Raw genomic sequence first — 57,671 nt, 5'->3', positions numbered from 1 at the left:
TTTGGAAGCATTATGGAGCATACCGATAATAAAGTTAGCCTTATACCAGATTTTATTTCAAACTGTGGTATGGCTAGAGTTTTTGCTTATTTTATGGAACGAAAAGTACAAATGACAGATGAAGCTATTTTTAATGATACGTCAGAGACTATTAGAAAAGCAATTCAAAGAGTTTACGATAAAAATCAAACAAAAACAGGCATAAGTGCCACCGCTTTTGAGATTGCTTTAACACAATTAGTATAACCTAACCATTCACTTTATGGAAACCATAATAATATTAGTATTTGTTTTAGGCTATCTAGCCATTACTGTTGAACACAGTATAAAAATCGATAAATTAATACCAGCCTTAGTTATGATGGCTATAAGTTGGGCATTAATTTCTTTAGGGATAGATTCTTTTCCGCAATGGTTCGATTCGGCTAGTCATGGACTTGTAGAAGGGTTTTCAGAGTTAGGGCATGAAAGCAAAATGCACTGGATGGAGGAAACGTTACTACATCATCTAGGTAAAACTGCTGAGATTTTAGTCTTTTTGTTAGGAGCAATGACCATCGTTGAAATCATTGATTACTTTGATGGATTTGCAACAATTAAAGGTTTTATCAAAACAAAAAGTAAAAAGAGAATACTTTGGATTTTTGGATTTTTAGCATTTTTCTTGTCTGCGATTATAGACAATTTAACAGCAACGATAGTATTAATTTCTATTCTGCAAAAATTGGTCTTTGATAGAAATGTTCGTATTTGGTATGCAGGTTTGATTATTATTGCTGCAAATGCAGGTGGAGCGTGGTCTCCAATTGGTGATGTAACGACAACTATGCTATGGATTGGTAAAAAAGTGACAACAGGTCATTTGTTTGTTTATTTGTTCTTACCATCTCTTGTATGTATGTTAGTTCCTTATTTTATCGCTTCGTTTCTACCAGCATTTAAAGGTGATTTGGATCAAACAAGTGATGAAGATTCAGATAAGCCTAAAAGTAAATTTAGCTCTACAATGCTATATCTTGGATTAGGAGGTATTGTTTCTGTACCAATTTTTAAAACAATAACCCATCTACCACCTTATGTAGGTATGATGTTGGCATTGGGTGTGGTCGCAATTTTTGCAGAAATCTATAGTAATTCAAAATTTAGTATTTCTGGTTTGGATTCTGATGAACATGAAGAACACGCTCACCATAGTCCTGTTCATCATTCGCTATCAAAAATTGAGTTACCAAGTATTTTGTTTTTCCTCGGAATATTAATGGCTGTCGCCGCACTTGAGTCTTTAGGAATCTTATTTGGTTTTGCGGGAACATTACAGGATAAAATGCCAATGTTAGGAACAGAATTACATCATGGAGGTGTTTCAGATTTGGTAGTATTACTGTTAGGAGTAGGATCAGCGATTATTGATAATGTACCCTTAGTAGCAGCGAGTTTAGGCATGTTTTCAGAGCCAATGGATAATGAACTTTGGCATTTTATAGCCTATTCTGCGGGGACAGGAGGATCTATGTTAATTATTGGTTCTGCTGCAGGTGTTGTAGCAATGGGAATGGAGAAAATTGATTTTTTCTGGTATCTTAAAAAAATATCATGGTTAGCATTAATAGGTTTCTTAGCTGGGGCTGTTGTCTTTATGTTTACAAGAACAATTTTTTAATTGTACCAAGTTTATTTTAAGTTGTAATTGGTATTATATACTTTCAATAGAAAACAATCGTTATTACAATAGTTAAAATTAATTTTCAATTTTTTTAATATGGTATTACAAAGTAATATTCAAGATGGAGTAGATGTCTTAACAGATGGAGAACCAGTAGAAAAAACATTATCAATTATAGAATTAATTAGTAGTGGTGGTTTAGCGGGTCAAGTAATTATAGCTATTTTATTTGTGATGCTCATATTTGCAATCTATATTTATTTTGAACGATTGTTTGCTATAAAAGCGGCTTCACAAATAGATTCTAACTTTATGAATCAAATTAAGGACCATGTTAGTAATGGTAAAATTGATTCTGCTCAAATGTTATGCGCGCAAGTTAATTCTCCAGTGTCAAGACTTATCAATAAAGGAATTACACGTATTGGTAAACCTCTAGAAGATATTAATACCGCTATTGAAAATGCAGGTCGATTAGAAATATACGGATTAGAAAAAAACGTGAGTATTCTAGCAACAATTTCTGGTGTAGCTCCAATGATTGGATTTCTGGGAACTGTAGTGGGAATGATTTTAGCGATTTTTGAACTTGCCAATGCAGGAGGTACAATACAAATGGATGTTCTTGCAAGTGGTTTATATACGGCGATGACAACAACTGTTGCTGGTCTTATTGTAGGTATTGTTGCCTATATGGCTTATAATCACCTAGTCGTTAAGACAGATAAAGTCGTATATCAAATGGAGGCGAATTCTTTAGAGTTTTTAGATCACTTAAACGAGCCTATTTAATGAATTTAAGAGGAAGAAATAAAGTAACACCTGAGTTCAATATGTCGTCAATGACAGATATTGTGTTCCTGTTATTGATATTTTTTATGATAGCTTCAACATTAGTAACCACTAGTGCTATTGATATTTTATTACCAACAGCCAGTGGTAAAACTGAAAACAAAAAATCAGTTGCGGTTAGTATAAAGAAAGATTTGACCTATTATATTGATCAAAAACGAGTAGGAGAAAGTGTTTTAGAAAGCGAATTGATTTCTTTATTATCAAAACAAGATGAGCCAACAGTAGTGTTACGAGCAGAGAAATCTGTTCCTGTTGAGCATGTTGTAATGGTCATGGATATTGCTAATAGAAATAAGTTCAAGGTTATTTTAGCAGTAAAGCCGAATAATTAAAACTCATTTTTTCTTCGGAATACATCTTGCTCCATTGGTAAAGTATTGCAAAAAAAAAGTATTAGATGAAGTATTTAGAAACCAAACACGAACAAAATTCAGCAAAGATAACGGCATTAATTGCAGTCATTCTAGTATTGTTGTTATTTGTTATGGGAAATACTTATATGGATCCACCAGAAGAATATGGTGTCGCTATTAATTTTGGAAACTCTGAAGTGGGGTCAGGCAAAATTCAGCCAACAGAGCCAATTAAGTCCAGAATTAATGAAGATATTGTAAAGGAGGAAAAACAGGTAGAGACAGTTGAAGAGGTTACAAAACCTACTGAAGCAAGCAGTAATGCAGAAGATGTCATGACTAATGAATCTGCGGAAGCTATAGCCATCAAAAAAGCAAAAGAAGCCAAAGCGAAAGCAGATGCTAAGGCAAAAGCAGATGCTGACCGAAAAGAAAAATTACGAAAAGAAGTAGAAGCTAAGAAAGCAAAAGAAGAACAAGATAAAAAGGATAAACTAGACGCGCTTATTGGAGGCGTTAAAAATGCTGAAGGTCCAGATATAGGAGGCGAAGGTCCAGGTGATGGTCCAGGAGATAAAGGTGATTTAGATGGAACTCCATATGGACCATACCAAGGGACTCCTGGTACTGGAAATGGTGGTGTGGGCTATGGTTTAAATGGAAGAGGGAAACCTGATTTCAAGATGTTTGAAGGTTGTGAAAATGAATACGGAAAAATTGTAGTTGATATTGTTGTTGACCGAAGCGGTAAAGTTATAGAAGCGACTTCTGGCGCTAAAGGAAGTAGTAATGTAACTAATTGTCTTAAAAAACAAGCGGAAAAAATAGCAAAATCTTACAAATGGCCAGTTAAGTCAGAAGCACCTGCTAGACAGTTTGGCAAAGTGGTTGTGAATTTTTCTCCCAATTAAAATGAATTATCAAGATACAGTAAGCTGGATGTTTAAGCAGTTGCCTATGTATCAGAACCAAGGGAAGACTGCTTTTAAAAAAGACTTATCAAATACGCTACTTCTTTCCAATCACTTAAAAAATCCTGAGCGTAAATTTAAGAGTATTCACGTTGCAGGAACTAATGGTAAAGGTTCTACAAGTCACATGTTGGCTTCGGTATTACAAGAGGCTGGTTATAAAGTTGGTTTGTATACTTCTCCACACTTAAGAGATTTTAGAGAGCGTATTAAAATTAATGGCAAAGAGGTTAACAAACAATTTGTTATTGGCTTTATAAAACGCAATAGAGTTTTTTTTGAGCAACATCAGTTGTCTTTTTTTGAAATGACCGTTGGTATGTCTTTTGATTATTTCGCGAGACAACATGTCGATATTGCAGTGATTGAGGTTGGCCTTGGAGGTCGTTTAGATTCTACAAATATTATCCTTCCAGAAGTTTCAGTTATTACTAATATTGGTTTTGATCACACTCAGTTTTTAGGATCAACTTATGAGGCTATCGCTAAAGAAAAAGCAGGAATTATTAAGTCTAGTATACCTGTAGTTATCGGAGAAACGCAAGAAGAGACCAAAGCTGTTTTTTTGGATATAGCTAAAGCTAATGCTTCTGATATTTATTTTGCAGAGGATTTTAATTCTAATTATACGAGTGATTTAAAAGGAAGTTATCAAAAACATAATATTAAGACAGCAACTAGTGCTTTAAGAGTTTTAGGTAAAAAAAGTTTTAATGTTTCCGAGGAAAATATAAAAAAAGGATTACAAAATGTCATTAAAAACACAGGCTTAAAAGGGCGTTGGCAAGTATTACAATTAGAACCTAAAGTTATTTGTGATACTGCTCATAATAAGGAAGCTCTAACTTATATTGTTAAGCAATTAGCTCAAGAAAACTATAATAAACTACATATGGTATTTGGCGTTGTTAATGATAAAGATGTTGATTCTATTTTGCCATTACTACCAAAAGAAGCAACATATTATTTTTGTAAACCTAATGTTCCTAGAGGTTTAGATGCTGAAATTTTAAAACATTATTTCATTCGAGAAGGTTTTAAAGGTAAAGCGTACAACTCTGTAAAGATGGCACTAGACGCGGCTAAAATGGTCGCAAACCCTGAAGATTTAATTTACGTTGGCGGAAGTACTTTTGTAGTCGCAGAGGTCGTGTAAAAATGAAATAGTGCTGTCATTAAATTTCATTAAAATGTATGTATTAAAGTAATATTTAGCATGAGAAATAATTTTATTTTTTTGGTAATCAGGGCCTTTGAAAATTATTTATATTTTTTTTGAAAAAAGCTTTTGGTAATTAAAAATCTAGACTATATTTGCAGTCCAATAATTAGGGCAATTAGCTCAGTTGGTTCAGAGCACCTCGTTTACACCGAGGGGGTCGGGGGTTCGAATCCCTCATTGCCCACACTAATTGTAATTCCGATTTGTTTTAACAAATCGGAATTTTTGTTTTAAAAAAGAACTGCGTTAGAGTAGTTTAGAACAGATTATAAAACAAATATTCCTGGAGTCGCATAACTGATTTGGAATTGTATTAGTGCAAGAGGTTTCAAATGGGATTATCTGATTCACTCGTTTATAAACTAAAAGGTAAATACATCATTGAAAATTAAAATACTAGTATGTGCTAAGGCACATTGGAGTTGTATTAGAAGAGGTACTATCTATAATTTTATAAGACATCTTGAAGTGTTAAAAAATTCAATAAAGTAAAATCTAATTCTTATAAATCTACTAAAGAAACCTTATCTTTAACAACTTAAATAGGGGTCATTAACTCAGTTGGTTCAGAGTGTCACGTCGACAACGTGGAAGTCACTGGTTCGAATCCAGTATGACCCACACTAAGCAGAGTCCTGATTCGCCAATTGGTAAATCAGGCTTTTTGTTTTTCTGAATTTGGAAGTTGTAAACTCAAACAAATTCTAAATAACAAAAAGACTTAATATGTTTGAGTAAATTAAGTACACTATTTGCATAAGTTATTTCTATCGTGATTAACGAAATCACTTTAGTAATTAGTTATTTTTCTTAAATCAAATTTAGCACACGCTCTAATGCCATACCTCGCGATCCTTTTATTAGGAATAACTGATGTTTAAAATTGAAATTACTGAAGTGAGCATTGAGATCTTCAAACGATTTAAAATAGTTGCTATTGTTGTTTTTAGATTTGATATTATAAAAGTTCTCTCCTACAAAAATTGCATTCTCTAATTTTAAGTCGCTTGTGTAGTCTGAAATGTGTTGATGTTCTTCTGGAGCAGTTTTGCCTAACTCAAACATATCTCCCAAAATCACAACCTTATTTTCATTATTAAGTTGATTAAAGTTCGATAATGCAGCAAGCATACTAGATGGATTTGCATTGTATGCATCTAGAATTATTTGATGGCCATTTTGATTTACAATTTGAGAACGATTATTACTGGGAATATAATTTTCTATGGCGTCTACAATATCTTTTGTCGATACCTTGAAGTATTCACCCAAACCAATTGCGACACAGACGTTGTTATAATTATAGGAGCCCGTGAGGTGGCTTTTTATAGTTTGGTTCTTGTAGTTGAGCGAGAGGTAGGGTTGAGATGCTAATAACTGTGTTTGAGAGCCAAATACTTCAATACGATCGTATGCTCCCACTTGTTTAATCTGTAGTTCGTCTTTCTGGTTGACAAAAATTATTTTCCTATTTATTTTTAAATGTTGGTAGAGTTCTGATTTGCCTTTGATCACGCCTTCAATACTACCAAATCCCTCAAGGTGCGCTTTACCAAAGTTAGTAATCAATCCATAATCTGGCAAAGCTATATTGCTAAGAAATTGAATCTCTTTTTGATGGTTAGCACCCATTTCTACAATACCAATCTCTGTCGTATTGTTCATACTTAACAGTGTTAAAGGCACGCCAATATGATTATTTAAATTTCCTTTGGTAGCTGTCGTCTTATATTTCTTAGAAAGTACAGCGTTGATGAGCTCCTTGGTTGTTGTTTTACCATTGCTACCTGTAAGTGAGATAATAGTAGTATTTAGATGTTTCCGATGAAATAAAGCTAAGTTTTGTAAAGCGATAAGTACATCGTCAACCATGAGGTATTGATCACTGATTTTGTATTCAATATCATCTATTACAGCAAATGAAGCACCATTTTTAATGGCATCTTCTGCAAATTTATTACCGTTAAAATTCCCGCCTTGCAGCGCAAAAAACATGCAATTTTCAGAAATATTTCTAGTGTCTGTACAAACAACTTTACAGTTTAGAAAATGCTCATGTAGTGTTTCTATTGTCATGGAATAAATGTAATAAAAAAGTCCTAATCGTAATGATTAGGACTTTAAATTTATTTTTTAAAAAAAAATTAATTTCTTTTCTTCGCTCCTTGAGATTTTGAACCTACTCTAGACATTGCACATCTAAATCCAATATAGTCTGTAGCCATATCTTGTGGGAAATATCTACGTTGTGCTGGATCTATCCAGTATGCTCTATCTCTCCATGAACCACCTTTATATACTCTAGCCTCGTCGTTAATTAAAGATGTTCTTTGGTTAGAGGTATCATATTTTTTTATTAGGTTTCCTAAAGAATCTCTTTTCACATTATGCTTTGGAGAGTTATACATTTCACGTGTTGCACTCTTTCCATCATCAGCGTCTTCATCAAAACTTTCAGCATATAGGCGGGAGGATTGTGTGTCTCCATCTCTAAAGTTTCTATTGTCACTTTTACTAAAGTTAGGTCTTAAATATGTTTCATTCTCATCAACACTAACTTGTGCAATTTCACCTGGTAAATTTCTTGCAACTATTCTACCATTGCTTAAAGTATCATATACAATTTCATCTGGAGTGATGACTTTAACTGTACCATCTTCGTTGATTGCATTTTTATAATATACATTTCCTCTGACGTAGTTGAAATCGTTAAATTCGTCATCAACTATAGGTCTGTAAACATCATAAACCCATTCGGCTACATTACCAGCCATATCATATATTCCGTAAGCATTTGGCTCATATGACATTACTTGAGCAGTAATATCTGCACCGTCATCAGACCATCCCGCTATTCCACCGTAATCTCCTTTACCTTGTTTAAAATTGGCTAATTGATCACCTTTAGTTTTACGTTTTCCAGATCTTGTGTATTGTCCATCCCATGGGTATTTTTTACGTCCTCTATAAACGTTAAAGCTTCTTAATTCACTCATTCCCAGAGCCGCATATTCCCATTCAGCTTCTGTTGGAAGTCTATAGTCTGGTGATATAAGACCAGATTCTCTGCGTGCATATTGGTTAATTGTATCTCCAGCTGCATTTGTTTGAGCTCTACGTCTGGATTTACCTGGATTAATTATAGAATCATTACCTCCATAGGTTAAAGAAGGTGCGTTAATATAGGTGTCAGTATTAAAGTTACTGTCAGCAGTTGGTGTTAATTTAGCATCTCTTTCAATATAACCAGCGCCTTCGAGGTTTAGTTCATTATAGCGGTCGGTTCTCCAGCTGGCAAATTCTACAGCTTGAATCCAACTAACTCCTACAACAGGATATTCGCCATAACCTGGATGACGTAGATAGTTTTCTGTCATCATCTCAGCGTAGCCCAATCGATTTCGCCATACTAATGTATCTGGAAGTGCGCCTTCGTATATTAATCTGAAGTTTTCTTCTTCTGGTGGGTAAACACTTTTTAACCAATCTAAATATTGTAAGTACATGAGGTTAGTCACTTCGCTTTCATCGATATAAAAGGATTGAATGTGTTGCTGATTTGGAGAGTTGTTCCAATCGTGCATAACATCATCCTGTACTTTACCCATTGTAAAAGTTCCACCTTCTACGAAGACTAATCCCGGAGCAGTTTCTTGTTCTTGGAATTGGTCGTTGTATTGGAAACCACCATTTTTATCGTTGATTTTCCATCCTGTAGCTCTTGACGTGTTTTTTGAAGAGTTTCTACTACAGCTAACAATTGTTAAAGATACAACTAGGGCTAATAGTATCCTTAGGTTTAAGATGTTTTTCATATCCATACTTTTTAAGTAAGCTAATTTAAATTTAGAGACGCAATATAGTAATTAAAGGTAAACTTACAACACTTTTTACGGAAATCATGTAAAAAAAACTGCATTTCATCCTCTTTTTCGAGCATAACAACGGACTTTTGACCAGTTTATCGATGTATTTTGTCTTTAATAACGAACGATTAAATCAATTATTGTTGTAATTTTGAATAAAAAAATCGGACTAAATAATATCACGACTTTATAGACGTTATTTAACTATGAAAAAATATTTACTATTACTTCTACTTTTCGCTGCCTTTTTTGGTCATGCACAACAAAAACAATTTGATATTAATTGGGGCACTACCAGGGTTTTTGAAACGTCTAATTCTAATATTGAAATTCCTGCGTTTAACAAAAAGCATTTTAGTTTTACTTATAAAAAAGGGATTACTTTTTTTTCTCAATGGGAAGAGTCGACATATATAGACGAAAATTCAGTTGAACTGAGTCAAGTTTTATATACAACTATAAGTCTTTCAGAATTAAAAGATTTACCGCTGTCTACAATACCAAAGACACCTAAAGTTAAATTGAAAAATGCTATAGATAGAGACAATATATCTGCATATTTAGAAATTACGCCTATAATAAACGACAGAGGCATTTATAAAAAAATCACATCCTTTACAATAGATTATGAATATGGTGGTGCTGCAAACAGAACCAACTTAAACAATCAAGAGATTGTAAGTTCGGTACTGAGTTCTGGGCAGTGGCATCGTTTTTATGTTGAACAATCAGGGGTTTTTAAAATAAGTAAGAGTTTTTTAAATTCAATGGGTGTAAATACTAATGTAGATCCAAGAACTCTTAAACTTTTTGGTAATGGTGGCTCTATGCTTCCCTTATCAAATAGTGAGCCTGCTCCTAATGATTTGCAAGAGAATGCAATTCACTTTATTGGAGAAGGAGATGGTGTGTTTAACGATAATGATTATATCTTGTTTTACGCTGAAGGACCTAATGAATATAATCAAGAGAGTGATACAAATGTAAATTTGTATGCAGACAAGTCTTATTATTATATCAGCACTCAAGGGACCTTCGGAAAACGTATAACTCCACTAAATCAGCCAGAGGGTGAAGCATCGTTAGAAATAACAACCTTTCAAGATTACCAATTTCATGAAGTGGATGAAAATAATTTAGGAAAAATCGGAAGACGATGGTTTGGCGAACGATTTGATGTTGAAAATGAACAAAGCTTTACTTTTAATTTTCCTAATTTAGTGACTACAATACCGGCTAAAGTAAAAGTATTAGGAGCTGGGGTTAGTGAAACTACCGCAAGTAGCATGCAAGTTGTTTTAAATGGAACATTAGAAGGTACTTTAGGCTTTGCTGTTGCTACTGACGCAATTCTTGCCACTGCAGGGTCGTTTCAAAATGAGATATTGTTAGCGTCTCCAGCAGTTACGGTTAAATTAATTTACAATAATAATGGTAACCCATCTACTCAAGGCTATTTGGATTATGTTTCTATTGAAGCGACTAGAGAGTTGATTTTTGACGGGACTCAATTTATCTTCAAGAATGATGAAGTTGTTCTTAATCCAGGTATTGTCCAATATAAGGTAGGGAATGCTACGAATGTTCAAGAGGTTTGGGATATAACAGATAAGTATAATGTCAAGTCAGTATCAAACAGTGATCAAAATTCTAATTTAACTTTCAAAGATGTTTCTGGTTCAGCAAAAAAATATACTACGGTAACCAATTCAGATTATTTCCAGCCATTACGCGATGCTACTTCAAGTGTAAGTAATCAAGATATTAAGGGAACCGTTTTTTTAAATGCGCAAGGCCAGTTTCAAGATGTAGATTATATAATTATTGCTAATAATAGCTATGTGTCTCAAGCTGAAAGGTTAGCTCAAATAAATAGAGATAAATATAATTTAAAGGTTAAGGTGTTAACACTTAATGAGATATATCAGGAATTTAGTTCTGGTAAGCAGGATGTCGCAGCTATTAGAAATATGGTGCAGTATGTATATAAAAATGCAAGTGATCCAAGTAAACGATTAAAATATTTATGTTTGTTCGGAGATGCTTCTTACGATTATAAAAATAGAATTTCTAACAATACTAACATAGTTCCTACCTGGAACTCTACAGAAAGTTTTAGTTTGGTATCCTCATTTATCTCAGATGATTTTTATGGTATGATGGACGATAACGAGGGAGAGATGGAAGAGGAAGAGCGATTAGATATTGCTGTGGGAAGAATATTAGCAGATACTCCTCAACGTGCTAAAGATTTGGTAGATAAAATTGAAGGCTATTATGGTGAAGAGGCTTATGGCAGCTGGAGAAACAATATTATAACAATTTCTGACGATGTAGATAATGCTAGTTGGGAGTTTATATTACAAAATACGACAGATGAAATAGCAAACCGAATAACAGATGAAAAACCTTTTATGAACGTTACTAAAATTCATACAGATTCTTATCAACAACAATCTACAGCAAGTGGACAAAGGTATCCAGCAGTAAATGAAGCCGTTAAAAACGCATTAGAAGTTGGAGCACTTGTAGTCAACTATTTTGGTCACGGAGGAGAAGATGGTTTAGCAGGTGAACGTATTTTCACAAAGGTAGATGCCCAAGAGATCAGAAATTTATGTAAGTTTAACTTATTTGTCACAGTAACTTGTGAGTTTACCAAATTTGATAACCCACAAAGGCAAACTGCTGGAGAATTTACCTACTGGAACAAAGAAGGAGGAGCTATAGCATTAATTACTACAACGCGACAAATATTTGTGACTGTTGGTGTAACCGTAAATGAAGAGTTAGACGCATATTTATTTAATTTTGGATCTAATGATTATCCAACCATGGCAGAAGCTTTAAGGTTGACTAAAAACGATCCATCTGTTGCTGGGATAAATCAAAAATCGCTTATATTTTTTATAGGTGATCCTGCAATGAAATTATCAATTGCAAAGCCAGAAATTCGTTTAACAGCTGTAAATGATCTTCCTGTAGCGGAGCAAACAGGACCTTTGAAAGCTTTAGACAGAATTAAAATGTCTGGGGAAGTATATGATTCTTCGGGGACCTTTTTATCTAATTATAATGGGATACTTACTGCCACTGTTTTAGATAAAGAAATTGATAGACAAACGCTTGGAAACGATAATGGTGACGATGTCATATTAGATTTTAAAACGTTAGGAGAAACTATCTTTAAAGGTCAAGCTACAGTCACTAATGGTAAGTTTGATTTTGAGTTTGTTGTGCCAAGAGATATTGGTATTCCTGTAGGTCAAGGGAAAGTTGGTTTTTACTCAAAACAGGATAATATACTAGATGATAAATCAGGCTATAGTTTTGATATTCAAGTAGGAGGTATTAATGAAAATGCTGAAGAAGATAATATCGGTCCTGTCATTAACCTTTTTATGAATGATGAAAATTTTGTTTCTGGCGGAATTACAAACGAACAACCATCCCTTATTGCAAGACTTCAAGACGATAATGGTATAAATACTGCGAGCGGAATTGGACATGATATTACAGCAATAATAGATGATGATGAAACCAATCCATTTGTTCTCAACGATTATTATGAGGCTAATGTTGATGATTATAAAAACGGAAAGTTAAGTTATCCTTTTAGAGATTTAGAACCTGGTATTCATACATTAACGGTAAAGGCTTGGGATGTTTATAATAATTCGTCAACGAGTCAAATAGAATTTAATGTCAGAGATAAAGATGAAGAGTTAGTCATTACTAATGTATTAAACTACCCTAATCCGTTTATTGATTATACAGAATTTTGGTTTAACCACAATAGTTCTGATGTTTTAGACGTTTCAGTACAAATATTTACTGTTTCAGGAAAATTGGTGCGAACTTTAAATGGTCAAACTTCCGGAGGAGGTAAAGTGACCAGTTCACTTTCAAAGGATATTGTTTGGGATGGAAGAGATGATTTTGGAGACAAAATTGGAAAAGGAGTCTATGTCTACAAACTAAAAGTGAGATCTGAACGTTTAAATAAACAAGTTGAAAAAATCGAAAAACTTGTCATACTCTAATAATAAATTATATTTGTCTAATATATCATAAGGGGTAAAGCCTTAATATGAACATGAATTTACATATGAAAAAGTACATTTTAGCAATTCTTACGCTTGTCGTATTTAATACATCAAACGCTCAAGAACCAGCGACAATAACATATCCAAACCAATCTACAGTAATTACAACAGGTGTTCCATTTATGCTTATTGCACCAGACGCAAGATCAGCTGGTATGGGAGATATGGGTGTCGCGACTTCTGTAGATGCCTATTCACAACAGTGGAATGCTGCCAAATACGCGTTCTCTGAGGCAAAATCAGGAATTGCAGTAAGTTATACACCATACCTTAGTAAATTGGTAAACGATATTTCTATAGCTTATCTCACCTATTTTAATAGAATTGATGATAGAAGTGCCTTTGGAGTTAGTTTCAAATACTTTGGCTTAGGAGAAATAGAAATACGTGCAGATGAATTTTCTGAGCCCTTAATAGAAAAGCCAAACGAATTTACAGTAGATGCTTCGTATTCGTTACGATTAGCAGACCAATTTTCTATGGCTGTAGCCTTGCGTTATTTGCGTTCAGATTTAAGAATTCAATCCGTAGACTCTAATGCTGGTGCAGCTGGTTCTTTTGGGGTTGATATCTCTGGTTTCTATCAAAGCGAAGAAGAAGCCTATGATAGTTTTAATGGAAGAACACGTTTCGGGTTTGCCATTCAAAATTTAGGACCAAAAATTAAATATGATGATGGAGGTCGTGAAAACTTTTTACCAACAAACCTAAGGTTAGGTGGCGGATTTGATTTTATTTTTGATGACTATAATACATTATCGGTAACTGCAGAGGTCACTAAGCTTTTAGTGCCTACCCCTCCTTTATTTGGTTTCGTTGACACCAATGGAGACGGTGTGAGAACGCCAGATGATGCCAGTACGACTGATATTGATGAAAATGAACCTGAAATAATAACACAAGGTCAAGCTAATGATGTAAATTTCTTGTCAGGAGTTTTTCAATCATTTGGAGATGCGCCAGGAGGCTTTAGTGAAGAGTTAAAAGAGTTTACTTGGGCCTTAGGAGCAGAGTATTTATACCAAGACTCATTTGCTTTTAGAGCAGGTTACTTTAATGAAAGTGATGATAAAGGTGCACGAAAGTTTTTTGCTATGGGAGCAGGATTTAAATACACTACGATAAACATTGACTTATCCTATTTGTTTTCCGCATCTAAGGTTCAAAGCCCTTTAGAAAACACATTGCGTTTTTCTCTAACATTTAATTTTGGAGATGGAGAGTACGATGAGTATTAGTAAATAATCTAATTATAATTTTTAAAAAAAACTATTGTTATAAAAGCAATAGTTTTTTTGTCTAAATACCTTTTTGATGAAAGACATAAAAATAGAATCTATTCTTACAGTTTATGAAGATTATAATGAGCTTCCTGAAGACATTGTATCATTGATGGATACGGCATCAAAAGCTAGGCTTAAAGCGTATGCGCCATACTCAAAATTCTTAGTAGGTGCTGCCATACTGCTAGATAATGGAGAAGTGATTTCTGGAAACAACCAGGAAAATGCGTCTTACCCTTCTGGTTTATGTGCAGAGCGTACAGCCATTTATTATGCAGGCGCAGAATATCCCGATGCAAAAATAGTGAGGATGGCATTGACCGCTGGTTCTCAAAAACAACCTACAACAGCGCCAATACCTCCATGTGGAGCATGTAGGCAAGCAATTTCAGAATATGAAGTGAAGCAAGATTCTCCTATAGAAATCTATTTTATGGGCACTTCAGGAAAAGTTGTGAAATCACACTCACTTGCTAATTTATTACCTTTAGGGTTCGACAGAAGTTTTCTATAACGTTTTCGTAATAAATTTACGATTTTCGGTTTTTTCATTACTAACTAAAGTGTTACTTTTGTTATTCCTAATTTCAATTTGAAATTGGGAGCTTATGGTCATATCTCAAGAGTATTATTTTTGAGTATTATTTTAGACATAAATACTATACTAAATGCAAAAAATCACAAAAGAAGTTTACCTTAAATGGTATGAAGACATGTTTTTATGGAGAAAGTTTGAAGACAAGCTTGCTGCCGTATACATTCAACAAAAAGTAAGAGGGTTCCTTCACTTATATAATGGTCAAGAAGCAGTGTTAGCTGGCGCACTTCATGCCATGGATTTGACTAAAGATAAGATGATTACTGCTTATAGAAATCACGTTCAGCCTATTGGTATGGGAGTCGATCCCAGACGTGTCATGGCAGAGTTATATGGTAAAGCTACAGGGACATCTATGGGTTTAGGTGGATCTATGCATATTTTCTCAAAGGAACATCGTTTTTATGGAGGTCATGGTATTGTAGGTGGTCAAATACCTTTAGGGGCTGGAATTGCATTTGGTGATAAGTATCACGATGTAGATGCAGTAACAATCTGTTGTTTTGGAGATGGAGCAGCACGTCAAGGATCATTACATGAAACTTTTAATTTAGCGATGTTATGGAATTTACCAGTAGTCTTTGTTTGTGAAAACAACGGTTATGCTATGGGGACTTCTGTAGAGCGCTCTTCCAACCATACAGATATTTGGAAACTCGGTTTAGGTTATGAAATGCCTTGTGGACCGGTTGATGGAATGAACCCTATTAAAGTTGCTGAGGCTTTTGATGAAGCTATTAAAAGAGCACGATCAGGTGGCGGACCAACATTTTTAGAAGTAAAAACCTATCGTTATAGAGGTCACTCTATGAGTGATGCGCAACATTATAGGACTAAAGACGAGGTTGCAGAGTATAAGAAGATTGATCCTATTACTCAAGTTAAGGATGTTCTTCTAGAAAAGAAATATGCCACAGAAGCAGATATTAAGGTCATTGACAAACGTGTTAAGGCATTGGTTGCAGAGTGTGAGAAATTTGCAGAAGACTCGCCATATCCAGAGAAGAGTGTGATGTACGATGCCGTTTATGAACAAGAAGATTATCCATTTATAGAACACAAAATATAAGCTATGGCAGAAGTAATTAACATGCCTCGTTTGAGCGATACGATGGAGGAAGGAACAGTCGCTGCTTGGTTAAAACAAGTAGGTGACAAAATTGAAGAAGGTGATATATTAGCAGAAATTGAAACCGATAAGGCTACGATGGAGTTTGAATCTTTCAACGAAGGAACATTACTTCATATTGGTATTGGAGAAGGAGAAACGGCCAAGGTGGATACACTTTTAGCAATTATAGGTGAGGAAGGTGAAGATATTTCGCAGTATTTAAACGGAAACTCTTCGGAAGCTAAAGCACAAGATAATGATCAGTCCTCTTCCCAAGAAAAGACTGAAGAACCATCAGAAGGAGATACAAATGGTGTGAGTGCATCATCTTCCGAAGAAAACGATACAGAAGAACTTCCAGAAGGTGTAATCGTTGTAGCCATGCCTCGTTTAAGTGATACCATGGAAGAAGGAACGGTTGCTACTTGGTTGAAAAAAATAGGTGATCACGTTGATGAAGGTGATATCCTAGCAGAAATTGAAACTGATAAAGCAACAATGGAGTTTGAATCTTTTCAATCAGGAACTCTGCTTTATATTGGATTAGATGAAGGAGACACTGCAAAAGTAGATTCGCTTTTAGCTATTATTGGACCTGAAGGGACAGATGTTTCAGGAATTGCTAAAAACTTTAAAGAAGAAGGTGATTCTCCTAAAGAATCTACAGAATCAGCTACCAAAGAGGAAACAAAGAAAGAGGCTCCAAAAAGTGCAGTTGCTCAAGAGGAAACTAAAAAAGAAATACCGAAGAAAGAGACTAAGCCTACAACTTCAAGTGATAGTTCAGGTAGAATATTTGTATCGCCTTTAGCTAAAAAAATGGCAGAGGAGAAAGGGATTAACTTGTCTCAAGTGAGTGGTAGTGGAGATAATGGTCGTATTGTAAAACGCGATATCGAAAATTACACACCTGCTCAAGCGACAGCACAAGTTGGTAAATTTGTGCCTTCTGGACAAGAAGATTTTGATGAGGTTCCGAACTCAAATATGCGTAAGGCGATTGCTAAAAACTTAGCAAAATCTAAATTCACTGCACCACATTATTATTTAAATGTGGAGTTTGATATGGATAATGCTATGGCATTTAGAATTCAGTACAACTCCATTCCAGATACAAAAATTTCGTTTAATGATATGATTGTTAAAGCGTGTGCCTTGGCGTTAAAGCAACATCCACAAGTTAATTCTCAGTGGTTTGATGATAGAATGCAACTTAATAATCATGTTCATATTGGTGTTGCTGTTGCCGTTCCTGACGGTTTATTAGTGCCGGTGGTAAAATTTGCAAATGAGCAAAGCTTACCACAAATTGGCGCAGCTGTTAAGGAATACGCCAGTAAAGCAAGAAATAAAAAATTATCATTAGATGAAATGGAAGGAAGTACCTTTACCATTTCTAATTTAGGAATGTTTGGTATTGAGAGTTTTACCTCTATTATCAATCAACCTAATTCTGCGATATTATCGGTTGGAGCAATCGTGGCGAAACCCGTTGTTAAAAACGGACAAGTCGTTGCTGGAAATACAATGAAATTAACATTAGCATGCGATCATAGAACTGTTGATGGTGCTACTGGATCACTATTCTTACAAACCTTAAAAGGGTATATTGAGAATCCTGTGACCATGTTAGTATAATTAAAGACAGATATCTAATAGTATTATATAATTATCCCAATTTAATCATTTTGAATTGGGATTTTTTATCTTTAGGCTCAAGTAAAAAGATTCTCATTTTTATGGGAATAAAATATGAATATCAATGAAAAAAACACTCTTACTTATTATTTTAATTGCAGTTTTTAGTTGTAAAAACGCTCCTAAAGAAAATATAAAACCAATAACCATCACAAGTGACGAATTAAAGGAAACAGTTCGTTTTTTAGCTTCAGATAGGTTATTAGGACGCAATACAGGTTCTGAAGGGATTGATGAGGCTGCAACTTATTTAGAAAATCAGTTTAATGCTTTAGGTGTTAAGCCTTATTTTGAAACATATAGGGATGATTTTAAAGTCGATAGCTTAGAGGCCTTTAATGTCGTTGGCATCATAGAAGGTAACGATCCAAAACTCAAAGACGAATACATTATAATTGGCGCACATTACGATCATATTGGTATTATAGATAAAATAGTTGATAATGATTCTATAGCTAATGGAGCTAATGATAATGCAGCAGGAACAAGTTCTGTAATCGCTATGGCAAAATATTTTGCCGCTAAAAAGAATAATAAACGAAGTTTAATGTTTGTTTTATTTTCAGCAGAAGAAAAAGGTTTATTAGGTTCGAAACATTTAGCTAAAAAATTAAAAGCAGAAAACATCAACCTTTATACTATGGTAAATATGGAAATGATTGGAGTGCCATTTAAAGACCGTGATTATATCGCTTTTCTTACAGGTTATGAGATGTCTAATATGGCCGAAAAAATGAATGAATATTTAGGTTCTAAAGTTATTGGGTTTTCTGAAATTGCAAAAAAGTATAACCTATTTAGGCAATCAGATAATTATGCTTTTTATGAAGCGTTTAAGATTCCTTGTCAAACTATGTCTTCTTGTGATCTCTCTAATTATGAGTATTACCATCATGTAGATGATGAAGCAGACAAATTGGATTATAATCACATGGCAAGTCTTATTAATAGCGTCATACCAGCCATAGAAAAAATGAGCAATACACCAACCAAAGAAATTAAAATGAATGAAGCAGAGTAAAAATATTATTATTACAGGAACGAGTCGTGGTATTGGTTTTGAGTTAGTGCATTTATTTGCTAGTCAAGGTCACAATGTATTGGCATTATCTCGAAATGCTCAACCAGTGAATAACCTTCAGTTGGATACAGTTTCATCCTTTGCGTTTGATTTATGCGAAGAAGAGGATTATAATAAAGTAGAGGCGTTTATTCAAAATGAATGGAAGCATGTTGATATTCTCATCAACAATGCTGGTATGATTCTCAATAAACCTTTTGCTGAGACGACTTTTAAAGACTTTTCAAAAGTATATGAAACCAATGTTTTTGGTGTTGCTGAAATGACAAGAGTTGTTTTGCCTTTTATGAAAAGCGATGGACATGTATTAACCATAAGCTCAATGGGAGGAATTCAAGGCAGTATGAAGTTTCCTGGATTAGCAGCTTACAGTTCTAGTAAAGGTGCGGTAATTACACTTACAGAGCTTTTAGCCGAAGAGTATAAAGAAACAGGACCTCAATTTAATGTGCTGGCCTTAGGAGCTGTGCAAACCGAAATGCTTAAAGAGGCATTCCCTGATTATCAGGCACCAACAACAGCCTTGGAAATGGCGAACTATATCCATGAGTTTTCATTAAACGGAAATAAATTTTATAACGGTAAGGTGTTGCAGGTTTCCAATTCTACACCTTAAGCTGAATTTTATTTAAATCTAGAAAAGCTCACTTTTTTATAGGCACGGTTTCTTCCAATTTCAAATAATCTGGTTGGCTCGTGACGACTGTTGGGATGGCGTCTTTGAATGCTCAGGTGTTTATTGTTACTGTAAACTTGGCAGTAAACATTTTTATAGAATCTGTTATGATTTTCGCTTTGTTCAATACGAGACAGGGTAAACCCATCCTTGTAATTGATAATAAGCGAACTATCATTAGTGATACTAGCCGCACATTGACGAGACTTTTAAACTCTGGATGCTGTTATTTGTGTTTTACAAGCTCAAAATAGGCGGTGCAATTAAATATTTTCTACAAAATTTAAAAAGACTTTTTTATGCAGTTCGAGATCTAAGTTAGGAGATAGTGATACACGTACAATATAATCTTTATCACCTTCTTTAGTCGTTCCTTGAGTGGAGGTTGCAGGTATGGTCCAATAACAACCTTTCAACTGCCCATAACTCACACAAAACTTACTTTCATTAGGGATTTCTGTAATCATTAAATTGATTAATTTTAAATTTAATACGCGTTTATGAGACTCTTTTTCTTCATCAGTATTCCCTTTCGTTGGAAGGTCTAATGAAAAAACAGATGGTGTAAATCCTTCTTCTGCTAATGCTGAAGACACAAAATTAATTTTTGCCTCTGGTAATGTCTCATGGATAAAGTTTACAAATTCACGCGTGTTCTTATAAGCGTCTTTAATTCTTTGATTCATTGAAGGCATTTGCTTTGCTAATATCTCATATTGGAGCGTTGTAGCCTCATTATCGCAAAGTTCTAGGTGCACTTCAATTTTATCCATCAGAGCTTCCGTTTTTTTATTTCCTACACAATAACCTGCAGTACATTGTCCACCACTAGGGAATTTTGAGCCACTAGCATAGGAAATGGTTCTAATCGTTGATAGTATCTCGCCATCACCTAAAAAGAGAACATTAGGACAAAATGTTTGATCTAAAATAAAAACAGGATCAATGGCAATGTCTCCAGTTGCAGTTTTACGCACTTTAGTTAACACCTCTTTTAATTTTAAAAGATCTGGAACTTCAACTCTAGGGTTTGTTGGGATTTCAGCAATTATATACGGGACAGCGTTTTCGCTTGCAATTTTATCTAAAACGATATCTATACTTTGAACCATCTCGTTATCGCCATCTACTGGTAAATCCACTACTTCAACGTTGTCAAGGCAGTCAGCAACGCGTCGTGCTTGGTCATTTGTACCACCATAACAATTTGGAGGAACAATAAATTTAATAGCCTTTCCTTTGTGGTTTTCTAAGGCGTCATGAATTAAACCCATCATAATCGCATATTGAATAGATAGCCCACTAGAGCCAACTAATGACTTTGTATTTGAACCTGTAATGGTCGCAATTGAATCTAAGACTGATGCTTTGTTGGTCTCTGTATTGCTTGTGTTAGGATTAAAAGAAGATTGGCCTGTTAGAATTTTTAATGCCGTTAGACAATTGTCTGGCGTCATTGCAACGGTCTCTCTTCTTCGTACATGTTGAATATCTGAGATATAGCTTTCGTTTTGTTTGCCATTTACTAATAAAACACTTCCTAAATGCCGATGAATATTGACAAAAAAGTCAACATTTGCGTTGCGCTCAGTACTGCTTATTTTGTCTTGTTGTGAAATGAAGATCGTAGTTCCATTAAATTGGGCAACATCTTCTATATTATCAACACTTTTTAATTCAAATTTATACCCATAAACGCGCTTTACTAAGTCCGCATCAAAAAACTCTGGCAAGGCACTTGTATGGATGATTTGCGTGTTTTTATGCTCTAATGCATTTTTTCTAAGAATTGCCAGAACAGGAATCGTCTTTGATGTAAAACTGATGACATTATCTGGTTCTAGTGCATTTAATTTAGCAATTCCCCATTCTAAGATACACGATAATGGATGACCTAATCGAATATAGTCATAAGCAGTTGGCAATTCGATAAGTGCTGATGATTTAGAATTATGGTCATTGAATAAGCTCTCAAATTGATCTAAGAACTGAATTTTAGCCAGTTTTTCATCATAAATATCTAGTCGATGGGTGGTTAGACCCAACCAGTTATTTGGCATGTTTTCTAATACATCTTTGATATAACTTACTATTTTACTTGCTTCCATAATTACTCCCTTTAAATAGAATGCAAAGATACATTAACTAAATTTTTATACGAAGTGTTAGGGAACGTTTTGTGAGATTATACCTGGTGTTTTCGTGTAGGGTTTGCTTGGCTTATTTGCTGTGTTCGTGTGATGCGTTGGCTGGAGCTCGGTTAGTAAATAGAAAATATACAGCAGGAAATTTTAGAGTAATTTTTATAGATATAGAGAATCAGGAATCTGCGAGATGACTTAGGATATGTCGTTTTTACATATTTTAAAATAGGTACCAATTCTATTCAAGATACTTGCGTTTTCTACAATTAATTCGGCATTGCAAAATCAACAGGATGTATTTTAATCTCAACGGTATTGGCAGTTATAGTCCAACTAAAGGTCATATCAACAGGACGAGCGTTATCCTCTATTACGTTAACAACTCTATGAGTATCCAGCACTGCTTGTAATTTAAAAGCGTACTCCATCTTTTAAAAATTGAATAACTGTTGCTCATATTTGGTTGCCGCTAAATGTTGTTACATGCCATTAAAGATAAACCCAAGCCCAATACATCAATCCAAACTGTAGCGGAATGCGAAGTATCAAAATCCATTTTGGGATGCCTGTAGATGCTTTTTCTCCAGACAACATATAAAAATGAACCATTAAGAAAATAGCTAACATTAAGATAATTGCATAAATAGAAAAGGCTCTTAAAGTGACAAAACACAAACCGATACCTAAGAGTATTTCTGCAACACCACTTAAATATACTAAGGCCTTATGGTTTGGTAAATATCTAGGCATGACGCGTAGATATAGTTTAGGTTTTATAAAATGCATAAGGCCTGAAAATATATAGATTGCTGCCATGAGGTATAGATTCCAAGGACTACTCATCTTTATATTCATTATAGTTAATTCCAACACCATAGTTATTAAGGTTTGTTTTTAAAAGACTAGACTCTATAGCATTTCCTTTTTTAAATTGCACCCATGTATTACCGCTAATAAAAACTCGTTTTATAAAAGTGTTATGCGCATCAATTTGATCTGTGAATGGTAAAAGTGGTCTAAAATTGGTTGGTATTTTTACCATTCCGATTCGACCTTTTATCTCTTTATACTTTTTGTTGGGTAATAATTTTCCGTTTTGGTCTGTGTAACCTAAAACTTGCAGAGAGACAAAGAAGCCATCTTCTGGAATAAATAAATTGTGCTCAGACACATCAAGCTCAAATTCATCACCATTTTTTTCGGTCGCTCTAAATACGATATTGGTATAGGTCATCACATCGCTTGGTACACCTTTATCGTTTTTATAGAATTTAACCTTAAACAAGGTCGAGAATTTTCGCTTATCTGCATTGGAGCGTTTGCGTTTCTCCCAATCTCTTGATTCTAGTGTAATGGGAAATAAAACAGACGTGATTTTTTTAAGTTTCTCATTTCCGTTAGGGAAAAATACGGCAATTTCACTTTCTATAGTCGGTAGCCAACATTTATAATAGTCGTCATCTAGGTAGGGTTTAATAGTTTCGACTTTAAATTTTCTATCTATTTTTGCGGTGACAATAACCTCATCTAATGTATTAATAGCAACTTGCATTTCAATAACCTTTGGCAAATTAACAGTTGCTAATGCAAGATCTTTGTAACCAAGCGAAGAAATAAAAAGCGAATCGATATCCTTGTAAAGTTTTTTAGTGAAAATAAATAAGCCATCATCATCGGCAAATAAACCCTGGCCATCACCAAATGAAATCGTCGCATAGGAGACAGGATACTTGGTGTCTTGGTCAATAATTTTGGTTTGTGAGGTGCTAGAATTAATTAAGAATAGGATGCATAGAAAGGAAAAGGTATATTTCATTTGTAGAATTAAAATCATTATTGATAAATATACATATTCCTTTTTTGAAAAAAAATCTACAATTTTGAAACCCTAGTTAATTTCTGTCGTTATTGTAATTGAATGCGAACCAAATCTGAATACTAACCAATACTAAATGTCAAAAGACCACAACATTTTAATCAAGCGTTGTAAAGCAGGAAACGAAAAGGCGATGCTACAAATTTATGATTTGTACTGTGATGCGATGTATCATGTTGCCTGTAGGTATTTAAATGAAGAAGATGCAAAAGACAGCATGCAAGAGAGTTTTATCAAGGCATTTTCAAAGCTGGATTCTTTTTCTCCAGACTTCACGTTTGGATCGTGGTTAAAACGTATTGTGATCAATCAATGTATAGACCACTTGAAAAAGAAACGACTAGAATTTATGGAGACAGATGTTATCAATCTGCCTATGGAAGAGGATGCAAATGATTGGATGTTTTCTTCGGAAATATCTAAACAAGACATCCTTGATGCTATAGAGAAATTGCCAACTAAGCATCAAACTGTCGTTAAACTCTATTTGATTGATGGCTATGATCACGAAGAGATTTCTAGCATATTAGACATCCCAATAAAAACATCAAGAACACATTTAAGGCGTGGTCGTTTGCAACTACGTGACCTTTTAAAAACACAATATAATGAAGCAAGATATTAGAAATTTATTTCGAGATGAGGATACTGATCCTGTTGACGCTTCTAGAAAGCAGTTGCCAGATAGCCACAGACAGGATTTTTATTGGCAGCTCAAAGCCTCCCGACCACCACGAACATCTCAATTGAATAGACACTATTTAATTAAAGTTGCTGCGATTATCACCATGTTTTTAGCGCTAACCCTCTCCTTATTTCAAATGGGTGATAATACGTCAAACCATGATGTAGAAGTCTCTTCTATGGAAACCCAAATTGACTTAATTGAAAAACAATATTTGGCGAGTATCGATCAAGAATGGCAACGTTTTATAACCGTTGCTAATGATGAAAAGTTAGTAGAACGTTACAAAGAAAAACTGGATGATTTAGACGCAGATTATAAAGAAATCTCGCAACAATTTAAAGCAGACACTGATAATATTCTAGTGATAGAATCTTTAGTTGAAAATCTACAAATACGACTACAATTATTAAAAGACATCCAAGAACACATCAACGTATTAAATCAAAAAACAGGAACAGTATGAAACAACTAACATTTAAAATCAGTGTATTGATGCTTATCACATCAGTCACTATGTTTGCACAGAAGAAAACGGTGTATTCTGAGCGTTTTTCTGTGGATGAAAATACAACTGCCATTTTTAACTTAGAAAACACAACCGTATCCATAGTGGCGTCTGCAGATGGGCAAGTGCATTTTGATTATACCTTAGAATTTGATGGTTATTCAGCAGAAGAAATGAGGGAGCAGCTTGGAGAAATTAAAGTTAAAGCGACCAAATTTGATAATCATATTACTTTAATCTCCAATAGTGTTACCAAAATCTCAAGTGTGTCTTATGCTTACGATGCTCCTAATGGTTTAGTGTTGGATTACGATAGTAGGCAGAAGTTAAATGACAGTATTGTTAGAAAATCTAGAGATTCTATCATCGAAGAAATACGTTATAATGCTTTTGGTAACATTAATGCACCCTTCAAGTATTTTGGAGATCGTTTTAAAACCATGAAGAAAAACGGGAAATTGAAAAACATTAAGATGAGTGATGTCAAAATTTTAAGAAGTCAGTTTGTCATTAAGATTCCTTCCTATTTGAAACTTAAAATAAATGGTAAAGACGCACAAATCACCATGCGTGATGATAGTGTAAATGAACTCTCGGTTGTTTTAAAACGTGGTTATTTTTATGCGAAGCAATTAAAAAATGAATACAATGTTTTTAAAATTGAAAATGCACAGTTAAGAGCAGAAGCCATTACTGGTGGTGCTTATAGTTTTAATAATATATCGAAAGGCTTAATTGGGAGTTTACAGAATGTAAAAATAACATCAGAGTTTTCTAAAATCCAAATCGGAGAACTTAAAGAAAAGGTATCGATTACAGATTTCAATAGTGAGTATTTTTTCTATAATTGGAATACAAATTTCAAACGTTTTGATTTGTTCTCCGAGTACTCTAAAATTCATTTGTTTTATCCTGAAAACACTGATTTTACTATGAAAGTGATGGGGAATAACACCAAAAGCATGTATGGTAAAGACCTAGTCATTGAAATGCAGCCCGCACGCAAAGGCGTAAAACATTACATGATGGAACGAAAAGCCAAAGGAGAAGGCCATTTTTCGGGAGCTATAAATTTTGATATCATTCATGGTATCATTTACAATTATAACGACACGTTCAAACCTTCTAAAAACTAATAAAAATGAAAAATTCAATGGTATTAGCTGTTGCATTTATGTGCTTCAGCACAGGAAATGCGCAAACAAACAACATTGATTTTAATAACACATCTGGTTTAAAAATGGAAACCGATTATGGCTCTGATAATCCTGAAATCAACGATTTAATGAGTTTCCAAGGCATTGATTTTATGAAGGTGGATTTCTCAGGAAAAGAGCTAGAGGGCAAGAGTTATCACATCACTGTAAAAGAAATATGGAATGGGAAAGTGGTCTCAGATACGACGGTTTTTAATAGTAAAAAAACAGGGGTTAAACAGTTTGAAACCCTAAAGGACTCCATGCTGAGTATGCGAATCATTGCTAGGCATACTGATAATAATCTACGGGTGAAATTCAAGTTTCCTAGATTTAGTATAACGAAAGATTATGACGCCACAGCATCTGAGGAGTATAGTTTACGCAACCTCGCCGACGAAAGTAATTTGCAAATTGGTTGCGATGAAAAGTTTTATTTCTTGGCCTATATCTTACCTTATGAAAGAGAAGACGGTTCAAAATCATGGTGTGAGGTTGGCACATCAGGAGATAGCGCAGAGAAATGGGGTGATAAATTTGGGATAGAACACTATTTGCTATTTGAAATGAAGTTTGAATAGTTTACATAAAAAACAACTCATGTAAATAACGACCAGGCGTTAATGTAAAAACACCCGCAATAACGATAGCTCCAAAATAGAGTAGTACCATTTTTCGTTTGTGTGATTTGATGTCGCCTTTTTTAATAGCGATATAGGCTGTAGGAACCGTCCAAAGTGTAAGGACACTAAAGAGATGAATCCATCCAAAATGGTTGAAAAGACTAACACCAATAGCAGAAGGCATAAATAATGTAACTATGGCGGTAAACAACATGAGAATCATGTAAATCCGACCTAATCGTTTATGGATGAGCGTGCCTTTTTTTATAGTTAAGAGTAAACCGCCAATAAATACACAAGGAATTATGGTGTATAAATGTAAAAACATCAGCGTATCATAACTCATGGACTAGGCCATTTTAATTTTAAATCGAATATAATAAAAATCCATTAGTAATTACTAATGGATTTTTTGTCTTCTGTCTTTTGTCTTCGAGCCTATTAATACCAGCGCTTCTTTTTCTTTTTAGAACCTTCACCTTTACGACTTTTTTTATACTTACTCCCTTGTTTTTTATGAACAATAGGCTGTGCTTTTGGGTCTAAAGGATACGGGTGATTTTCTTCTATAGGAATTTGAACATTAATCAATTGCTGTATGGCTTTCACATAAGGTTTCTCATCTGTAGAGCAAAATGAATACGACTTTCCAAATTCACCAGCACGACCAGTTCTACCAATACGATGTACGTAGGTTTCTGGGATATTAGGTAAATCAAAATTGATGACAGCATCTAATTCGTTGATGTCAATCCCACGAGCAGCAACATCTGTGGCGATAAGAATATTGACGCGACCACGTTTAAAATCTGCCAATGCATTTTGACGTTCAATTTGAGAACGGTCGCCATGCAACCGCTCAGCAGTGAAGTCATTATTTAGAAGTGTTTCATGTAATTTATCAACACCAAACTTCGTGCGTCTAAAAATAAGGATATTGCCTTCTATCGTGTTTCTAAGGAGATGTAAACACAGCTCTATTTTACTCTGTTTAGGTACATAATACAACACCTGACTTACATTTTTTGCTGCAGACGATGTTGGTGTTACCTCAATACGCTCTGGGTCTTTTAAAATTGTACTCGCCAACTGTTCTACCTTAAAGGGCATTGTTGCAGAAAACAAGAGCGTTTGTTTCGTCTTAGGACACAAGCGCTCAATTTTTTTGACATCGTCTATAAAGCCCATGTCTAACATCAAATCTGCTTCATCAAGAACAAATATTTCTATATAATCTAAATTTAATAAATCTTGTTTATGAAGATCGAGTAAACGTCCTGGTGTTGCCACCAAAATATCAATACCCTTTCTTAGAATGTCTTTTTGAGGTTCTATAGACGTTCCACCGTAGATCACAGCAGATGTTAAATTGGTGTGCGTCGCATAGGTTGTGAAATTCTTAGCAATCTGGATTGCTAATTCACGCGTCGGACTTATAATCAACGCTCTAATTTTCTTCCCTTTTTTAGGCGTCGTTTGTTTGTCGTACAACAACTGTAAGATTGGTAAGGCGAAGGCTGCTGTTTTACCAGTTCCTGTTTGCGCTGAGGTAATCACGTCCTTTAGTTCTAAAATTAAAGGTATTGTGCGCTCTTGCACTAATGTTGGATTATCGTAACCCGCTTCGGCAACCGCTCGTAAAATAGGTTTGTTGAGTTTTAAGTCTTTAAATGACATGCATTATATTTTGATACAAAGGTAGTTTAATTAGCATAAGGTTATTTGATACTCTAAAAATACGTCATCATAAATTTAAATTGGTATTCGGTAAAACGGTACTTAGAGTTTTCCTAAGGTGAGATTGAGATGGGATTAGGGGATTGCCTTTTTAGATCTTGGTGAGATATTGAGACCATGGTTGTAGTGTGTTCCAATTTCCGAAGATATCAGCATGCTATTAACGAGATGCTTTTGTACTCCTTTTCGTGTGCTTATGACTATATTTTATAGCCACTAATCTTATGGTTGTTTTTGAATATCCTATTATAAATAAGCCTTTAATTGCTCTCTTTTTTTCTGCGGAACGGCCTCTTGGTTTAAAATTATGTTGATGTGCTCTTTATTCTTTTCTGCGGAAAATAGCAGCTCAAAAAACTGAAAGATAGAAAGGCTATTGGTTGCTTTTTCAACAAGCGTAAATACATCACCAGTGCTAACGAAGCCTGCTTCTAAAACCCGAACATAGGTGCCAGGATACCCATGGTCAATAAACTGTTTTAGTACTTTATTAGAATCAAATTTCACAGCAAATTTATAGCAAGGCTCTCTAGGTTGAGTGATTTGAACTAGCGCATCACCAACTTTATAGATAGCACCAATATGGAGCTTTTTTTCATTTAAGCCTGTAATGGTTAGATTTTCTCCAAGCATGCCATAGGTCCAGTCTAAATGGGGATACAGGTTTTTCCAATACGGATAATGGTCTGCCGAAAACAAATAGCAGGCCTTAAACTCGCCTCCATGATGTTTTCTGTCTGAGACTTCATCTCCTGTTACCGTTTCTTTTCCGAGGAAAATAGGAGTGGTAACAGGAATCTTGTAAATACCTGTGGTTACCTCTTTTCCGTTCCAGATAAAGGTGGTGGGTTTGGCGATGTTGGTAGAGATAATTTGCATGACATAAATTTACAAAAAAAAACCATTTCAATGTGTGAGATGGTGTATCGTTATGAATTAAAACACCTAGTCTATTTTTTTTCCTAGCATTTCTTGTCCGCCTTGAAATAAGATCAAGCTTTCTTATATTTTAATAATGCTATTTTCCACGCACATGGTTTTATCTTAAGTGAATGATACGATCACCACAAAGTCGGGACTTAAATACTTTTTGATACATAAAGGAGAGGGAAAAGCGATTGGTTTAGGTACAGTTGTGATTCAACATTACACAGTTTGGTTGTCAAGTGGAGACAAACTCGACTCGTCAAGGGATAGAAATGAACCTTTTGTATTTGAACACCCTTCAACTAATTTAATACAAGGCACAAGTGAGTCTCTTTCTCTTATGAAAGTTGGTGACAGAGGGATCTTTATATTTCCTTACCATTTACCCTATGGCGAAAAAGGAATAGAGTTTGAAATTCCTCCAAAAGAAACATTAACTTTTGATATCGAGGTTTTAGGTATTAATAAAGGGTCTTGAGAAAAAGAACTTAGGACGGTTCTTTATCATAATTATAAAGCAGATAGTATTCCAAAAGTGTCAGAAACAATAACTAAATACAAAGAATTAAAAAAGAATGATTTTGAGGATATGTATGTTAATGAGTACGTGCTAAATCCTATTGGGTACGACTTGATAAGGATTAATGTTGTTAAGGAAGCCATAAAGATATTTAAACTACATGTTGCTGCATATCCTGATTCTCAGAATCCATATGACAGACTGGGAGAAGCTTATATGCTTTTAGGACAAAAAGCTTGTCTATTTTTAATTATAAGAAATCGCTTGAATTAGATCCTAGTAATATAGGTGCCATAGAAATGCCTAAAAAATTAAAAGATTTATAAGGACACTCAATGTGTAACTTTTAAAATTCAAGTTGAGCATAACATTTTGTGTTTGGCCAGTTAAGTGAATAAACATGTGATTTAGTAGGTACATTCCAAATTTAAAACTCTAGTATAGGGTTTCTAAAAAGTCTAGAACTAGCGCTAATTGGCATGCGTTCTTAACAGTAGTTTCTCTAAATTCCCCTGATTTTATAAATAGCTTTTAACAACGTATAATATCCAAAAAAACGAATATTCTTAATTCGCCACTCAAACAGAGTTCAACTATAAAATTGTATATTATATCCGATGAGTGGTGTTATTTATTGGTTAATATGTTTATATTTGAAGTCTTAATCTAGGCTAGACTTTTTTTTTCTCTTTTGTTTGAGTTGATTTCTGACGAATCTATAAAAAAATGAACTCATGATTAAAACGACACTTGTAGCCTGTTTGTTATGTGCTACACAATTAATTTATGCGCAACAAACCATACCTGCATCTGGTGGTGAAGCCACAGGAAGTGGAGGAACATCCAGTTACTCGGTTGGGCAATTGGTCTATAGTACCAATACAGGAAGCAATGGCTCTATAGCCCAAGGTGTACAGCAAAGTATCGAATTATTTACTTTAAGTAACCCAGAATTAACAGCACTTACTTTAACCGCTGTGACTTACCCTAACCCAACATCAGACTATATTGTATTAGCATTAAAAAATTCTAATCTCACAGATTTGAGTTATGAGTTGTATGATTTGCAAGGTAGAATAGTTAGTAAAGGAATTATACAACAAGAAAACACTGCTATTGCCATGCAAAAATTAGTGACAGGTGTGTATGTCTTAAAAGTAAACCAAAACAACCAAGCCTTAAAAAGCTTTAAAATCATTAAAAAATAGAAATTATGAAATATGCAATATTCACTAATTCTGTAATCAATAGAAAAGTCATGAGTAAAAATCTATATTCTCTAAGTGTGGCCTTGTTATTAACGATTACCACTTTTGCGCAAGCACCAGAAAAAATGAGTTACCAAGCTGTTGTAAGAGACAGTGGCGATAATTTAGTAAGCGGTCAAGTTGTAGGCATGCAAATTAGTATTTTACAAACGACATCATCAGGTACAGCGGTCTATGTAGAAACACAAACACCAAGTACCAATGTAAACGGACTCGTAACTTTAGAAATAGGCACAGGGTCAGTTGTAAGTGGAGATTTCACTGCTATAGATTGGTCTTTAGATACTTATTTTGTAAAAATAGAAACAGACCCAACTGGAGGAAATAGTTATACCATAACAGGCACTAGCCAGTTATTGAGTGTTCCTTATGCTTTGCATGCAAAAACAGCTGAGAATGTCATAAATGATGAGGTAGACGATGCAGATGCAGATGCAACAAACGAATTGCAAAACCTAGAACAACTATTAATTGTTGGTAATAATGCCAATTTAAATAGTATTGTCAATACGGGCCAAATTGGTATTGGTACAGCAACGCCTAATGTTGAATCTTCAATGGAAATTACAACAGCACTTCCAGTTATTTTTCCTTCAATGACACAAAATGAAGTCAATGCAATGGTAACTCCTGTTGAAGGAATGGTTCAATTTAATACTGATGCCCATAAGCTACAAGTTTATTCGATGTTAACAAATAACGCTGCAATATTGAATGAAATATATTTAGGAACAGATGTGAACGACGTTTTTATTAGTCAATTTGGTACGTCTCCAATTGATGGTCAAATTATCGCTGTTGAACTTTTACTTAAAGACGAGTTCTCTAACCCTTTTCCTGAAATTGATTTTCTGGGTCAAGGATCTTTTACAGTACCTTCTTATGGCAGTTTTACATGGTTCACTTTTGTGTTACCAAATCCAATTCAGGTTACTGCTGGCGGCTCGTGGAATATTGATTTAGCTGGCCCTGGAGTTGACGATCGCAGGTTTGCTACCAACAGCAGTTATCCAGATGGCGGGGGATGTTGTTTTCCTGGTGCAAACGATTTATTATTTAGAGTACATATTCAACCAAATCCTGGGTCATTTGGATGGCAGAATATGCATTAATAAGTTTTACAGAATATTAAAAAAAAGCGCCTCTAACAGCGTTTTTTAAGAACTAGAACAAAAGTCGCGTAAGCGAGTCGTTTCATAAAAATAAAACCAACACTAATCTAAAAAAGTAGTGTTGGTTTTTTTATGTGATTAATGGTGACGTTTTGTGTTTGGTTAGTTAAGTAGATAAATACCTGATTTAGCATATATAAATTGTATATAAAACGGGTGAGGACTCTACAAGTAAATACAAAACCATGCAATTAATTATACCTGTTACTCTGCGACATATTAGAAATTTTATTTCGTTTTATATAGGTTATTATTGTTTATCACCTGGATGATAGGTCGACTTTGCTCTTTTTTCAACATCTTCTCTATAATAGGCAACGTCTTTAAAGTCTCCATTAGCATAACGTTGTGATTGGTCATCAAAATGTGGAGAGTTAAGGTCACTACTTTGTCCGCCTGCAAGCATGGATTTAGCTCTTACTTTATCTCCAAACTCCACAACAGCTACAAAACTATTTCCTGATGTTCCATATTGTCGTTTAGTGTCTTCGCCAAATTGAGTTCCAAAAGATGCTAAAGCGCCCCATAAACTTGATGCCATACCAACTGGTAAGCTCGGTTGTGCATCATCAAATTCTTGAAATAGTTCACCATTATTTCTTTGGTATCTATTAAATTCTCCCCAAGGTGTTTGCCATGAACCGAAATCTTCTTTTAACTTATTTAAAGCCGTTTGAAATACTTCCAAACGTTCTTCTGAAGATGCTGTTTTACTCATATAATCAAATACTTCTAATAAAGTCATTCCTTTACCACGAATTTTATTTGACTTGAAATAAGCGTTTACATAAAACTGTGTCAAGGTCATTCCAACAGAACTTTCAGATACTCTAAAATCCCAATCCTTTAATAAGGCGATTGCTTCTTGAGCATCTTGCGTTTTTGTAGGTGCTTTTTGGGCAGCATCTAACAAACCAGTAATTAATACTTCTGCTCCTGGTAAATACGTATCGTAAGCTAATTCAATTAAGGAATCTAGTGTTAAATCTTCAGCCTTTGTCAATAATGGAATGGCATGTATGCCTCTAAAATTCTCTGAGAATGAAGACATGTAATTCGGATAATCTTCACGTTTCGGACTATATTCCGCAGCACTTGTAAACGGTGTAGAGTTACAATTTTGAATCCAACCATTTGGTGGGTTTAAGACCATAATATTGTCTTCTAAAGGATGAAGTCCGTCCCAGTCAGTTTCAGTATTACTGCCATCAACGGGTTTTGTATAGTCAAATTTTTCGTTTCGTTTAGGAATGAAGTTTCCGTGATAATATGCAATTGTACCATCAGCGTCGGCATACACTGTATTGTTTGATGAATTGGTTCTGATATTCATCATCTCATAAAACGCTGCATGAGTCGATTTTTTTGTTCGCGTAAAAGACTGCTCTAAGGCTTTTATAGGACTCCACATTAATGCTGTAGCAACCCATTTGTCATTGTTAGCATGTGTGATTGGTCCATGGTGTGTGCGATACATCATAAACGTTTTGTCTTTTAGACCATCGGCAACTTTATAATTTAAAGTGACTTCTATAGAGTCTATTGGTCTCAATTCGTCTCCATATGTATACCCTGTTTTTGAACCCTCTTTTACAATGGTTTCTTCAAATTCATCAATAATATCTGTTCCAGTTGAGGTATGCATCCAACCCGTTTTCTCATTAAAACCTTGATAGACAAAAAATTGTCCCCAAGTTACTGCGCCATACGCATTCAATCCCTCTTCACTTACAACATGAACTTCACCTCGAAAAAAGAACGATGTATGTGGATTAATAAGCAACATAGCATCACCAGATTTTGTTTTGTCTCCAGAAATGGCAAAACCGTTAGAACCTCTTGGTTCGTTGTCTTTTAGTCTTATTAAGCCATCATTTACGGCAACTTTGTTTTCTGGTTCGCCATAGAATTCTTTCATTTTCTTAGTGGAAACTCTTTCAATATCACCACCTATTGAGCCTTCACTAAAGTACATTGGCATCCAAGGCTCAAAATGGGTAATCAATTTTGGCTTTACTTCAGGATGTGTTTGCAGGTAGTAATTAATACCATCAGCAAAAGCAACACATAACACTTGCAACCATTCTGGACTGTCCTTGTAATTTTTAATAGCTTCCTCTTTGGTCATATATAATCTTGACCTTAAATCACTATATATTAATTCTTCTCCTTCAACTTCAGCAAGTCTGCCTATGGCCCAAATGTAATTTCGCTCTACTCGGTTAAAATCATCTTCGCATTGCGCATACAGTAACCCAAAGACGGCGTCAGCATCTGTTTTTCCGTAGATGTGAGGTACACCAAAATTGTCTCTTATGATTTCTGTATTTTTAGCATGTTGCTGCCAGCGTTGTTCTACATCAGTGATTTTTTTTTCGTTTGTGCAGCTTGTAAAAGAAATGATAAAGAGGAGTAGGAATAAACGATTCATAATTGTTTTTTGATGGTTTAGAATGACATACATGAAGATTAGGTTATCTACGTTAATATGAGGCTTTTTATTGTCATTTCAAAATGTGCTTCTAGGTGTTGTGCTTTCGGTATTAATGCATCATTAAATTCAAATCTGTTTTAGTTTTGTTAAAATACTAATTCTACTCATAATACTATGATCAGGTCCATGGTTGATTTTCGTAACTCGGGATAGAACCTTTCATCCTGAAACGGATATAAAAATAATATCTAATTTAGATGGTTGTTCAATAATCTGTACTGTTTTGAGTCAACATTAATAGTGTATGAGCTCCAATTTAAAGCCATTTTTACATAATTTTGAGTTATCTTTAAAAAAAATGGTTGTCTGTTTTTTTAATGGTGACGTGAGCTTTTTTAATCTAAAAAAAAAATATGAATTTTTCTAAGGTATCAGTGTTATATATCAATTGCACTTTAAAAAAATCGCCTCAAAAAAGTCATACAGAATCCTTAATGAAGGTCTCTCAAAATATTTTAAAAAAGGAAAATGTGGGTTTCGAGACTATTAGATTAATAGATGAAGATGTTGCAGTAGGAGTCTATCCAGATATGACAGAGTACGGTTTTGATACAGATGTTTGGCCAGAAATTTTTGATAAAGTAATGGCTGCAGATGTATTGATCATTGGATCACCTATTTGGTTAGGTGAGAAATCTTCGGAAGCTCAAAAACTAATTGAACGTTTGTATGCGATGAGTTCTAAAACAAACGACAAAGGGCAATACATATTTTATGGAAAAGTAGGAGGTTGTATGATTACTGGTAATGAAGATGGCGTAAAACACTGTGCCATGGGAATTCTCTATGCCATGCAACATGTGGGATACTCCATACCACCACAAGCAGATTCTGGTTGGATAGGTAAAGTTGGTCCTGGACCAAGTTATGGTGATACTGAATTTAAAGGTGAAAAGCTAGAGACTCCAATTGGTTTTGATTCTGATTTCACTAACAGAAATACCACCTTTATGACATATAACTTATTGCATTTGGCTAAAATGTTGAAAGCGAATAACGGTTATGATAATTATGGAAACTCTAGAGAACAATGGGATGATGGCACACATTGGGCTTTCGAAAACCCAGAATATAGATAATTAAAAGGAATACTTAAAACTGATGCATCACTACACAGAAATTCCAGCCAAAATTATTGAAGCTATTGGTATACTCATTATTTTAATTGGTCTGCTTTATGCACTTGGAATATCTATTAGAGACGTTTTAAAAAAAGCAAAAAACGCTTATGGTAGGTTACGGATATCTATTTTGCTAGGATTAGACATTCTTATTGCTGTAGATATTGTTACTACAGTTGTTCTTTTACCAACACTAGAATCTGTATTTATATTGGGTGTAATTGTATTAATTAGAACGTTTTTGAGTTTATCAATACAAGTAGAAATAGAGGGTAAGTTTCCTTGGCAGAACACGTCTAACGATAAATTACACGATTATAAATGAATATTATTGAAGCTTTTAAGGTCACCAGAAACCTTACCAACTCGCTGTGTAAACCTTTAAAAATTGAAGATTACACGCCACAATCTGCTGATTTTGCAAGTCCACCAAAATGGCATCTGGCTCACACCACCTGGTTTTTTGAACAAATGATTTTAAAACCATTTGTTAAAGATTATGAGGTGTTTGATAGTGAGTTTAGTTTTCTGTTTAATAGTTATTATAACACTATGGGTAAGCGTATTGCCAGTCATGAGCGTGGTTTAATAACAAGGCCAAGCGTAGACGGTGTTTATGAGTATAGAGCATATGTGGACAAGCATATTGAAAAGCTTTTAAGCGTCTCTCAATTAGATAAGGCAGTGAGTGACTTAGTTATTTTAGGTGTTAATCATGAGCAGCAACACCAAGAATTGTTAATCACAGATATAAAATATACGCTGTCTAGAAATCCTATTCATCCCAAGTTATATGAGATATCTTATGCGAATACTTTGCAGGAAATAGAAGCTTTAGAGTTTATTGATGTGGGAGAGGGGGTTTACACTATTGGTTCTCATAAAAATGAATTTTGTTATGATAACGAACTCGGTCATCATCGCGTGTTTTTAGAAAATTATGCGATTGCAAATAGATTAGTAACCAATCGCGAATACATCGCATTTATTGAGGCAAAGGGATATTCGACTTCTAAATATTGGTTAGATGATGGTTGGTGCTTTGTGAATTCAAATAATATTAAGCACCCATTGTATTGGGAACAAGAGGATCACGCATGGTATGTTTACACATTAGCAGGAAGAGTACTTCTAAATTTGGATGCTCCAGTAACGCACATATCTTTCTACGAAGCACACGCTTATGCTAATTTTAAAAATAAGCGATTAGCTACAGAATTTGAATGGGAAGTTGCCAACGCGCAATTTCATTGGGGAAAAACTTGGGAGTGGACTAACTCTGCGTATTTACCGTACCCAAATTATAAACAAGACGAAGGAGCTGTTGGTGAATACAATGGCAAATTTATGATTAACCTTATGGTCTTAAAAGGAAGTAGTGTTGCCACATCACCAAATCATAGCAGACCAACTTATAGAAACTTTTTTTCACCGGAAACGCGTTGGCAGTTTTCAGGCATACGACTAGCAAAATAATATGAATACAAAATTTAAAACAGATGTTTTTGAGGGTTTAAGTAAATCACCTAAGACATTGTCTTCAAAATATTTTTATGATGAAATAGGAGATAAACTCTTCGTTAAAATCATGAGCTTACCAGAGTACTACCTTACACGTGCTGAATATGAGATTTTTGATACAAAATCTGAAGACATCATTGAAAAATTAAAACTGAACACTTTAGATACCATAGATATAATAGAGTTAGGAGCTGGAGATGGAAAAAAAACAAAAGCTTTTTTAAAAGTGCTGTTGGCAGAAAATTATAAGTTTAGGTACGTGCCAATAGATATCTCGCAACATGCTTTAAATGCCTTAGGAGCGTCATTGAAAACTGAGTTTTTAGATCTAGAAATAGAGATTAAGCAAGGCGAATATTTTGGTGTATTAGAAGATATAAAAACGAATAAAGCTCAAAAAGTGATTATGTTTTTAGGCTCTAATCTAGGGAATTTAGATGATGAAGCTGCTCAAGATTTTTTAGTTAAACTAAGCAATGCCTTACGAGTAGGAGATAAAATTATTTTAGGTTTAGATCTTATGAAATCTAAGGAGATTGTATTGCCAGCGTATAATGATAGCCAAGGAGTTACCAAAGCATTCAATTTAAATTTATTGCACAGGATCAATAGAGAGCTTCATGCTGATTTTGATATATCAAATTTTGGTCATGCGCCAGAATATGATGAAAAAACGGGTATTGCAAGAAGTTTTTTGGTGAGTAAGAAAGATCAAAAAGTCTGTTTTAATGGAGATAAGGCCTGTTATGCGTTTTTAAAAGATGAAAAGATTCAAACAGAAACATCTAGAAAGTATAACGACGCTATTTTGCAGTCGTTTTTACAGCATACTAATTTAATCCAGACGTCTAAAATAAGTGATTCTAATAATTATTTTAACAGTTATATACTAGAGCGCATTTAATAATGAAACAGTTAGTTATTTTGGGTTTGGGAGCCAGGAGCACCTTGTTTTATCAAGAGAAATTGCACGAGTTGTATTTTAATAAAGAAGGGGAGTATGCTACATTTCCGTTTATTTTAAAACAGTTAGATTTTAATGTCATTAATCCTTACTTACCTAGTAATGCAGCTGTTATTTCACCAATACTTTGTCGAGAGTTAAAGGCTTATAATTCTTCAGAGGTTAATTTATTAGTGCCAAATATTACTATTCATGAGATATTGGACACCATGCAATTTGAATTGTATATAATACATCCTTACAAATTATTAGTTACTGAATTAGCGAATAAAATAATTAATAACTTAGTTTTTTTTGGAACGAAGTATACAAATGACAATTCTAATATAGCGTCCTATTGTGTAGGTTTATCAATAGAAAAATTAAGAAAGCATGAGATTGTATTTTTAGACGATTTAAGAAAGAAGGTCTATTTCAATACTGAAACCAATCAAGATATTAGGACGTACAACACCATGATTTCTAAATATTCAGAAAATAATACCGTTATTATTGCGTGTACAGAATTATCTATAATTAACACGAGCAGTAGTGAGCGTGTCATTGATTTGGCCTTACTCCAATGTCGTAAAAGTTTAGAACTTGTAACCAATTAAAAGCTTTGGTTGCTTGTTGGCCCTTAAGAATAGCAATGGGGGAGAATATCACTTGATTTAATTTGTGATAATCGCAGTGAAATGAAGAGAGCTATTTTTTAAAATGAAGTCAATACTTCGTTCTACGTATAATTTGTAAGGTAGGTGTGATGCTTTTAAAGATGATCAGGAGTCGTTTTGTCTTGTTTCCCATAAAAACGCACTAAATTTTTACCAAAAATAAAGTAGAGTAGAAGTACTGTAAGTGCGCCAATCAAAAAGTCGTTTTCTAGTAGAGCTTAAAAGCCATAATTAGAACAAAACAATATAATGCAGAGCACAAATTGAAGAATAGCATATGTGATATTGCCTTTTGGGCCATATCCAAACATACCAAGAAAATGAGTTTTTATAAGTCCTAAAATAAGATGAGGCATTGCATTGACTACTAATGCGCCAATAATAAAGTCTGTGAAAAGCATTTTTTAATATTTTTCATAGTTGGTTTTTTAGTCTCCATGAGATAGAGATTGTTTTAGAATAGCAACGATTTCAATGGGTAATAGGAGCTTGTTTTTTTGCCATAATTCTTTGTTATCTACTTTAGCTTTTTATGATGTCAAGATTTAGTATCATCTATTTGTGGCCCTTTTGTGATAACGAATTCCCGACTCCAATACCTGTAGCTAGTCCAACACCAATCCATAAACCTAAAATACCGGTTGCAACTCCAACTGCAGTTCCAATACCCATTCCTAATGCTATTCCGATAGCTAATTTATTTTGTTTTTTCATTTGGTTTTTAATTACGCATTCCTTTTCATCGGATCGTTTACAAATGTAAGGTAGCTATCTTTTTGTTTGCACATTTCCGAAGAAAAAAGAATTGAATAAAGCGTTTAAGTGATGCTTTTAAACCTATTCTAATTTAAAATCTAATTGTATCGATTAGACCTTGATATATTGCAGCTTTTTCAAGAGGTTTGAGGTGGTCATTTCAGAATTAAAACAGCAGTTGATACTAGTGATTGATGGTAGAAAATTACATGTAAAAAACATAAGCTTATGCTCTTGAAGTTGCGAGTTAACCGCGTGTCATAAAAAAAGCGCAAGTATACACTACTTGCGCTTAATTAGCTATTAATTAACCATAGGGATTTATGATTACTTTTTTATTAAAGCAAATATATGTTGATTTATTGTAGTTAAAATTGATGTATGGTAATTAATCTAGTGCTTAGCTATGTCTTTTCGTACTCTACTTAAACTCTCTGTGGTAATCCCTAAATAGGAAGCGATGTGATAGTTTTTTATGCTTTTTTCAATATTTGGAAAGTCTTTAATGAAATTGAAATATCGTTGAGAGGCAGGCTGTGATAAGTTTCTTAAAATTCGTTTTTGAGAAGCGGCCTTACCATTCTCTAATTTCTTTCTTATGAACGTTTCTATCGCAGGAATTTGGCTAAATAGGTGTTCTCTATCATCTTTGGAAAGCTTATATATGGTAGCATCACGCAGTACTTCAAGATCTACTATCGCTTTAGATTCTGTAAAAAAAGCAGTAAAATCAGTTATCCACCAGCCTTTGATTGCAAATTGAAGGGTGTGCTCTTTTCCATGAATATCAATATGGAAAGCTCGTAGACAACCCTGTAAAACAAAATACATATCTTTAACAGTGTCACCCGCTTTAATGATTTTAATTCCTTTTTTTAAATATATTTTAAACATGACCGATTCAATGATCTCTATTTCCGCTTCGGAAAATGAAAGATCTTTAAAAACATCGCTAATTTTAGAATTATCGGAATGCATTAGAATTTGATTGGTTGGCTGTATTAAAACCCTAATATTTATACCTTTCTAAGGTACATAATATTTGCCTCTATTATGGAGTAACAAAAATTATTATTATAAACGTTCTATAGTGAGCACCAAATCATCTTGTTTAACCATTTTACCTTCCTTTAAAGTTATAGATTTTACTTTTCCTGTTTTAGAAGCGGTAACAGTGGTTTCCATTTTCATAGCTTCAATTATAAATAGAGGGTCATTTTCCTTAATGGCCTGTCCTTTTTTTACTAAGACTTTGTAAAGCGATCCTTGTAAAGGTGCGCCAATTTGATCAGGATCTGAGGTGTCTATTTTAGTGTTTTCTTCGAGTTTAATATTTAATGACTTATCTAATATATCAACAAATCTATTTTCGCCATTAACTTTGAAAAACACAGTTCGTACGCCTTCATCATTAGGTATTCCAACCGATAGTAATTTAATTATGACTGTTTTTCCTGGTTCTAATTCTATTAAAATTTCTTCTCTAAGCTTCATGCCATAAAAGAAATTTTTACTTGGAATCAACGTTAGATTTCCATACTTTTTATAGTTTTCATGGGCTTGTTCAAAAACTTTTGGATACAAAGTATAGGATAAGAAATCTTCCATTTCAATATCACGCGTGAACCCTTTTTGGAACTTTTTTTGGAACGCTTTAAACTCAACATCAAAGTCTATAGGCTCTAAATGTGCATTCGGTCTATTGGTGTACGGTTTCTTATTTTTTAGAATTATTTTTTGAATTTTCTTCGGAAATCCACCATAAGGTTGACCTAAGTCTCCTAAAAAGAAACTAATAACAGATTCTGGAAAAGAAATGTCCTTACCGCGCTCTAAAACATCTTGTGTCGTTAAATTATTCGTGACCATGAAAATGGCCATGTCTCCAACAACTTTAGAACTCGGAGTTACTTTTATTAAGTTGCCAAAGAGCACATTAACTTCTGCATACATGGTTTTAACCTCTGCAAAACGATCTCCTAACCCTAGTGCTATGGCTTGAGGACGTAGATTAGAATATTGTCCGCCAGGGATTTCATGTTGGTAAACCTCTGCTGTTCCTGCTTTTAATCCAGATTCAAAAGGATAGTATAACTCCCTTGTGTCTTCCCAGTAATTTGAAAACTCATTTAAGGTTTTCATATCAAATTCATGAGCGCGAGATTGATTTTTCATCATTTCTACAACTGAATTGAAATTGGGTTGGGACGTTAAACCAGACAAACCGCCTAAGGCGACATCTACAACATCAACACCTGCTTCTATAGCTTTTAAATAGGTCGTTGTTTGGAGTGATGAGGTATCGTGAGTATGCAAATGAATAGGCAATTTGACAGTGTCTTGTAAAGCTAAAATTAACTCTGTTGCAGCATATGGTTTTAATAGGCCTGCCATATCCTTGATGGCAATCATATGTGCGCCAGCATTTTCTAAATCTTTTGCTAGTTGTGTGTAATATTTTAGAGTGTATTTTGTTTCATTGACATCTAGAATGTCTCCAGTATAACTTAAAGCAGCTTCTGCAATACCGCCAGTTTTATTTCGAACATAGCTAATACTTGGTTCCATGGCTTTTACCCAGTTTAAGGAGTCAAAAATTCTAAAGATATCCACACCATTTTCCCACGATTTTTCCACAAATTTTTCGATGAGATTATCTGGATATGCTTTGTATCCAACACCATTAGAGCCACGCAATAACATTTGGAATAGTATATTAGGGACTGCTTTACGTAATTCTCTTAATCGGGTCCATGGGCTTTCATGTAAAAATCTTAGGCACACATCAAAAGTAGCGCCTCCCCAAACTTCCATACTAAAAGTATTGGGATGGTTTTTAGCAAAACTTTCGGCGACTTTTAGCATATCAAAAGTTCGCATTCGTGTGGCCAGTAATGATTGATGCGCATCTCGCATTGTTGTGTCTGTGTAGTGAATTTTTTTCTCATCTTTTAACCAAGCACAAAACTTCTCCGGACCCATTTGGGTGAGTCTGTCTTTTGTGCCTTTAGGATACGCTTCAGATGTGCTAAATTTTGGAACCTTAGCAGTTCTAAACACTTTGTTGTTGTCAATATGCTTGACATCTGAGTTGCCGTTCACTATAGCTTCAGCTAAAAAATTCACCACTTTAGACGTTCGGTCTTGTGGGAGTTTGATATCGAATAGAGCTGGCGTGTTTTGAATGAAGTTTACCGTCACCTTTCCTTCTTTAAAGGTGTCATGCTGAATCACATTTTGTAAAAAATGGATATTCGTTTTAACACCTCTAATTCTAAATTCTTTTAAGGCTCTCACCATTTTACGAATAGCACCATCTAAAGTTCTACCATGCGAAGAGACTTTAACGAGCATGGAATCAAAAAACGGACTCACTTGGTAACCTTGATAAATACTTCCGGCATCTAAACGAATACCCATTCCTGATGCACTTCTATAGGTTGTGATATTTCCATAGTCTGGTGTAAAGTTATTTGCTGGATCCTCTGTGGTCAAACGGCACTGCAGAGCAAAACCATAAGTTGCAATAGAGTCTTGGTCGTATATTTTAATTTGTTTACTATCGAGTCTGTAATTTCCTGCGACAAAAATTTGAGTTTTAACAAGATCAATTCCCGTCACCATTTCTGTTACGGTGTGTTCCACTTGAATTCGTGGGTTAACCTCAATAAAATAAATATTATCTTCTGTATCAACTAAAAACTCTACGGTACCAATATTATTATAATTGACTTCTGTCGCGATATTAACCGCGTATGTATATAAATTTTGTTTTACCTTGTCTTTGATATTAAAAGAAGGTGCAATTTCTACTACTTTTTGATGGCGACGTTGAACAGAACAATCCCGTTCATGTAAATGTCTAATAGTACCATGATTATCTGCAACAATTTGAACCTCTATGTGTTTTGGGTTTTCAACATATTTCTCTAAAAACATAGTGTCATCGCCAAAAGCATTAAGAGCTTCGTTTCTAGCGGAATCAAAATGGAGTTCTAAATCTTTACCCTGTCTTATAATTCGCATTCCGCGTCCTCCTCCTCCAGAAGCTGCTTTTAGCATTAAAGGATAACCAATGGAAACCGCCTCAGAAAGCGCAACTTTTAGTGAAGTTAATTTCTTTTTGTTACTTTCAATAATGGGAACATTACATTTAACAGCTACTTTTTTTGCTGTGATTTTATCTCCCAAAGCATCCATTACTTCAGGACTAGGACCAATGAAAATAATACCGTTAGCAGCACACTGTCGAGCAAATTCTGAATTTTCAGAGAGGAATCCATAACCAGGATGGATGGCATCAACCTTTTTAGATTTTGCTAAATCAATGATTTGATGAATATCTAAATAAGGTCTTAATGGTTGGTTATCTTCTCCTATCTGGTAAGATTCATCGGCTTTATTTCTATGCTGAGAATAGCGATCTTCATAGGTGTAAATGGCTACAGTTGTTAAATTTAATTCTGCACATGCTCTTAAAACACGAATAGCTATTTCGCCTCTGTTGGCAACAAGAACCTTTTTTATTTTCATTTTGATAGGGTATTATTTTATGATATATGGATTTTCGTTTTTGTAATTTCTGATAATAAAGTTTAATGTAGAATCTAATATTTCGCCCATGTTTTTTGAGCGTTTAAATTGAATATCACCAGTAAGGTCAAACAATCCAGTTCTTAATTGTTTAATTTTTTCTTTTGAAGAGATTTGATCTGCTTTCATACAGGTAATTAAATCATGTAAACGTTCGTGTTCACTTGTCGCTCGTTTCGCCAAAAGAGACCGTTCTTCTTTTTCGTATTGCTCTATAGATTCTTTTGCTAAAACCTCTAAAGATAATTTAACTAAATCATTGTTTTCTTTTAAAAATTGTGGCTTATATACTTTTGGATTGCCCTCATAGCTTTGTTGGTCAAAATCGACTGCACGAATACGATATTGTTTACGGTCAAAATCATGAGTAATTACTATAACATAGTTGTAAGAGCGCATATCTGCTAAGAGCCTTACAAAACAACGTTCGTTAAATTTAACGAACTCTTTTGCTAAAGCCCGTTTATCTTGTTCTGAAATCTCACTGAGGTGTTCACTAATATATGTGTCTCCTGGAATACCAGAAATATGCTCTTCAATCAAGGTGTCTTTATAGACTAAAAAATTAATATGGTTTGGAGACAGTATATGCTCTAGTTCTAAACCGTAAATACGTGAAGCATCTGCTTTTTTAATATATAAAAAAATATAATTGTCATTTAAGATATTTCTAACTTTAACTCGAAAAGGTTTTGTGTTTCCGAAGGTGCAAAAATCAATACTATCAATATTTAAATAAGGTAGTATGGTCGCACTACCATCAGAATGTAATATGGAATACACTTGTTTTAAACTGAGTTTGATTTCTTCGCTTTCATGCTCAGCAAAAAAGCAGCTTACCCAAAGTGTATCATTATCGTTATCATCAAAAATTTCTACTGCGCCTTGAAACCGAAGTAAGTCGTCATAAAAAATCGGGATTTTAATATTTCTACCTTGAGCCGTGAGATATGTTGATAGCGCATCGGATATGGGATAAGCAGGTTTTTTCTTTGAAATGAGTTTTTCGTTCATAATAAACTTCTATAGCGTATAAGGTAAATTTAAAATTAGAAATTACAAAGCCTACGTTTAAAAATTACAGAGGTTTAAAAAATTACGGAAATATAGATTTTAGAATATGATTTTTACTGTGATTTTAATTTTGAGCTTGCTAGTAGCGTTTAAATTGTTAGCTACAGGATTAAGCATTAAGCGCACTCTAATGATGATGTATTGTTTAAGATTAGGAGGTTTTATTCCTCAGTATTTAAAATTTCTCTTACAGCTTGTTTGTACTTAACTGGATTCGTTGCTTTTTTTATTTTTTTGTAAGTTTTTTGAGGATTCGAAAAAGAACGAGAAAAATATTCCCAAAAGCCTAACATTTTCATTTTTATTGGTGTTGGCCCAGATAATGCAGCATCGTATTGTTCGTATATTTCGTTGTGAAAAGATTCAAACAACTCCCAGCGATTTTTAGGATACTCTATAGTGTCGTTTTTTATCATACTAGGTAAAAAAGGATCAGCAATTAAACCACGACCAATCATGAAATGGTCAATACTTGGGAAACGCTCTTGCATTTTTTTAAACTCTGCTAAAGACGTAATGTCTCCATTGTAATACAGTTTATGTTTGGCTACATCTATACATTTTTGAAATGCTTCCAAATCTACACCTCCTTTATATAGTTGCTTTCCAATACGTGCATGGATGGCTACGTTTTTAAGTGGATATTTATCTAAAATAGGAAAGGTATGTAATATTTCTTCGCTGTTTTCGTAACCCATCCTCATTTTCATAGAAACCAAAATATCAGTTTCGTTATGTGCACGATGCAAAATGTCGTCTATTTTATTGGGGTCACAAATTAAGCCAGATCCCATTCCGCGATTGGTGACCATCGGGTAGGGACAACCTAAATTCCAGTTGAGCTCTTTATAGCCAAATTGCTGTACGTATTTGGCAACAAATAAAAACTCGTCTGCATCATTAGTGATAACTTGTGGTATGACTTCTAAAGTGGTATTGTTTTCAGGTAATAAATCCCGCTCATAGGAAGATTTTACTTTTAGTTTTCCATTTAAACGAATGTATGGCGCATAAAATGTATCTATACCACCAAAATATTTGTGTTGTGCGTTCCTAAAACGGTAATCGGTAAATCCCTGTAAAGGTGAAGATAAAAGTGTAAAACTCATAATGTATACTTATCGCAAATATAAGCTAATTGTTTTTTGTTTTGGGAGGGTTATTTTTGATTTTATTAAGTGCGTTTTTATAAAAACCGTTTCAATATGTTGTCATGAAAGGAAGCAGATTAGTTGATGTTCCCACAAAATTAAGTTATAAAAATCACCTTGAATGAGCCAACATGTTTTAGTGTATTGTGAGATTCTAAAATACGCGCAGTATAATCAATACTTTTGGCATTTTACAATTGTGTAATATCCAGTATTTCTTGTTTTGATTAGAAAAACAGGAAAACTATTATGTTTTTTTAAAAATTAATTTAACTTGGTCTCAATATGTAGTGTGTAATTTAACTCGATTTAAGAGTTGAGCTTATGTAGGATACAGTACGTATTTTTTTTAATTAAAAGATGCTTTTTGTTTAAAGTAAATTCAATGCTATGACAACTTCAAATTTAAAATGGATACTAGGATTAGTATTTGCTTTAGTTGTATTTGAATCCTGTGAGACGGATGATGATCAATTTAATACTGTTCTAAATGAATCCATAGTCTCTGATGAAACAACGCAACTTATAGTTGAATGGAATGGATTATTTTTAAAACTAGATCGGTATACTTTTGGAATGAGACCAAATGCAACAGCTAGAGCATTGGCATATATGCATCTTGCAGCTTATGAAACTGTAGTTGACGATATGACAGATTTCACTTCTAATACGTCACGATTGCAAACCTTAACTATTGACAGTACTCAACGTGCAAATAGTATTGATCTAAATATTGCATTAAATACATGTTATGCCCAAGTTGTAAATCACTTTATGTACAGCACAACAAGTGAGGTTGATGGAGAAATAGACGTGTTTAAAGCTATGAAAGAGAATGCTTTGGCAGTAAACATGTCAACTGAACTTTTGGAGGATTCTCAACAATGGGGAAGCTATGTGGCTCAGCAAGTTATCGCTTATAGTCAGACTGATATTGAAGGAGAATCACAAATATTAGAACCTCAACCAATATCTTATGAGCCTCCAGTTGGCGAAGGTTTTTGGACGTATAGTGCTGATCCAGAAAGAGCATTGTTTCCGTATTGGGAATCAGTACGCACTTTTGTAATCACCGCTGATGAGACATCTAGTAACGCGCCAATGGCGTACAGTGAAGATTTAAATAGTGACTATTTTGCACAGATGATTGAGGTCTATTCTCTAAATAATACAGCGAAATTCGAGGATAATGAAGATTTATGGATTGCTGAATATTGGTCAGACGATGTTGAAGGTCTTATGATGAGTCCGCCAGGTAGGCAAATTTCAATAGCCAATCAATTAATTATTCAACACGATTTAAATCATGAAACATCTTTAGTCCTATTACTTAAACTGGGATTTGCACTTAATGATGCAGCAGTATCTACTTGGGCAGATAAATATAACTATATGGTTATGCGGCCAAATACATATATACAGGAATTTATAGATGCCGATTATGAAACTAACCTCTATAGGTTTATCAACTGGCCAAATCCATCATTTCCAAGTTATCCCTCTGGGCATTCCTCTTTTGTTTCGGCAGCAGGAGGTGTTTTTATCAACACTTTTGGTAATGATATAAATTTTACTGACCGCTCTCACGATGGTAGAACTGAATTTAGAGGAACACCAAGACAGTTTAATTCTATTAGTGACATGGTAGAAGAGGCTGCGTTTTCTAGAGTCCCTCTTGGTGTGCATATGCGCATAGACTGCTCAGAGGGCATGCGATTAGGTTATGAAATCTCAGAAGCCGTGAATAATTTTGATTTATCCATTAACTAAAACAAAAAAACCACTTTGAATTAACAAAGTGGTTTTAAACTAATATTTCCGAAGAAATAAGTATTAATATGTAGCGCTTCAACTTGCACTTCTTGAGCTTTACTCAATACGTTCAATGACAATATATATTCATTTTAGTCTTGCTCAGTGTGACACTTCGAATGAGAATCTTACTTAATCATCTCATAACTACGCTTAACAAAGTTAGTGAGTTCTTCACCTTTTAATAAGCCTTGAGACAAACGCGCCAAGTCTAAACTTTGAGTAATCAGACGTTCTTGCTTTTTCTTAGTCTTGGTGTTTAGAATTTCACTAACCAACTCAGAGTTCGTGTTTACGATTAGATTGTACATCTCTGGCATATTACCAAACATGTTCATACCGCCTCCGCCAGTTTGTTGCATCTCTTTCATACGACGCATAAATTCTGGTTGGGTGATAATAAACGGTGACGCATCACTATCCATAGCTTCTAACTGTACAGCGAATTTCTCTGAAGGAATTGTTTCTTTTAATAAGGTTTCTAAAGTCGTTTTCTCTTCTTCGGAAAGTTTAGAAATTGCAACCTCGTCCTTTTTGATTAAATTATCAATATGATCTCCATCCACACGTACAAAAGAAATATTTTCTTTTGATGATTCTAATTTCTGAATCAAGTGCGGTACAATTGGAGTATCTAGCATTAATACTTCATAACCTTTCGCTTTTGCAGACTCAATATACGAGTGTTGCGTATCCTTATTAGAAGCATACAAAATAACAAGCTTGCCATCCTTATCGGTTTGATTCGCTTTAGTTTTATTGAATAGTTCCTCGTACGTAAAGAATTTACCATCGACGGTTGGATATAATGCAAAAGCATCTGCTTTTTCAAAGAATTTATCTTCAGAAAGCATTCCGTATTCAATCACAATTTTGATATCATCCCATTTCTGCTCGAAATCTTCACGGTTAGAGTTAAATAACGATTTTAATTTATCGGCAACTTTACGTGTGATATAAGACGAAATTTTCTTTACAGCACCATCGGCTTGTAAATATGAGCGTGATACGTTTAATGGAATATCTGGAGAATCAATCACACCTCTTAACATGGTTAAGAATTCTGGTACAATCCCTTCTACGTTATCTGTAACGTACACTTGGTTTTGATACAATTGGATTTTGTCCTTTTGCATATTCATATCGTTTGTCATTTTAGGGAAATATAAAATCCCTGTCAAATTAAACGGATAATCTACATTTAAGTGAATATGAAATAAAGGCTCTTCAAATTGTGCAGGATATAATTCTCTGTAGAAACTTTTATAAGCAGCATCATCTAAATCTGCTGGTTGTTTTGTCCACGCAGGATTTGGATTATTAATAATATCATCTACAGTAATTTTTTTGTGAGGCTCAGTTGTTTCTTTTCCTTCTTTATCTGTCGTTGTCGCTGGTGTAAATTCAGGATCATTTACTTCTTTTGTTCCAAACTTAATTGGAATAGGCATAAACTTATTATACTTAGATAATAATTCGCTAATGCGATTCTCTTCTAAAAACTCAGTAGAATCTTCAGCAATATGAAGAATAATTTCAGAGCCTCTTTCCGTTCTGTCAGATGCTTCTAAAGTGAATTCAGGTGAACCGTCGCAAGTCCAGTGTGCCGCTGGTTCGTCCGTATGTGATTTTGTAATGATCTCCACTTTTTCTGCAACCATAAAGGCAGAGTAGAATCCTAGTCCGAAATGACCGATAATCCCAGAATCCTTTGCAGCATCTTTGTACTTGTCTAAAAATTCTTCAGCTCCAGAGAAGGCTACTTGATTGATGTATTTTTCAACCTCTTCAGCACTCATCCCTAAACCTTGATCGATAATATGAAGCTTCTTCCCTTCTTTATCAATTTTAACTTCAATTATTGGATTTCCGTATTCGCTTTTAGAATCGCCAACACTTGCTAAATGCTTTAACTTAAGTGTTGCATCTGTTGCATTACTTATCAACTCACGTAAAAAGATCTCGTGATCGCTGTATAAGAACTTTTTAATTAACGGAAAGATATTCTCTACCGATACATTAATACTTCCTTTTGTCATATTTAATTTTATTAAATGTCCCCACGAATGTAGGAATCTGTTAATATTTAGATTTATATTCTACATATGGACTAGTCAAATAAAATACCAATAGCTGATTTGTGACAAGATGACATAAAAAGGTAGAGTTTTAATTGTTGTAAATCTGTCAGTTCGAGCGCGATCGAGAACGTTGAATATCGAATAGCAACGTATTTCGATTACACTTAACGTGACAGTTTTTTTTAGTGATAGGTTTTAAGAACTATTTTTTTTAATCTTTTATAGTCTCTGCGTTTTCAATGACCTCCTCTTTCTTAACACGATTCTTAACGTGCTTATCTAACCATTGGTCTTGTTCCCAAAGCATGTGCATAATAGATTCTTTAGCTCTATAACCATGACTCTCTTTTGGTAACATGACCAGCCTTACAGGTGCTCCTAAACCTTTTAGGGCGTTAAAATAACGCTCACTCTGTAAGGGATAGGTGCCCGAATTATTATCGGCAACACCATGAATTAAAAGTAACGGTGTTTTCATCTTATCGGCATGCATAAAAGGCGACATGTTATAGTAAATTTCTGGAGCTTCCCAATAACTGCGTTCTTCACTTTGAAAGCCAAAAGGTGTCAACGTTCTATTATAGGCACCACTTCTCGCAATACCTGCCGCGAATAAATTAGAATGTGATAATAAATTGGCTGTCATAAATGCGCCATAACTATGACCTCCAACTGCGACTTTGTTTCTATCGATATAGCCAAGGTTATCAACCGCGTCAATTGCAGCTTTACCGTTGGCGACTAATTGTGTTCTAAAAGAGTCATTTGGCTCTTTGCTACCTTCTCCTACAATTGGAAAAGCCGCGTCGTCTAAAACAACATAGCCTTTAGTTACCCAATAAATTGGTGAGCCCCAATAGGGGTAAACAAATTCGTTTGGGTTTGCTGTACTCTGAGAAGCACTCGCTTTATCTTTAAATTCACGAGGATAAGCCCATAAAATCATCGGGTATTTTTCTCCTTGTTTATAATTCAATGGTAGGTAAAGTGTGCCTTCTAAATCTAAGCCGTCGTCACGTTTGTAGTTGATGATACGCTTATCCACATTCTCAAGACTTTTAAACGGGTTTTCAAAAGCAGTGATTGCTTTTAAATCATTTTTATTATTAATATTATTAATATTTCTAATATAATAATTAGGGTATTCTTTCTGAGACTCAATACGAACAAGGATGTCCCCTTTTTTCATGTCGATAGCAGCGTTTAAGCTTTCGAGCTTATCTGTATATTCTGATTGATATAAACGCTCTGTATTACCGCTTTTTACACTATAAGCGTCAATAAAAGGAAACTGACCTTCTTTAGAATAACCATCTCCCATTAAATAGAGTTTGTCATCATTCATGGTTAAAGTGCTTTGACCATATTCGTTTTTAGAGCTTACAAAATTACCTGGGTCACTATACACATCTTGGTAATTACGGTCTGAGATTATTTTAGAGGTTGCATTAGATGGGTCAAAAAGGTAGGTTTTTGTGTTTCTGGTATTCCACCAATAGTCATAAGCTACAGCAGTATTGTCATTTCCCCATTCAACACCAGTAAACCGTTGTTTCGTCTTTAAGAGGAGTTTGGGTTGACCATTAAAAGGTGCTGTTATTTCGTAAAGTGCATCTCGGTAATCAGCTTCAACTTCTGGATCACCTTTGTCCAGTGCTTCAGACCAAACTAAAGTAGCTGGTTTATCTCCTCTCCAGGTCATATTGCGTTTGCCTATTCTGGTGGACATAAATCCTTTAGGTCTAACTTCATCTAAACCGACCTCATTTACGATTTTAATTTTATTCCCTAGGGCATCGTACATGATACTTTCACTTGGAAATCTTGTATAAGTGACTAAATATGAAAACGGTCGCTTTGCCTTAGTGACCATAATATAATTGCCATCTGGCGAAAAACTAATGTCACGATACATGTCTGCTCCTAAGAAGTCTTCAATAGTGCCATCAATAGATACTTTTTTAATTTCTGAACGGGCGAGTTGTTCAAAATTAAATTCATCATTGGGTGTTTTTAATAAATCTTGATAGGTTCTGTTTTGTGCTTTTTCACCATCACTAACAGAAATTGTTGGACCAGTAGGTACAGCTACTGCAGTATCAATTAATGGTTGTCTATCACTTGGTAGCATTTTTATGAGTAGGTTTTTATTGTCTTTGAACCAATTAATAGTACTTCCCATATTTGCATTAACAGTAGCTAAGGTCAATTTTGTGACTTTTGCCTCTGAGATATTTAAGACCCATACTTCAACACCTTTTGTTGTCGTGTTAAGACAGGCAATCATAGATTCGTCTGGTGACCAACTAAAGCCAGATAGTCTTGCATTTTTAGGTAATCCAGAAACTTGATCGGCCTCTTTATCATCAATATTTTTGACTTTTAGGTTGGTGTAATAGTTTGTTCTACTGCCAATGTTTGTTACTGGATTTATGCGCAATCCAGCGAGTCGAAGTTCCGTTTCAGAAAGCTCAGCAATAGATTTATACTGATTACGGTAAAGCAATACTACGTTTTTTCCTTTGCTATCAATTTGCACACCTGGCGCCAAGTCCACATCAGCTAATTCTAAAATCTCTTCTGAAGGTTGCTGGTAGGTTAAGGGTTGCTGAGCATAACTATTTAGGAATATTAAAAATGCAAATAATTGGAGGAATGTTTTCATAATTGATTCATAATGGTTTAGTGGCTTCAAGATACTTAAAAATGAAACTGAAAAATGGGATGGAGTCGTTAAAATTATAAATAGTCTTATGCGTGCATAATTAATGTTATCACAACTAAATCTTTGCTAGCTCTTAAAATGGTAAATTTGGTCTAGATAAAACGCTAATTAGATTTCTGATGTTATCCTTAGCGCAGCCGAAAGGCGAAAACGAAAACAAAATTACTATGTACAATTCCAAGATTATAGGTTTGGGACATTACGTTCCAGATAATGTGGTGACCAATGCTGATTTATCCAAAATGATGGATACAAATGATGAATGGATTCAAGAACGAACAGGTATAAAAGAGCGTCGTTGGGCGGTAAAAGGATCTGGCGATACTACTGCGACAATGGGAGTGAAAGCTGCTAAAATTGCCATTGAACGTTCTGGACTTGATAAAGATGATATTGATTTTATAGTGTTTGCAACCTTAAGTCCTGATATGTATTTTCCTGGGCCAGGAGTTCAAGTGCAACATGCTTTAGATATTAAAACTGTTGGTGCTTTAGATATTAGAAACCAATGTTCTGGATTTGTCTATGCGATTGCTGTGGCAGATAATTTTATTAAAACAGGGATGTACAAAAACATACTTGTGATTGGTAGTGAATTACATTCTCATGGATTGGATAAAACAACGCGCGGACGAGGTGTAACCGTGATTTTTGGGGATGGAGCAGGCGCTGCGGTTTTAACAAGAGAAGAAGATACGAGTAAAGGGATTTTATCAACACACTTGCATTCTCAGGGTGAACACGCTGAAGAGTTGGTGTTAATTGCACCAGGAATGGGTAAGCGTTGGGTCAGCGATATTATTGCAGATAATGATCCTAATGACGAAAGTTATTTCCCTCATATGAATGGACAGTTTGTGTTTAAAAATGCAGTGGTTCGTTTTAGTGAAGTGATTATGGAAGGTTTGATGAAAAATAACCTTGAGGTTGATGATATAGATATGTTGATACCACATCAAGCCAATTTACGAATTGCACAATTTATTCAACGCAAGTTCAAATTAGAAGATAACCAGGTTTTTAATAACATCCAAAAATATGGTAATACGACTGCGGCATCAATTCCAATTGCTTTAACCGAAGCATGGGAAGAAGGCAAAGTTAAAGAAGGCGATACGGTTGTATTGGCTGCTTTTGGTAGTGGATTTACTTGGGGAAGTGTGATTATTAAGTGGTAAATAAACTGCTTTGAAGAAAGGGATCTCATAATCGGTACTCAATTAAATCGCAGTTATGAGAGACATAATAAATATGTTTATTAAATTGTTGGTGGAAAACACCAACAATGGCTAAGTGTGATCATGAAGTGGTAACACATAGTCCTGCGAAGGCAGGAAATCGAAGATTCAGCGAAGCTAATCTAATGGTCAGGAAGCATTAACATTGGTTTCATCAGAAAACATTACATATACATGTTTAAAATTGTTGGTGAAAAACACCAATAAAAGTATCTGATTTAAAGCTTGAAAATAATTGAAACTCTTTTTAAAACTATTGATTTACTCTTAATATTTGAAATTGTATTAGGTGTTGTGAACTTATATTTTTCTTAGGAAGGGACAGTCTTTCTTGGAATTAAAATGAGTACTGTAACTAGTTCATTAATCCAGTTTTTTAGTATGCAATTGATATTATTAGTAGAGGCTTACCATTTTATATTCGTGAAGCCTGGATTGGTATTGTTTTGACTCTTCTTAATATTTCGATACAGTCTTTTATAATTATTCAGCTTTATAAAATATTAAAAAAATCTAAAATAAAACCTCCCAAAGATTGAACATTGGGAGGTTTTGCTATTATTCAATCACCGTATCATATGTGAATTTTTGTACGATACTATCTTTTATATGTAATTTTAATGTTGTAATCTTGAAATCCAAAGCAGTCTGACCGATTAATTCATAAATTATTATATTTTTATCAGAATCTAATTCTTTAGGTTCTCCAAAAACTTCGCGGATTTCACCAAAATTTTTACCAATTAAATAATTGGATTTTAATAGATCATCAATCATTTTGTGTCTCTCTGAGATATTATTTATCCATACAGTTTTATCAAAGTTGTCTTGAGGCATTTTGGTAATAAAATAACTTAAACTCAGAGCATAGATAGTAAAGGATAAGACACCAATTAATCCAGATATAACATATAAGTGCTTTTTTCTTGACTTAAAAAATGAAAGTTTACCTAAGCCCCATTTTGCTATAAAAACAATTATGATAATTATAAATAGTAGTATAAAAATTCTTAAAAGCATAATTATAAATTTGTTTGAACCAAGTTTCCTGAAGAATTAATATATTTTAAAACTCCGTCGTTTACAGCTTCAAGTACTTCATCTGATAAAACCTCATCTAAAACGTTTGTATTCCAATGAGGAGTGCCAATTATTCTCCCTTTATGATTATTATAAAAATCCATGGTCACTGAAAGGCCACTTTGTCCCCATTCATGGGCATCTGCAAAAACTTTCATAATTCCAGATCCAAAATCTGCAGTACCCATTGCGTTCCAATAAGCGTGTCTAAAGGCATCAGCTTTCCCGTCTCCACTATTGTTTCGTATGTGTTGTTGCTGTTTGGATTATAAAATTCATGGTTATTGTTTCTTTGTTTTTAGAGAATCTATTTTAGTTGAGTCAATCTTCACTTTTATTTTAGGTTTGAATTTTTTGAATATTAATTTTCTAATGGAATCAAATTCCTCTATAGAATTTACGTGATAGGCATTATTTGGATTAATAGAATCATTAAATTCAAATTTGCCTCCACTTTTTTTAATATACTGCTCCATTTTCAAGGCAATTATTAACTTTTTTGAGTCGTATTTTTTTAAGAAGAAAGAATCCAAATGTGTTTTGATTTTTTCTTTTTTTACGGAACCTACTAGAGCCTTATAGGTCTCTATAACTATAGTATCATTTTTTGTTATCTGATCATTCTCCATTTTATTGAGATTAAGATTAGATTCAATGACTTTTAAAGTTTTATGTTTTTTGAATTCCTTTCCATTGTAGTTAATGGTTTTGCAACCTAAACATAAAAAATAAAAAAGGAACAATATCAAATTAGGCTTGAATTTCATAATAATTGAAAAGGATTATAGGTTTCTAAGATATCGAATATTTTCTATTTCCGATAAATTTCTTGAATAAAAACAAAAAAACTAAACTTTCGTTTTGGGATTATTCTGATATTAATCTTCAACCATGCCTCCTCCAGGTAAAGCATTACCGTTTTTATCTATTTGAAAATTATACTGAAAATCTTCAGAATATATCTCTCCATTTCCTAGAATGAAAACATATATTGTAGCTTCTCCAAGTAGATCAATATCTACTAAAGTTGGCATCATATATGGGTACCAACTTCCTTGATTCCACGTCGCTGCAAATGTCACTCCTGAAAGGTGTGAGGTGACGTCTAAAACGTCGTAAGTTCCTGCATCAGTATCTATCATTTGATCGACCTTTATACTAACGCTTGAAAGATAATCTAGCGAAAAACTTAATTTCGTAAATACTTTCCTAGGATCATCAATATCGACTTCTCTGTCTGTTTCTGCTTCTGCATTTTTAAAATTATTTATAAAATTTTGAAACTCTCCAAAAGAATCAAAATGAAGAGCATTATTTGAATTGACAGGATTATCTGGTGTTAAAGTCGCATTTGGATTGTTAATTAGAAAATTAATCCTAGCGACAGTATAATCAATATCACCTTGATTATAACCATCACTTTCAGTTTGATCAGCATTATTTAAATAAGCTGCAATAGCATTTAATTGCTCTTGCGTGGCAGTATTCATTAACCAATTAGCCTCGATAGAGCTTAGATCAACTTCTATGGCATTACTTATGGAGAGACCATGAGCAAATATAGTCACAGGTTGCCAAACAACCTTTATATATCCATCGTCATTACTGTTGCCATTATTATCACCACCTGCGCCACTGCCTCCAGAATTGTAAGGTGGAATATTTGTAGATGGATCATATAAATCTGAACCATAATAATTAATATATCCACCTTCTTCGGCGTCAATAAATGTTGGGGCATTTGCATGTGCAGTAACAATAGTTTCATCTCCTTGAATAAAACCACCTACGCCAAAAATATCACCACCTACCCAATCTAACATTTCACCTATCGTCCAACAATAACAGTCGTCATCATCACCAATTTCGGTTCTTTGAGTAACCCCATTTGTAGTATCAAAATCGACCTTAACTCCTTCAATATATTTGTATTTATATTCTAAATTTCCCTCTAAATTGAAAACTAAAACGTAGCCAGACAAAAGGTTTGGGTCGTTTGGCGAAGTGTATATAATAGCTACATATTTTGAGTCAACTACTCCTTCAACTTCTATGGAAGATAAAAATAATTTTATGTGACCATTAGTATTTAGAGTAATTGGTGTATAAAGTACATCTAATTGTTGTGGTATAGCCTGTGTTTCATCTTTATACTTCTTTGTCTCTGATTCATCCCATTTAATGGTCATTTGGGCTGCATCGTTTCTAAGGATTAATTCATTATTTTCATTAATTGCTATTTTATTATTTGTTTCAAAATATAATT

General features: G+C 34.2%; 50 protein-coding genes and 2 tRNA genes (1 of these 52 running past the window's edge). 30 read left to right on the top strand and 22 right to left on the bottom strand.

Going from position 1 to position 57,671, the window contains the following annotated elements:
- The 8 genes from ACJAZK_RS08365 to ACJAZK_RS08330 all read left to right on the top strand — a co-directional run.
- Positions 1-246: the 3' end of a Glu/Leu/Phe/Val dehydrogenase dimerization domain-containing protein gene (locus ACJAZK_RS08365; RefSeq protein ID WP_415223542.1), read on the top strand. The gene continues 981 nt to the left of window position 1, outside the view; 246 of the gene's 1,227 nt are visible here — the last part of the coding sequence; its start codon lies off the left edge, out of view; the stop codon is at positions 244-246.
- A gap of 16 nt (positions 247-262) precedes the next feature.
- The gene (gene nhaD, locus ACJAZK_RS08360; RefSeq protein WP_415223541.1) at positions 263-1,660 is read left to right on the top strand and encodes a sodium:proton antiporter NhaD; all 1,398 of its coding nucleotides are present in this window, start codon (positions 263-265) and stop codon (positions 1,658-1,660) included.
- Between the two features lie 99 nt (positions 1,661-1,759).
- On the top strand, positions 1,760-2,455 hold the full coding sequence (locus ACJAZK_RS08355; protein WP_415223540.1) for a MotA/TolQ/ExbB proton channel family protein: 696 nt from the start codon (positions 1,760-1,762) through the stop codon (positions 2,453-2,455).
- On the top strand, positions 2,455-2,850 hold the full coding sequence (locus tag ACJAZK_RS08350; protein WP_415223539.1) for an ExbD/TolR family protein: 396 nt from the start codon (positions 2,455-2,457) through the stop codon (positions 2,848-2,850). Before ACJAZK_RS08355 ends, ACJAZK_RS08350 begins: the two co-directional genes overlap by 1 nt.
- A 65-nt stretch (positions 2,851-2,915) precedes the next feature.
- Positions 2,916-3,782 (top strand): energy transducer TonB, encoded by an 867-nt coding sequence (locus tag ACJAZK_RS08345; protein ID WP_415223538.1) that lies wholly within the window; start codon positions 2,916-2,918, stop codon positions 3,780-3,782.
- A 1-nt stretch (position 3,783) separates the two neighbouring features.
- The gene (locus ACJAZK_RS08340; RefSeq protein ID WP_415223537.1) at positions 3,784-4,998 is read left to right on the top strand and encodes a bifunctional folylpolyglutamate synthase/dihydrofolate synthase; all 1,215 of its coding nucleotides are present in this window, start codon (positions 3,784-3,786) and stop codon (positions 4,996-4,998) included.
- Positions 4,999-5,173: 175 nt separating this feature from the next.
- Positions 5,174-5,248 (top strand) — tRNA-Val (locus ACJAZK_RS08335).
- A gap of 362 nt (positions 5,249-5,610) precedes the next feature.
- Positions 5,611-5,685 (top strand) — tRNA-Val (locus tag ACJAZK_RS08330).
- A 189-nt stretch (positions 5,686-5,874) separates the two neighbouring features.
- On the opposite strand, the gene ACJAZK_RS08325 is transcribed toward ACJAZK_RS08330, so the two are convergent.
- Together ACJAZK_RS08325 and gldJ are read right to left on the bottom strand one after the other, a co-directional pair.
- Positions 5,875-7,140: a UDP-N-acetylmuramoyl-tripeptide--D-alanyl-D-alanine ligase gene (locus tag ACJAZK_RS08325; RefSeq protein ID WP_415223536.1), complete on the bottom strand. Its 1,266-nt coding sequence runs from the start codon at positions 7,138-7,140 to the stop codon at positions 5,875-5,877.
- Positions 7,141-7,208: 68 nt separating this feature from the next.
- Positions 7,209-8,885 (bottom strand): gliding motility lipoprotein GldJ, encoded by a 1,677-nt coding sequence (gene gldJ / locus ACJAZK_RS08320; protein ID WP_415223535.1) that lies wholly within the window; start codon positions 8,883-8,885, stop codon positions 7,209-7,211.
- A 251-nt stretch (positions 8,886-9,136) separates the two neighbouring features.
- Here gldJ and porU point away from each other — a divergent pair, with 251 nt between their 5' ends.
- From porU to ACJAZK_RS08285, 7 genes are all read left to right on the top strand, one after another.
- Complete coding sequence (porU, locus tag ACJAZK_RS08315; RefSeq protein WP_415223534.1) at positions 9,137-12,973, top strand: type IX secretion system sortase PorU; 3,837 nt, start codon at positions 9,137-9,139, stop codon at positions 12,971-12,973.
- 65 nt (positions 12,974-13,038) lie between these two features.
- Positions 13,039-14,274: a type IX secretion system outer membrane channel protein PorV gene (gene porV, locus ACJAZK_RS08310; protein WP_415223533.1), complete on the top strand. Its 1,236-nt coding sequence runs from the start codon at positions 13,039-13,041 to the stop codon at positions 14,272-14,274.
- 76 nt (positions 14,275-14,350) lie between these two features.
- Positions 14,351-14,833, top strand: coding sequence for a cytidine deaminase (gene cdd, locus ACJAZK_RS08305; protein WP_415223532.1), 483 nt, complete (start codon positions 14,351-14,353; stop codon positions 14,831-14,833).
- Positions 14,834-14,987: 154 nt separating this feature from the next.
- Positions 14,988-15,986: a pyruvate dehydrogenase (acetyl-transferring) E1 component subunit alpha gene (pdhA, locus tag ACJAZK_RS08300; RefSeq protein ID WP_415223531.1), complete on the top strand. Its 999-nt coding sequence runs from the start codon at positions 14,988-14,990 to the stop codon at positions 15,984-15,986.
- 3 nt (positions 15,987-15,989) lie between these two features.
- Positions 15,990-17,666 carry a pyruvate dehydrogenase complex dihydrolipoamide acetyltransferase gene (locus tag ACJAZK_RS08295; protein WP_415223530.1) on the top strand — a complete coding sequence of 559 codons (1,677 nt, stop codon included), beginning with the start codon at positions 15,990-15,992 and terminating at the stop codon, positions 17,664-17,666.
- A gap of 124 nt (positions 17,667-17,790) precedes the next feature.
- Entirely contained in the window at positions 17,791-18,747 is a 957-nt protein-coding gene (locus tag ACJAZK_RS08290) for a M28 family metallopeptidase (protein ID WP_415223529.1), read from the top strand.
- Positions 18,734-19,423 (top strand): SDR family NAD(P)-dependent oxidoreductase, encoded by a 690-nt coding sequence (locus tag ACJAZK_RS08285; protein ID WP_415223528.1) that lies wholly within the window; start codon positions 18,734-18,736, stop codon positions 19,421-19,423. The genes ACJAZK_RS08290 and ACJAZK_RS08285 overlap by 14 nt, the downstream gene beginning before the upstream one ends.
- 323 nt (positions 19,424-19,746) lie before the next feature.
- Here the strand turns inward: ACJAZK_RS08285 and ACJAZK_RS08280 are convergent, their stop codons facing one another.
- From ACJAZK_RS08280 to ACJAZK_RS08265, 4 genes are all read right to left on the bottom strand, one after another.
- Entirely contained in the window at positions 19,747-21,591 is a 1,845-nt protein-coding gene (locus ACJAZK_RS08280) for a cystathionine beta-synthase (protein WP_415223527.1), read from the bottom strand.
- 302 nt (positions 21,592-21,893) lie between these two features.
- Positions 21,894-22,055 (bottom strand): hypothetical protein, encoded by a 162-nt coding sequence (locus ACJAZK_RS08275; RefSeq protein ID WP_415223526.1) that lies wholly within the window; start codon positions 22,053-22,055, stop codon positions 21,894-21,896.
- Positions 22,056-22,116: 61 nt separating this feature from the next.
- Positions 22,117-22,470, bottom strand: a complete 354-nt coding sequence (locus ACJAZK_RS08270; protein ID WP_415223525.1) for a MauE/DoxX family redox-associated membrane protein — start codon at positions 22,468-22,470, stop codon at positions 22,117-22,119.
- A complete protein-coding gene (locus tag ACJAZK_RS08265) occupies positions 22,463-23,443 on the bottom strand; it encodes a hypothetical protein (protein WP_415223524.1) in 981 nt (326 codons plus the stop codon). Before ACJAZK_RS08265 ends, ACJAZK_RS08270 begins: the two co-directional genes overlap by 8 nt.
- Positions 23,444-23,579: 136 nt before the next feature.
- On the opposite strand from ACJAZK_RS08265, the gene ACJAZK_RS08260 reads away from it, so the two are divergent.
- The 4 genes from ACJAZK_RS08260 to ACJAZK_RS08245 are packed head-to-tail and all read left to right on the top strand — an operon-like array spanning position 23,580 to position 26,473.
- Positions 23,580-24,128 carry an RNA polymerase sigma factor gene (locus ACJAZK_RS08260; RefSeq protein ID WP_415223523.1) on the top strand — a complete coding sequence of 183 codons (549 nt, stop codon included), beginning with the start codon at positions 23,580-23,582 and terminating at the stop codon, positions 24,126-24,128.
- Complete coding sequence (locus ACJAZK_RS08255) at positions 24,112-24,654, top strand: hypothetical protein (protein ID WP_415223522.1); 543 nt, start codon at positions 24,112-24,114, stop codon at positions 24,652-24,654. Before ACJAZK_RS08260 ends, ACJAZK_RS08255 begins: the two co-directional genes overlap by 17 nt.
- Positions 24,651-25,832 (top strand): hypothetical protein, encoded by a 1,182-nt coding sequence (locus ACJAZK_RS08250; protein WP_415223521.1) that lies wholly within the window; start codon positions 24,651-24,653, stop codon positions 25,830-25,832. The genes ACJAZK_RS08255 and ACJAZK_RS08250 overlap by 4 nt, the downstream gene beginning before the upstream one ends.
- 5 nt (positions 25,833-25,837) lie before the next feature.
- On the top strand, positions 25,838-26,473 hold the full coding sequence (locus ACJAZK_RS08245; RefSeq protein ID WP_415223520.1) for a hypothetical protein: 636 nt from the start codon (positions 25,838-25,840) through the stop codon (positions 26,471-26,473).
- 1 nt (position 26,474) lies between these two features.
- On the opposite strand, the gene ACJAZK_RS08240 is transcribed toward ACJAZK_RS08245, so the two are convergent.
- The 3 genes from ACJAZK_RS08240 to ACJAZK_RS08230 all read right to left on the bottom strand — a co-directional run bounded on the left by ACJAZK_RS08240 (position 26,475) and on the right by ACJAZK_RS08230 (position 29,131).
- A complete protein-coding gene (locus tag ACJAZK_RS08240) occupies positions 26,475-26,861 on the bottom strand; it encodes a DUF2306 domain-containing protein (protein WP_415223519.1) in 387 nt (128 codons plus the stop codon).
- A 95-nt stretch (positions 26,862-26,956) separates the two neighbouring features.
- Entirely contained in the window at positions 26,957-28,192 is a 1,236-nt protein-coding gene (locus ACJAZK_RS08235; RefSeq protein WP_415223518.1) for a DEAD/DEAH box helicase, read from the bottom strand.
- Between the two features lie 306 nt (positions 28,193-28,498).
- Entirely contained in the window at positions 28,499-29,131 is a 633-nt protein-coding gene (locus ACJAZK_RS08230) for an MOSC domain-containing protein (protein ID WP_415223517.1), read from the bottom strand.
- Positions 29,132-29,342: 211 nt separating this feature from the next.
- Between ACJAZK_RS08230 and ACJAZK_RS08225 the strand changes: the two genes are divergently transcribed.
- The 4 genes from ACJAZK_RS08225 to ACJAZK_RS08210 all read left to right on the top strand — a co-directional run bounded on the left by ACJAZK_RS08225 (position 29,343) and on the right by ACJAZK_RS08210 (position 32,079).
- Complete coding sequence (locus tag ACJAZK_RS08225; protein ID WP_415223516.1) at positions 29,343-29,657, top strand: FKBP-type peptidyl-prolyl cis-trans isomerase; 315 nt, start codon at positions 29,343-29,345, stop codon at positions 29,655-29,657.
- A 57-nt stretch (positions 29,658-29,714) separates the two neighbouring features.
- Positions 29,715-29,972 carry a hypothetical protein gene (locus ACJAZK_RS08220; RefSeq protein ID WP_415223515.1) on the top strand — a complete coding sequence of 86 codons (258 nt, stop codon included), beginning with the start codon at positions 29,715-29,717 and terminating at the stop codon, positions 29,970-29,972.
- Positions 29,973-30,433: 461 nt separating this feature from the next.
- Complete coding sequence (locus ACJAZK_RS08215) at positions 30,434-30,907, top strand: T9SS type A sorting domain-containing protein (protein ID WP_415223514.1); 474 nt, start codon at positions 30,434-30,436, stop codon at positions 30,905-30,907.
- A gap of 5 nt (positions 30,908-30,912) precedes the next feature.
- Positions 30,913-32,079: a hypothetical protein gene (locus tag ACJAZK_RS08210; RefSeq protein WP_415223513.1), complete on the top strand. Its 1,167-nt coding sequence runs from the start codon at positions 30,913-30,915 to the stop codon at positions 32,077-32,079.
- Between the two features lie 310 nt (positions 32,080-32,389).
- Here the strand turns inward: ACJAZK_RS08210 and ACJAZK_RS08205 are convergent, their stop codons facing one another.
- Positions 32,390-34,570 (bottom strand): acylase, encoded by a 2,181-nt coding sequence (locus ACJAZK_RS08205; RefSeq protein WP_415223512.1) that lies wholly within the window; start codon positions 34,568-34,570, stop codon positions 32,390-32,392.
- Between the two features lie 416 nt (positions 34,571-34,986).
- On the opposite strand from ACJAZK_RS08205, the gene ACJAZK_RS08200 reads away from it, so the two are divergent.
- Genes ACJAZK_RS08200 through ACJAZK_RS08180 form a run of 5 tightly spaced genes read left to right on the top strand, consistent with a single transcriptional unit; the run spans position 34,987 to position 38,835 of the window.
- Positions 34,987-35,712 carry a flavodoxin family protein gene (locus tag ACJAZK_RS08200; protein WP_415223511.1) on the top strand — a complete coding sequence of 242 codons (726 nt, stop codon included), beginning with the start codon at positions 34,987-34,989 and terminating at the stop codon, positions 35,710-35,712.
- Positions 35,713-35,734: 22 nt separating this feature from the next.
- Complete coding sequence (locus ACJAZK_RS08195) at positions 35,735-36,079, top strand: DUF1622 domain-containing protein (RefSeq protein WP_415223510.1); 345 nt, start codon at positions 35,735-35,737, stop codon at positions 36,077-36,079.
- Positions 36,076-37,230 (top strand): ergothioneine biosynthesis protein EgtB, encoded by a 1,155-nt coding sequence (gene egtB / locus ACJAZK_RS08190; protein ID WP_415223509.1) that lies wholly within the window; start codon positions 36,076-36,078, stop codon positions 37,228-37,230. The genes ACJAZK_RS08195 and egtB overlap by 4 nt, the downstream gene beginning before the upstream one ends.
- A 1-nt stretch (position 37,231) precedes the next feature.
- Entirely contained in the window at positions 37,232-38,179 is a 948-nt protein-coding gene (locus ACJAZK_RS08185) for an L-histidine N(alpha)-methyltransferase (protein WP_415223508.1), read from the top strand.
- Between the two features lie 2 nt (positions 38,180-38,181).
- Positions 38,182-38,835, top strand: coding sequence for a hypothetical protein (locus ACJAZK_RS08180; protein ID WP_415223507.1), 654 nt, complete (start codon positions 38,182-38,184; stop codon positions 38,833-38,835).
- A 278-nt stretch (positions 38,836-39,113) separates the two neighbouring features.
- Here the strand turns inward: ACJAZK_RS08180 and ACJAZK_RS08175 are convergent, their stop codons facing one another.
- From ACJAZK_RS08175 to ACJAZK_RS08150, 6 genes are all read right to left on the bottom strand, one after another.
- Complete coding sequence (locus ACJAZK_RS08175; RefSeq protein ID WP_415223506.1) at positions 39,114-39,296, bottom strand: hypothetical protein; 183 nt, start codon at positions 39,294-39,296, stop codon at positions 39,114-39,116.
- 154 nt (positions 39,297-39,450) lie between these two features.
- A complete protein-coding gene (locus ACJAZK_RS08170; protein ID WP_415223505.1) occupies positions 39,451-39,609 on the bottom strand; it encodes a hypothetical protein in 159 nt (52 codons plus the stop codon).
- Between the two features lie 435 nt (positions 39,610-40,044).
- Positions 40,045-40,629 (bottom strand): Crp/Fnr family transcriptional regulator, encoded by a 585-nt coding sequence (locus tag ACJAZK_RS08165; RefSeq protein WP_415223504.1) that lies wholly within the window; start codon positions 40,627-40,629, stop codon positions 40,045-40,047.
- A gap of 96 nt (positions 40,630-40,725) precedes the next feature.
- Positions 40,726-44,184, bottom strand: coding sequence for a pyruvate carboxylase (locus ACJAZK_RS08160; RefSeq protein ID WP_415223503.1), 3,459 nt, complete (start codon positions 44,182-44,184; stop codon positions 40,726-40,728).
- 12 nt (positions 44,185-44,196) lie between these two features.
- On the bottom strand, positions 44,197-45,258 hold the full coding sequence (locus ACJAZK_RS08155; RefSeq protein ID WP_415223502.1) for a hypothetical protein: 1,062 nt from the start codon (positions 45,256-45,258) through the stop codon (positions 44,197-44,199).
- Positions 45,259-45,479: 221 nt separating this feature from the next.
- Positions 45,480-46,427: a tRNA dihydrouridine synthase gene (locus ACJAZK_RS08150; RefSeq protein ID WP_415223501.1), complete on the bottom strand. Its 948-nt coding sequence runs from the start codon at positions 46,425-46,427 to the stop codon at positions 45,480-45,482.
- A gap of 432 nt (positions 46,428-46,859) precedes the next feature.
- On the opposite strand from ACJAZK_RS08150, the gene ACJAZK_RS08145 reads away from it, so the two are divergent.
- A complete protein-coding gene (locus tag ACJAZK_RS08145) occupies positions 46,860-48,239 on the top strand; it encodes a vanadium-dependent haloperoxidase (RefSeq protein ID WP_415223500.1) in 1,380 nt (459 codons plus the stop codon).
- Between the two features lie 170 nt (positions 48,240-48,409).
- Here ACJAZK_RS08145 and htpG read toward each other — a convergent pair whose 3' ends face one another.
- Both htpG and ACJAZK_RS08135 read right to left on the bottom strand, forming a co-directional pair.
- Positions 48,410-50,320 (bottom strand): molecular chaperone HtpG, encoded by a 1,911-nt coding sequence (htpG, locus tag ACJAZK_RS08140; protein WP_415223499.1) that lies wholly within the window; start codon positions 50,318-50,320, stop codon positions 48,410-48,412.
- A 253-nt stretch (positions 50,321-50,573) separates the two neighbouring features.
- Positions 50,574-53,027: an alpha/beta hydrolase family protein gene (locus ACJAZK_RS08135; protein WP_415223498.1), complete on the bottom strand. Its 2,454-nt coding sequence runs from the start codon at positions 53,025-53,027 to the stop codon at positions 50,574-50,576.
- Between the two features lie 227 nt (positions 53,028-53,254).
- Between ACJAZK_RS08135 and ACJAZK_RS08130 the strand changes: the two genes are divergently transcribed.
- Entirely contained in the window at positions 53,255-54,265 is a 1,011-nt protein-coding gene (locus tag ACJAZK_RS08130) for a 3-oxoacyl-ACP synthase III family protein (RefSeq protein ID WP_415223497.1), read from the top strand.
- 618 nt (positions 54,266-54,883) lie between these two features.
- Here the strand turns inward: ACJAZK_RS08130 and ACJAZK_RS08125 are convergent.
- The 4 genes from ACJAZK_RS08125 to ACJAZK_RS08110 form a co-directional block, all read right to left on the bottom strand.
- Complete coding sequence (locus ACJAZK_RS08125; protein ID WP_415223496.1) at positions 54,884-55,345, bottom strand: hypothetical protein; 462 nt, start codon at positions 55,343-55,345, stop codon at positions 54,884-54,886.
- 2 nt (positions 55,346-55,347) lie between these two features.
- Positions 55,348-55,653, bottom strand: coding sequence for a DUF6973 domain-containing protein (locus ACJAZK_RS08120; protein ID WP_415223546.1), 306 nt, complete (start codon positions 55,651-55,653; stop codon positions 55,348-55,350).
- Positions 55,654-55,686: 33 nt separating this feature from the next.
- On the bottom strand, positions 55,687-56,034 hold the full coding sequence (locus ACJAZK_RS08115) for a hypothetical protein (protein WP_415223495.1): 348 nt from the start codon (positions 56,032-56,034) through the stop codon (positions 55,687-55,689).
- 249 nt (positions 56,035-56,283) lie between these two features.
- Positions 56,284-57,671 (bottom strand): hypothetical protein (locus ACJAZK_RS08110; RefSeq protein ID WP_415223494.1); only part of this gene is annotated, 1,388 nt, incomplete at its 5' end.

This window comes from Psychroserpens sp. (assembly GCF_047633235.1).
Lineage (GTDB): Bacteria > Bacteroidota > Bacteroidia > Flavobacteriales > Flavobacteriaceae > Psychroserpens.
This window is presented reverse-complemented; position numbering and strand designations above follow the sequence as displayed.

Bases quoted from the DNA above. Each gene is read 5' to 3' on its own strand.
- ACJAZK_RS08350 (WP_415223539.1), top strand. From the start codon at position 2,455: ATGAATTTAAGAGGAAGAAATAAAGTAACACCTGAGTTCAATATGTCG.
- ACJAZK_RS08210 (WP_415223513.1), top strand. From the start codon at position 30,913: ATGAAATATGCAATATTCACTAATTCTGTAATCAATAGAAAAGTCATG.
- egtB (WP_415223509.1), top strand. From the start codon at position 36,076: ATGAATATTATTGAAGCTTTTAAGGTCACCAGAAACCTTACCAACTCG.
- ACJAZK_RS08215 (WP_415223514.1), top strand. From the start codon at position 30,434: ATGATTAAAACGACACTTGTAGCCTGTTTGTTATGTGCTACACAATTA.
- ACJAZK_RS08165 (WP_415223504.1), bottom strand. From the start codon at position 40,629: ATGCATTCCGATAATTCTAAAATTAGCGATGTTTTTAAAGATCTTTCA.
- gldJ (WP_415223535.1), bottom strand. From the start codon at position 8,885: ATGGATATGAAAAACATCTTAAACCTAAGGATACTATTAGCCCTAGTT.
- cdd (WP_415223532.1), top strand. From the start codon at position 14,351: ATGAAAGACATAAAAATAGAATCTATTCTTACAGTTTATGAAGATTAT.
- htpG (WP_415223499.1), bottom strand. From the start codon at position 50,320: ATGACAAAAGGAAGTATTAATGTATCGGTAGAGAATATCTTTCCGTTA.
- porU (WP_415223534.1), top strand. From the start codon at position 9,137: ATGAAAAAATATTTACTATTACTTCTACTTTTCGCTGCCTTTTTTGGT.
- ACJAZK_RS08275 (WP_415223526.1), bottom strand. From the start codon at position 22,055: ATGGAGTACGCTTTTAAATTACAAGCAGTGCTGGATACTCATAGAGTT.
- ACJAZK_RS08185 (WP_415223508.1), top strand. From the start codon at position 37,232: ATGAATACAAAATTTAAAACAGATGTTTTTGAGGGTTTAAGTAAATCA.
- ACJAZK_RS08235 (WP_415223518.1), bottom strand. From the start codon at position 28,192: ATGTCATTTAAAGACTTAAAACTCAACAAACCTATTTTACGAGCGGTT.
- ACJAZK_RS08180 (WP_415223507.1), top strand. From the start codon at position 38,182: ATGAAACAGTTAGTTATTTTGGGTTTGGGAGCCAGGAGCACCTTGTTT.
- ACJAZK_RS08130 (WP_415223497.1), top strand. From the start codon at position 53,255: ATGTACAATTCCAAGATTATAGGTTTGGGACATTACGTTCCAGATAAT.
- nhaD (WP_415223541.1), top strand. From the start codon at position 263: ATGGAAACCATAATAATATTAGTATTTGTTTTAGGCTATCTAGCCATT.
- ACJAZK_RS08115 (WP_415223495.1), bottom strand. From the start codon at position 56,034: ATGGAGAATGATCAGATAACAAAAAATGATACTATAGTTATAGAGACC.
- ACJAZK_RS08245 (WP_415223520.1), top strand. From the start codon at position 25,838: ATGAAAAATTCAATGGTATTAGCTGTTGCATTTATGTGCTTCAGCACA.
- ACJAZK_RS08325 (WP_415223536.1), bottom strand. From the start codon at position 7,140: ATGACAATAGAAACACTACATGAGCATTTTCTAAACTGTAAAGTTGTT.
- ACJAZK_RS08295 (WP_415223530.1), top strand. From the start codon at position 15,990: ATGGCAGAAGTAATTAACATGCCTCGTTTGAGCGATACGATGGAGGAA.
- ACJAZK_RS08255 (WP_415223522.1), top strand. From the start codon at position 24,112: ATGAAGCAAGATATTAGAAATTTATTTCGAGATGAGGATACTGATCCT.
- ACJAZK_RS08195 (WP_415223510.1), top strand. From the start codon at position 35,735: ATGCATCACTACACAGAAATTCCAGCCAAAATTATTGAAGCTATTGGT.
- ACJAZK_RS08125 (WP_415223496.1), bottom strand. From the start codon at position 55,345: ATGCTTTTAAGAATTTTTATACTACTATTTATAATTATCATAATTGTT.
- ACJAZK_RS08230 (WP_415223517.1), bottom strand. From the start codon at position 29,131: ATGCAAATTATCTCTACCAACATCGCCAAACCCACCACCTTTATCTGG.
- ACJAZK_RS08135 (WP_415223498.1), bottom strand. From the start codon at position 53,027: ATGAAAACATTCCTCCAATTATTTGCATTTTTAATATTCCTAAATAGT.
- ACJAZK_RS08280 (WP_415223527.1), bottom strand. From the start codon at position 21,591: ATGGAAGCAAGTAAAATAGTAAGTTATATCAAAGATGTATTAGAAAAC.
- ACJAZK_RS08145 (WP_415223500.1), top strand. From the start codon at position 46,860: ATGACAACTTCAAATTTAAAATGGATACTAGGATTAGTATTTGCTTTA.
- ACJAZK_RS08260 (WP_415223523.1), top strand. From the start codon at position 23,580: ATGTCAAAAGACCACAACATTTTAATCAAGCGTTGTAAAGCAGGAAAC.
- ACJAZK_RS08270 (WP_415223525.1), bottom strand. From the start codon at position 22,470: ATGAGTAGTCCTTGGAATCTATACCTCATGGCAGCAATCTATATATTT.
- ACJAZK_RS08170 (WP_415223505.1), bottom strand. From the start codon at position 39,609: ATGAAAAAACAAAATAAATTAGCTATCGGAATAGCATTAGGAATGGGT.
- ACJAZK_RS08290 (WP_415223529.1), top strand. From the start codon at position 17,791: ATGAAAAAAACACTCTTACTTATTATTTTAATTGCAGTTTTTAGTTGT.
- ACJAZK_RS08160 (WP_415223503.1), bottom strand. From the start codon at position 44,184: ATGAAAATAAAAAAGGTTCTTGTTGCCAACAGAGGCGAAATAGCTATT.
- ACJAZK_RS08345 (WP_415223538.1), top strand. From the start codon at position 2,916: ATGAAGTATTTAGAAACCAAACACGAACAAAATTCAGCAAAGATAACG.
- ACJAZK_RS08285 (WP_415223528.1), top strand. From the start codon at position 18,734: ATGAAGCAGAGTAAAAATATTATTATTACAGGAACGAGTCGTGGTATT.
- ACJAZK_RS08155 (WP_415223502.1), bottom strand. From the start codon at position 45,258: ATGAACGAAAAACTCATTTCAAAGAAAAAACCTGCTTATCCCATATCC.
- ACJAZK_RS08265 (WP_415223524.1), bottom strand. From the start codon at position 23,443: ATGAAATATACCTTTTCCTTTCTATGCATCCTATTCTTAATTAATTCT.
- ACJAZK_RS08355 (WP_415223540.1), top strand. From the start codon at position 1,760: ATGGTATTACAAAGTAATATTCAAGATGGAGTAGATGTCTTAACAGAT.
- ACJAZK_RS08200 (WP_415223511.1), top strand. From the start codon at position 34,987: ATGAATTTTTCTAAGGTATCAGTGTTATATATCAATTGCACTTTAAAA.
- ACJAZK_RS08240 (WP_415223519.1), bottom strand. From the start codon at position 26,861: ATGAGTTATGATACGCTGATGTTTTTACATTTATACACCATAATTCCT.
- ACJAZK_RS08175 (WP_415223506.1), bottom strand. From the start codon at position 39,296: ATGCTTTTCACAGACTTTATTATTGGCGCATTAGTAGTCAATGCAATG.
- ACJAZK_RS08340 (WP_415223537.1), top strand. From the start codon at position 3,784: ATGAATTATCAAGATACAGTAAGCTGGATGTTTAAGCAGTTGCCTATG.
- ACJAZK_RS08150 (WP_415223501.1), bottom strand. From the start codon at position 46,427: ATGAGTTTTACACTTTTATCTTCACCTTTACAGGGATTTACCGATTAC.
- ACJAZK_RS08205 (WP_415223512.1), bottom strand. From the start codon at position 34,570: ATGAATCGTTTATTCCTACTCCTCTTTATCATTTCTTTTACAAGCTGC.
- ACJAZK_RS08250 (WP_415223521.1), top strand. From the start codon at position 24,651: ATGAAACAACTAACATTTAAAATCAGTGTATTGATGCTTATCACATCA.
- porV (WP_415223533.1), top strand. From the start codon at position 13,039: ATGAAAAAGTACATTTTAGCAATTCTTACGCTTGTCGTATTTAATACA.
- pdhA (WP_415223531.1), top strand. From the start codon at position 14,988: ATGCAAAAAATCACAAAAGAAGTTTACCTTAAATGGTATGAAGACATG.